The sequence below is a fragment of the Moorella sp. E308F genome (assembly GCF_006538365.1).
In the GTDB taxonomy this organism is placed as follows: Bacteria; Bacillota; DSM-521; order Neomoorellales; family Neomoorellaceae; genus Neomoorella.
In genome coordinates this window covers 423369-481039 of record NZ_BJKN01000001.1, presented here as the reverse complement: position 1 = coordinate 481039, position 57671 = coordinate 423369, and the positions used below count along the sequence as shown (strand labels likewise).

Sequence of the window (57671 nt, the reverse complement as noted above, 5' to 3'; positions counted from 1 at the left end):
AAACCAGGGGCGCGCCGCTGGCAGCGCGTCGGCGTGGCTCGGTGTGGCAGGAATGTTGTTTGGGGCACTGGTCTCGCCCCTGGTGGGGCTCGGCTACCGCATTGCCGTGTCGATGGCCGTAGTGATTGTCGTTTGCCACCTCTCGGCCACACTCGCGTACTGGTTGTTGGCCGCGCGGAGGCGCGGTGCGGGGGCGGGGGAGACGATGTCGCAACGCGTGTGAGGCTCTATAAAAACCAGGTCCATGGAGCAAAATAGGGAAGAAGTTTAATTTAGGAAGGCGGTTAGTCATGGGCCTGGAAAAGCCGGATAATAGTTTGCTGGTGATTTTCGGTGGTACGGGGGACCTGGCTCGCCGTAAACTTTACCCAGCTTTATATAACCTCTTTGTCGATGGTTTTCTCCCGGCTGCCCTGCAGATAGTGGCCGTGGGGCGGCGCCTATTTACCCCGGAGAGTTTTCGTAACGGGATACTATTACCTTCCCTGCAGGCCTTTTCCCGCCGCGCCTCTAACCTGGACGCCTATTTTGAGCCCTTTGCTAGCCGCCTGCACTATTTCCCAACCGATATTTATGACCCGGAGGGCTATAAACGCCTCAGGCAGTTTCTGGCGGAGCTGGAGGAGGCGGCCGGCTGCCGGGGCAACCGCATTTTTTACCTGGCCGTGGCCCCGGAACATTTTGGCCCCGTGGTCCGGAGCTTAAAGGAAGCAGGCCTGGCGCCAGCCCGGGGCTGGCAGCGGGTTGTTATTGAGAAACCCTTCGGCCATGACCTGCCTTCGGCGGCAGAATTAAACCGCCAGCTCCGGGCAGCTTTCAGCGAGGAAGAGATTTACCGCATCGACCATTACCTGGGCAAAGAAATGATCCAGAACATCATGGTCATCCGCTTTGCCAATACCTTTTTTGAGCCGGTATGGAATAATAAATATATCGACCACGTTCAGATTACTTCGGCGGAAACGGTGGGCGTGGAGGACCGGGGCGGCTATTACGACAAAGCGGGGGCCCTGCGGGACATGGTCCAGAACCACCTCCTGCAGCTGGTGACCCTGGTGGCCATGGAACCGCCGGCCAGCCTGGCCACTGAAGCTATCCGCGACGAAAAGGTAAAGGTGCTGCGCTCATTACGCCCCCTGGACGCGGCGGCAGTCAGCAGGAACGTCATCCGCGGCCAGTACGGTGCCGGGGAGATAGATGGACAAACGGTACCGCCGTATCGCCGGGAAAAGGAAGTGGCCCCTGATTCCACGACGGAAACTTTTGTCGCTTTAAAGCTTTTCATCGAAAACTTCCGCTGGGCCGGCGTGCCCTTTTACCTGCGTACGGGCAAGCGCCTGCCGGTTAAAGTGACGGAAATTATCCTCCAGTTCAAATCCCTGCCGGATATCCTGTATTTCAAGGAATACGGCGAATTACGCCCCAATCTCCTGGTCATCCGCGTCCAGCCCCTGGAGGGTGTCTACGTCCAGCTCAATGCCAAACGACCGGGGAATAATAATTACATCGTACCCATCCGCCTGGACTTTTGCCAGAACTGCGAGGTGGGCGTCAACTCCCCCGAGGCCTACGAACGTCTGCTTTATGATGTAATGCGGGGGGACCCCACCCTTTTCACCCGCTGGGATGAGGTGGAGGCGGCCTGGCGGTTTGTGGACCCCATTGCCGCTACCTGGACGGCGAGGCCGCCCCTTTTTCCCAATTACGCCGCCGGCCAGTGGGGACCACCGGCGGCACAGGAGCTTTTAATCCGGGACGGCCGCCACTGGTGGCAGGAAGATGAATTGCTGCCGGAACGTGGGTAGCTAGGAATAAATGAATGGACTGATGAAAGCTTGCGTATCTATGACATATCCATGCCCATATACCACGGGATGCCGGTCTACAAAAACAGGGCGGAGAAGCAGCCGCAAACGGAAATCACCCGCGACTATGAAAACGGCGTGCGGGAAACGCGCTGGCTTCTGAACAGCCACACCGGGACCCATATCGACGCCCCCGCCCATGTGATCCCCGGCGGGGCCACCACCGCCGACCTGGACCTGTCGGTTTTAATCGGCTCCTGCCGGGTGCTGGACCTGACGGCAGTCAACGACCGCATTACGGCCGGGGACCTGGCGGGCCAGCCCGTCCGGCCCGACGACTTTATCCTGTTGAAAACTAAAAACTCCTGGGCTGCCGGAAATGAAGCCGATTTTATCTACCTGGATGCCGGGGCCGCCTCCTATCTGGTTCAAAAAGGGGTGCGCGGCGTCGGCCTGGATGCCCTGGGGGTGGAGCGGGACCAGCCCGGTTATCCGACCCACCGGACTTTGCTGGAAAACGGGGTTGTTATCATTGAAGGCTTACGGCTAAAGGGGGTTCCCCCGGGGGTTTACCACATACTGGCTCTTCCCCTCCCCCTCCTGGGGGCTGAAGCGGCACCGGCCCGGGTAGTGCTGCTGGAAAGGTAGTATGCCATTAAGAGTACCTACTCTTAATGGATTATGGCGGGAAATGGTGATATGATGTTCACCGTTAAACATAGTGGTGAGACGTCCGGCTGCTTTTATATCTGGTGCAAAAGTGCACCAGTTGTTATAATAGGGATAGTCCCTTGACGTAGAAGGTAGTCCGGGGCCTACCCCTAAATTTTTACGGGCGGGTGTATCCTATGCAGGTCAAAGAGGTCATGCTCAACAACCCGGAGACGTTATACTACTGGCAGACCCTGGCCGATGCCGTGGCCGTCTACCAGCGGCAGCAGGTCAACTGCGCCCCGGTACTGGATGCCGACGGCGAAGTGGTAGGCATTATTACCGTCTTTCGCCTCCTGGAAGCCCTGCAGCAGGGGGCTACTATGGCTACGCCTATTGAAGAGGTCATGGATAGAAAACTGGTCTGCATCGATGAGGATACAGGTTTTGAGCAGGTGGCCAATTTACCTATTGACCGCTTGATTGTTTTAAACAAAGAGCGGCGCTTGAGCGGCGTCCTGACCAGGATTGGCTTGATCAATAAGGTGCACCGGGCCCTGGAGAAGGCGGAACGCGAGCTGGCGGCAGTCCTGGAGGCGGTACCAAACGGTATCATTGCCGTTGACCGGGAAGGGAAAATATGCCACATCAACCCGGCGGCAGCCCGGCTCCTCGACCTGCCGGCGGCAGCAGCCCTGGAGCAGCCGGCGGCCACCGTCCTGGCGGCGTCTGGTTTAAGCCAGTTTCTTACCAAAGCAGCCGGTGACCAGTTTCATAAGGCGCGTGCAGGAGATAGAACCCTGGCCATCCGGCGCAGCCCTATTACCAGGGATGGCCGGGAACAGGGGGTTGTCCTGGTCCTGCAGGATATTTCCGAACTGGAGGCCATCTCCAGTGAATTAAAGGCGGTCAAGTCTTTGAACCGGCAGCTTAAGAGTGTTATCGAGGCCTGCTATGACGGTATGGTTATTGTTGACAGCCAGGGCATTGTCCTGGGGGTTAATGAGGCTTTTGGACGTATTATGGCGCCGGAGGAAGGGCGGCTTGTTGTTGGTGAAAAGTTGCAGCCCGGTGCCGGCCAGGCAGAAGAGCAGCTATACCAGCTCTGGCACCTTGTCCGTGAGAGCCGCAAGGCTGTAACTGTCATGTACCAGACTCCGGCCGACCGGGAGGCCATTCTTACCGGCAGCCCTGTTTTCAGTGAGGAGGGGGCTGTCTCACAAGTCGTTATCAACATCCGCGATATGACGGAACTGCGCCATCTCAAAGAAGAGGCCCAGCGAGCGGCAGCGGAAATCCAGGCCCTGCGGGCCCGGCACCTGGCGGCTCCCGAGGTGATCCGCCAGAGCCCGGCCATGCAACGGGTGGTGGACCAGGCCTTAAGGGTGGCTGCCGTCGATTCTACCGTCCTTATAACGGGGGAATCCGGTGTTGGTAAGGAAATCATTGCCAGGGTGATTCACCAGCATAGCCCGCGCTGCAAGGGGCCTTTTATAGAAATTAACTGTGGTGCCATCCCGGAAAACTTGCTGGAATCAGAGCTCTTCGGTTATGAGAAGGGAGCCTTTACCGGGGCCAGTAAAGAGGGAAAAATAGGTCTCCTCGAGGTAGCCAATAACGGCACCCTCTTCCTTGATGAAATAGGTGACCTCCCCCTGGGGTTACAGGTCAAACTGTTGCGTTTTCTCCAGGAGCAGGAGATTTATCGCCTCGGCGGTCGCCATGCCATTAAGCTCAATGTTCGCGTCCTGGCTGCGACCAATAAGGACCTGGCCCGGATGGTCCGGGAAAAGACTTTCCGTGAAGACCTCTATTACCGTTTAAATGTAGTGCCTATAAGGATCCCGCCTTTGCGGGAGCGGCGGGAAGATATCCTGCCCCTGGCCAGGCATTTTTTGGAAAGATTTAACCATAAATACGGTACGGCCAAACGCCTGTCCTTCGCGGCCTGTAAGGTGCTGGAGGCTTATTCCTGGCCTGGGAATGTTAGGGAACTTCAGAATGCCATGGAGCGGGTAGTCATTATGGGCGAAGGAGATTTAATCCAGCCGGAACACCTGCCCCTTGAATTTCAGGAAGAGCCCGGGGATACCGGTAAAGCGCTGCATCTGAGGCGGCTTTTACCCCTTCATGAAGCAAGGGAACAGGTTGAGCGGCAATTAATAACCCTGGCCCTCGAGCAGCACGGCAGCCTGCGTCGGGCCGCCCGGGCCTTGGGTATATCCCATTCAACGTTGCTCCGCAAGGCCCAAGCGTATGGCCTGATGGTGCAAAATCGAACCGATATGGTTTAATACTGTACCACCATGAATTATTTTACGTCAGCTATAATGCGGCTGAAGAAAGAGATAAATTAAATGAATATCTGGTGCGTATATAGACCGGGTAAAGAAATTTATTTATCCTTTCCCCTTAGATTCCTCCCCCTCGGAGCCAGAGGAGGCACGGCGGGATTTTTTATATCCTGGCATGAGTTTTGCAAATAAGAAGTGATTGTGGTAACAAGAATAACTGCAAGGAGGAAAAACGTATGGGAAAAGTGACTGTCAGCTGGGTGGGAAAGATGCAGTTTGTGGGGGACGACGGTGCCGGCCACCGGGTGGCCATGGACGCCAGCCCTGTTTATGGTGGCGAAAACCAGGGGACCCGGCCTATGGACCTGATGCTTATGGCCCTGGGCGGTTGCACCGGTATCGAGGTAACCCACATCCTGCGAAAAATGCGGGTCAGCTTTGATAACCTGACTATTGCGGTAGAAGGTGAGAGGGCCGCCGACCACCCCAAGATTTTTACCCGGATGCGGGTAGTTTACGATTTCCAGGGTGCCAATATCCCGCCGGAAAAGGTGGCCCAGGCCATCAAGCTGGCCGACGAGGTGTACTGCTCGGCAGCCAACATGATGAAGGCGGCCGGTTCCATCGAGTATGCCTTTAAAATTAACGGAGAAGAGTATCCTTACCCTTTCCTGAAAGAGGCCAGTGGTAATTAAAGTGTAAATTTTTAACAGGGCTACAGGGGGGAACTGTGAATGAATACCTACGCTTTATGGATTTTATTTATGGCTGTTATCTATACAGTCGTTCTTATTATTGCCGGCAACATTGCCAGGAGCCGTGCCGCCCGTGGTGAGGACTTCTGGGTGGGCGGCCGTAAGTTTAAGCCCTGGATGGTAGCCGTCTGTATCACCGGGCTTTTTTCCGGTTCCTCGTATATCGCTATCCTGGAGCTGGCGTACACGACGGGTATTTCTGCCGGCTGGTACGGCGTGGCGGAATTAATCCACGTGATAATTATCGCCTTGTTTTTTGTGATACCCTTTCGCAAGCGTCTGGTAGTGACCGTATCGGGTTTAATAGGTGATCGCTATGGCCGGACGGCCAAGGCCATCGCCGGCGCTGTCACGGCCTTTACCTTTCCTATGTACGCCACCGCCAATGCCCTGGCCTTTGCCGCCGCCATGAGCGCCTTTACAGGAATGTCCTTGTCCACCTGGGTAATTTTCAGCGCTTTACTCCTTCTTATCTACCTGCAGGCGGGCGGCATGTGGTCGGTGGTCTTTACGCAAACAGCCAATAGTATTGCTTTTACTATGATGTTTATTATCGGCCTTATCGCCTTCTTTATTAAACCTGGTTTTACCGGCCTGGCCCAGCTGGCAGCGGCCAAACCGGCCATGTTCGGCCTGACTACCGTTGGCCTGCAGACAATACTAGCCTGGTTCGGCACCTTCCTGGTCAACGTTTTCCTGGCTCAGGCGGCCTTCCAGATGGCCCTCTCCTGCCGTACGCCGGAAGAGGGGCAAAAGGGTCTCCTCTGGGCGGCAGGTTTTAATATCGTCTTTATTGTCATGGGCGTTCTCTTTGGCATGGCCGCAGCAGTAGTGGCCCCTGGCGTCGGCCGCGGCCTGGTGGCAGTACCCAAATACCTGGCCCAGGTTTTACCGCCACCCCTGGTGGGCATCTTCTTCATGGGTATCTGGGCCTGCGCCCTGGGGTGGGGAGCTCCCTGCCAGTTCTCCGGGGCTACCAGCCTGGGCCGGGATGTGGTTTCGTCCTTGAATCCTAAAGTTAGCGACAAGCAGATGGTTCTCTACACCAAGTGGTCACTGGTGGTATTGACCGTATTGATGATTATCTTTGGTTTCCTGCGGACAGAACAGGCCGCGTGGTGGAATGTCCTGGCCTGGACGGCCCGCAACGGGGCTACCTTTGCTCCCATTATTGGCGTACTCTTCTGGCCTCTGGCCAGCCGCAAGGCGGCTGTCAGCGCCCTGGTCGCGGGCTTTGTTTCAGGTATAACCTGGTATCACCTGGGTGGCTGGCACCCCGCCAAATTTTACTTAAATATTCACCCGGTGTGGATCGGGATGATTTTTAACGTTTCTGCTTTAACCCTGGTTACCTTGATTGAAAGGACTGGCAGCTATCGCTGGGCGATACCCGGGAAAGGAGCAGCCAGGAGTGTTGGTTTCGGGGCCATGATTGCCGGGCTGGCTTTAATCATCCTGGCTGTTAACCAGTTTACCTGGCTTTATGCTAAAGGCGTTTTTGGCATGGTCCTTTTCCTGATCTTTATTGCTGCCTTCTGCATGGTAATTACCTTTACTAAAGAAAAGGAAGAAAGTGCAGTTGTGCCGGAGGTCAGCCCCCAGGCAGGACCGGCGGGCAAGTAGTTTACCCGGAATTGCTGACGGGGGATAAAAAGTATTGGAGCAGTAAGTTTATTGTAAGGCGGCTGGAGAAGAGGCTTGTTTCCAGACGCCTTTTTGTTATTTACTCCTGCCGGCTGAAGGACAAGGAGCCTAAGAATCCCAGGAACAGGGCCACGCCGGTAACTACGACCAGGTCAAACTCCAGGCTGTAATGAACAAGATATTGCAACGCCCGGGGGTCGGTGCCACTGTACACCAGTCGCCTGAGGGCATCAACACCGTAGGTGAGGGGGTCTATTTTCATCAAAACACTCATCCATCCTGGCAGGTTGGTCATGGGGAACATGGCGCCGCTCAGGAAAAAGAGGGGCATGACCAGGAAATTCATGAACATCTGGAAGCCTTCCATGGTTTGCATACGGCTGGCCACAGCGATGCCCAGAAAGGTCAGGCCCAGGGAAATAAGGAACAAGATGCCCAGGAGCTGGAGGATTAGGAGCGGGGTTAGGGATATCTTGATTAAGGGCGCCAGGAGGAGCATGATGGCGGCCTGGATGAGGGCTACCGTGCTGCCTCCCAGGGCTTTACCCAGGGCGGTGGCCCAGCGGGGCACCGGCGCCACCAGGACCTCTTTCAAAAAGCCGAACTCCCGGTCCCAGATGATGGAGACACCGGAAAAAATGGAGGTGAAAAGAACGGACATCCCCAGGATGCCGGGGTACATGAACTGGACGTAGTTAACGGGTACACCGGCTGGTACGCCGCGAAAGCCCATGGCGGCCGCAATGCCCTGGCCGACGATGAGGAGGTAGAGCAGCGGCTGGCCGATCATACCTATGATGCGGCTGCGTTCCCGGATGAAGCGGATAAATTCCCGGTACCAGATGGTGTAGATAGCCCGCAGGGCAGGTTGCATGGGATGTTCCTCCTTAGTGCCGCCGGCGGCCGTGGCGGCGGTTCAGGCGCATGAGCTCGGCGGAAGAGACTTTATCTTCCCTTATGGCCCGGCCGGTGAGGCTTAAGAAAACGTCATCCAGGGTAGGGCGCCGTAAATGTATGCTGTTAATCTGCCCCCGGAAATCGGCGGCCACCCGGGGTATGAAGGCAGCCCCGTCATCCACCTGCAGGCGCAGGCCCTCTTCGTCTTTAATGACCTTCACGCCGTAGCGGGCGGCAATCTCCTGCTGCAGGCGGGCGTCATCAACAGTCATCATGGTGACCACATCGCCTCCCAGCCGGCGTTTCAGGTTGTCCGGTGTATCCAGGGCCTGGATGCGGCCGTGGTCAATGATGGCGATACGGTCGCAGTTTTCCGCTTCGTCCATGTAATGGGTGGTCATAAAGATGGTGATGTTTTTCTCCCGGCGCAGGCGGTGAATGTGCTGCCAGATGGCGCTGCGGGTCTGGGGGTCCAGGCCGACCGTCGGTTCATCCAGGAAAAGGACTTTGGGGTGGTGCAGGAAGCCGCGGGCGATTTCCAGCCGTCGCCGCATGCCGCCGGAAAAGGTGCGGACGATATCCCGCCGGCGCCCGGCCAGATCCACCATGGCCAGTACTTCGTCCATGCGCTCTTTGATGGTAGCCCGGGAGAGCCCGTAGAGGAGGCCGTGGAAACGCAGGTTTTCTTCGGCTGTCAGGCGGTCGTCCAGGGAGTTGTCCTGGAAAACCAGGCCGATGGCGCGGCGCACAGCATCCGGCTGGCGGGCAACATCAAAGCCGGCCAGGGTGACCCGGCCGCTGGTGGGCTTGAGCAGGGTACAGAGCATTTTGATGGTGGTCGATTTACCGGCTCCATTTGGCCCCAGGAAGCCGAAGATCTCCCCCTCTTCGACGTTAAAGGTCACCCCGGCGACGGCGGTGAGGTCATTAAAGCGCTTGACCAGGTCCTGGACTACGATTACGGACACAGGTTTTCTTCCCTTCTTATTCCCATAGTTTTCACTTCTTAGGTGGCTTATGTAACTTTTTGAAAGCCCCTTTGCTTTTGCTTGAAATTTAATTTTAACAATATAAGGAAGGAGGATCAAGGATTATTTTTTTGCCCGGGCAGGAAATAGTTCCCTGGTTTAACGAACTAATTTAGGGCATATTTTTTACCGGGGGAGGCGGGGTTCATGGCGCGGGTGGTATTTGTTCCCCGGCGGCGCAGCCTTAAGTTTATGGCAGCCGTACTGGTAGTTACGGCTGTACTTTTGGCCTGGAGTCGCTACCAGGGCCTGAAAGAGGAGCAGGCCATCCAGGCCCTTTCCTGGGCGGTGGCCAACCAGGTGGTGGTGGTCGACCCCGGCCACGGCGGGATTGATTCCGGAGCCACAGGCCCGGCTGGAACCCCGGAAGACCGGATTAACCTGGCTATCAGCCAGCGCCTGGCAGAATTTTTAAGCCAGGGCGGCGCTCACGTTTTCCTCACCCGCCAGGATGAAAACGTCCAGGAAGGAGAATCCGGCGATGATCTGGTGGAACGGGTTAAGCTCGCCCGGAAGGTCAAGGCTGACCTCTTTATCTCCGTCCACTGCAACGCCTTTGACGGCCGGGAAAGGGGCGCCCAGCTCTTTTACGACCCCAAATCGCCGGAAGGGAAAAAACTGGCTGAGGCCATCCAGGCGGAAATCAGGCGCCGCCTGGCCAATACCGACCGGGTGCCTTTAAGTATTGATGCCTTTGTCCTGCGTACCCAGAAGATCCCGGCAGTCATTGTGGAAGTCGGCTTTATCTCCAACCCCCGGGAAGAAAAGCTCCTGGCGGATCCCCACTACCAGCGCCAGATGGCCTTTGCCATCTATGCCGGCGTTGTTAATTACCTGGCGGGAAAAGGCCCCGGGGCTGGGGAGTACGGCCAGGCAAAAAGAAAAGCCCCCTGATGCAGATATAAAAATCCCCGGGTTAGGAGTTTAACCCGGGGATTAATTTCTTTACCTGGTCTCCGGTTTGGGTTTGGCGCCGCTTAAGACAGCTTCCCGGCTGTAAACCTGCCACAGGAAGGCCAGCAGAGCCAGGGCGGCTGCGGCTATACCTACCGGGTAGGAAATGCTGGTGGCCAGGTGCAGGCCTTCCGGCGCCTGGAGGATATAGGTGATGCTGACGGCCGTCATGAAGGTAGCCGGAAGTGTAGCCACCCAGTGGAAGCTGCGCTGCCGGGCCAGGTAGACGGCGGCGGCCCAGAGGGCAATCATGGCCAGGGTCTGGTTGGACCAGGCGAAGTAACGCCACACGATGGTGAAGTCAATCTGGCTCAAAATAAAACCTATGGCAAAGATGGGAATGGCAATTTTATAGCGGTTAATTATGGGCCCCTGCTTTAACCCCAGGAATTCGGCAATGGTGAGCCTTGCTGCCCGGAAGGCGGTATCACCGGAGGTGACGGGCAGGACGATAACCCCCAGGACGGCCAGGACGCCGCCAATGGTACCCAGGAGGGTAAAGGAGGCCTGGTTGACGATGCCGGCCGGACCGCCCAGGCTCTTTAAACCGTTAGCCAGGCCGTTGGTGCCGCCAAAGAAAGTCATGGCAGCAGCGGCCCAGATAAGGGCGATAATCGATTCAACAATCATGGCCCCATAAAAGACCCGGCGGCCATAACGCTCATTTTCCAGGCAGCGAGCGATTATAGGCGACTGGGTGGCGTGGAAACCGCTGATGGCGCCGCAGGCAATGGTGATAAAGAGAAGGGGCCACAGGGGCGCTCCCTGGGGATGCAGGTTGGCCAGGGTTAATTCAGGAATATGATACCCTTTAACCATAATCCCGCCGATAATCCCTATGGCCATAATAATTAGCACGGCGCCGAAGAGGGGATAAACCCTACCAATAATTTTATCAACAGGCAAAATTGTCGCCAGGAAGTAATAGGCTAAAATGACGGCCAGCCAGAAAGTATAGGTTAAGTGCGCAGGAGTTAGCTTGGCCAGGAGCTGGGCCGGGCCGGTCATGAAGACGGTACCTACCAGGATGAGGACGACGACGGTAAAAATATTAACGAATTGTTTCATCTTGGAACCAAGGTAATTGCCGACAATGGCCGGCAGGTTGGCGCCGTCGTGGCGCACGGAGAGCATGCCGACGAGGTAATCATGGACGGCGCCGGCAAAGATACCGCCCAGGACGATCCAGATAAAGGCCACCGGCCCCCACAGGGCCCCCTGGATGGCGCCGAAAATGGGCCCCAGGCCGGCAATGTTTAAGAGCTGGATCAGGAAGTCCCGTTTCCAGTTCATGGGCACATAGTCAACGCCGTCGTTGAGCCTCAGTGCCGGGGTGGAGCGCTGTTCCTGGGGGGCAAAGACCCTCTCGACAAAAGTTCCGTAAAGGAAATAGCCCACCAGGAGGATTATGATGGATACCCAGAAAGTTACCATAAGTGCTGCGACCTCCTCTGCCTGATTATCTATTTAAAATTTTAAGGCCAGAGGGAGGGAGCGACCATTTATATTGCCCCAACGACGCTATTGATGCCTGAACGGCGCCGGGAGAACTTAAAAGCCGAGGACTGCCCGCACGTCCTTGAGATAGGTGCGGCCGACGGGTATTTCGGTCTTTTCCTGGTCCTTGAGCATCAGGCGGTAGGTGCCGTGGAAATAGGGGACTACTTCCCGTACCAGGTCAAGGTTGACAATAAAGCTGCGGTGGACCCTTAAGAAACCACTGTCCAGCTTGTCTTCCAGTTCCTGCAGGGTGCCGGGAAATCGCAAAGTGCCCTGGTTAGTTTTCAGGAGCACCTGGTGGCCCTGGGCTTCGGCATAAATAATATCCCCCGGGTCGATAACCAGCAGCCGGTCTTCCTTCCAGGCGGCCACCTTGGTAGTCTTGCGAGTAGTCGCCAGCTGGCGCAGGAGGTTGGCCAGCGGTGGGGTTTCATGTTGCTGGAGCAACTGGCGCACCCGGGCCAGGGTGGTGGCCACCCTTTCGGCCGTGAAGGGCTTTAACAGGTAATCGACGGCATTGAGTTCAAAGGCCTCGATGGCGTAGTCGTCATAGGCAGTGGCAAAGATGATTAAGGGGGTACGGGGCTGCTTTAAAAGCAGCCGCGCCACTTCTACCCCGTCCAGGTCCCAGAGTTCAATATCCAGAAAAACAACCTCCGGCTGCAGGGAAGAGGCCAGTTCCAGGGCCTCGCTGCCCCCGGAAGCCTCACCGCAGACCGTAAAGTTGGCATCCTGTTCAATATAATAACGTAGTTCTTGGCGGGCCGGTTCTTCGTCGTCGACGATAAGGGCCTTGATCAACTGGCAACCCCTTCCTTCAGTACCGCCTGCCCCTGCCGGGGCAGGGAGAATTCCACTCGCGTACCGCCTTCCGGATTCAGGCTAAAGCGGAGGCCGTATTCCGGGCCGTAGAGCAGGCGCAGGCGCTCATGGACGTTAAGCAGGCCGACATTGTTACTATTGCCCGGTTTACCCGTTAATAACCCGTTTACTTTGTTTAAATCTATACCTATACCATTGTCACTAACTGTTATCAGGGCCTCGCCGTTTACCTCCCGGGCGGTGATGGTTACCTGTCCTCCCTCCCGGCGGGGTAAAAGGCCGTGCTTGACGGCGTTTTCCACCAGGGGCTGGAGGGTCAGGGCCGGCAAAAGGTAATGGGCCACTCCGGGCTCGACATCAATGGTTACCTCCAGGCGGGAGCCGAAGCGGGCCTTCTCAATGGCCAGGTAAGAACGTACATGCTCAATTTCCGTAGCCAGGGTGACCGGCCGCTCCGGGTGCTGCAGGTTGCGGCGGAAAAAGTCCCCCAGGTAGCCCAGGAGCTGCCGCGCCTTTTCCGGGTCCAGGCGGCAGACGGACATGATGGTATTCAGGGCATTAAACAAAAAGTGGGGGTTGATCTGGGACTGCAGGGCCCGGATTTCGGCTTTGGCAACCAGTTGTTCCTGCCGGTCAATTTCCGCCAGTTCCAGCTGGGTGGAGAAGAGGTGGCCCAGGCCGGCGGCCAGCTCCAGGTCCAGGGGGCCAACGGCATTGGCCCGGGTATGGTAGAGCTTTAAGGTGCCGATTACCTTGCCCCGCGAGTGCAAAGGGACGACTACGGCTGCCTTTAAGGGACAACCATGGTGGTGGCAGCCGATTTCTGCTGCTACCTGGGCCACCTGAATTTTGCCGGTGTCGAGGGCCTGGCGGGTGGCGTTGGTCAGGACCTTCTGGCCCTGGCGGTGATGGTCGCTCCCGGCACCGACGTGGGCCAGGATCTCATCGCCGCTGGTAATGGCTACAGCCTCCAGGCCCGTAATCTCCATAATAATAGCGGCTGCCTGGCGGGCGGAATCCGCATTGAGGCCCCGGCGTAAGTACGGCAGGGTCTTGTTGGCAATCTTTAAGGCCTTCTGGGCCTGGACGGCACCGGCCAGCTCCTGCTCCCGAAGCACACTCTGGATAATGATTACGGCCAGGGCAATGCCGCTGGCATTAACCAGCATCATGGGCCACGCGATGATCTTGACCAGGCTCCAGGCGGCGGCAAAAGGCCGCGCCAGGGCCAGGATAATCAGCATCTGCAATGCTTCAGCAACAAAACCGGCGGCAAAGGCCACCGGCCAGGGCAAAGGGCGCCGGCGGTAGGCCCGCGCCACCAGGCCCCCCAGCAGGCCTTCGACAGTGGTGGAAACGCCACAGGCCAGGGCGGTAAAGCCCCCCATAAAAAACCGGTGGCCGCCGGCAATAAGCCCGGCGAGGAAACCAACCAGGGGACCACCAAACAGCCCGCCGACCATGGGGGCAATGACCCGGGAGTTGGCCAGGGCATCCTGGATGGGGATGCCGGTGTAGCTGCCGAAGATCCCAAGCAGGCCAAAAAGCAGGATTAGTAGGAGTTTTTGGTAGGAACTGGCCTGCTCTTGGAGCAGTTTCCGGAATATCCGGGAACGGCTCAGGATAAAGGCCAGGGTTATAACTACACTCATCCGTTCAACCAGGGATATGAAAAGGGGCATTTCCTGTCACCTCCGGGTAGGTAAATTGGCATTAAACCTGCCACCGGATAGCCGGAAACAGCAGCGTGCGCATAGCCAGCTTATTCCCTTTTATTGTAACGTAATTACCACCGCCGGCACAATAGCAAATGGCACCAGGATCTTACCCCCTGTCAAAGTGGTGGTAGATGTGGTAAAGTAAACCTGAAGGGAAACCCTGGGCTGGAAGCAGTTACATGAAAAGATGGGCGCCGAGACATATTAAAAGGGGTGATTATATGGGACGCATACTGGATGTGGCCTTTATGCCCCACCCGCCGCTTATGGTCCCGGAGGTCGGGCGCGGCGAGGTGGCAAGGATTAAGGCTACGGTGGCAGCGGCCAGGAAACTGGCAGCCAGGGTGGCTGCCCACCAGCCGGAGGTAATAATTATCATTTCCCCCCACGGCCCGGTTTTCCGCGACGCCGTGGGAATCTGGGCCACCGGGGAGCTAAAGGGTGATCTGGCGGCCTTTAGAGCCGGGGAAGTCAAGTTTACTTATCCTTTGGACCTGAAGCTCAGCCGGGCCATAGCTGAGGCGGCCCGGGAAAGCGGGCTGCCGGTGGCCTGGCTGGACGATGCCGCCTGCCGCCGTTACGGGTTAACCCCGGAACTGGACCACGGTATGATGGTGCCCCTCTATTACCTGCGCCAGGCAGGTATTGCTACCCCCCTGGTAGCCATGGGCATGGCCTTCCTGGAAAGGCAACAGCTCTATGCCTTTGGCGCTGCCCTGGCCCGGGCCATTGAAACCGGCCCCCATCGTGTTCTGCTGGTGGCCAGCGGCGATCTTTCCCACCGGCTCCTGCCCGGGGCACCGGCCGGGTACGACCCGCGGGGCAGGGAGTTTGATGCCAGGGTAAAGGAGCTTTTGGCTCGCCTGGACGTGGAGGGCATCCTGGCCATACCGGAAGATCTGGCGGAAAAAGCCGGCGAGTGCGGCCTGCGTTCCTTTATAATGGGTCTGGGGGCCCTGGACGGCTATGAAGTGCGGGGTGAGGTTTTGTCCTACGAAGGCCCCTTTGGCGTCGGTTACCTGGTCGCCCACCTGGAGCCTGCAGGGAAAGATCCGGGGCGGAGCCTGCTGGCTGAAGCAAAAGAACCGGAAGCAGAGTCGCTGCCGGTGCGCCTGGCCCGCCAGAGCCTGGAGCATTACCTGCGCACCGGCAAGGTGCTACCCGTTCCCGAACCCCTGCCCCAGGAACTGGCCGGCCGGGCCGGTGTCTTTGTATCTATCAAGAAACACGGCAGTTTAAGGGGATGTATCGGTACCATCGGCCCAACCAGGGCCAACCTGGCCGAGGAGATTATTTACAACGCCCTGGCAGCCGGTCTGGAAGATCCCCGTTTTCCCCCGGTAACAGTAGAAGAACTGCCGGAACTCCAGTATTCGGTAGACGTCTTGAGCGAACCCGAACCGGCTACCCTGGCTGACCTGGACCCCAAGGTATACGGCGTCATCGTCAGCTGCGGCCGGCGGCGGGGACTGCTCCTCCCGGATCTGGAGGGCATTGATACCGTTGAAGAACAGGTGGCTATTGCCCGCCAGAAGGGCGGCATCGGTCCCGATGAACCATACCAGCTGGAAAGGTTTAAGGTTACACGCTACCATTAATTAATTAAACCAGTGTTGGGAAAACATCCGACAAGCCAGGCAAATGACGGAGGATTAACCAATGGCCGGAAGGGAAGCTATGTATTATGTAAAGTTATCCGGAGAGAAGGTGGAATGCCGTCTCTGCCCCCATACCTGTGTTATTGCCCCCGGTGGCCGGGGCATCTGCCGGGTACGGGAAAACCGGGAGGGGCGTCTATATACCCGCAACTACGGCCGCTGTTCCTCCCTCGCCCTGGATCCCATTGAAAAAAAGCCCCTCTATCATTTTTATCCCGGGAGCCTCATACTCTCGGCCGGTACAGTGGGCTGCAATTTTCGCTGTGAGTTCTGCCAGAATTGGGAGATAGCCCAGGAAGAGCCGGAGACGGTAGCCATCACCCCGGAGGACCTGGTCCGGAAGGCCCGGGAAGCAGGCAGCCTGGGGATAGCATATACCTATTCCGAGCCCCTGGTGTGGTTTGAGTTTGTCCTGGCTACAGCCCGGCTGGCCCGGGAAGCGGGACTGAAGAATGTTATGGTGACCAACGGCTTTATCCGGCCGGACCCCCTGGCCGAGCTCCTGCCCTGGATTGATGCCTGGAATATTGATGTCAAGGGTTTTAACCTGGAATTTTACCGTAAAGTCGTCCATGGCGACTACCGGCCCGTCCTTGAGACGGCGGCGGCAGCATTAAAAGCTGGCAGCCACGTAGAGATCACGACGCTCTTAGTGACCGGCTTAAACGACGACCCGGAGGCACTGGCCGAGCTGGTAAAATGGGTGGCGGATAATTTAAGCGTAGATACGCCCCTGCACTTTTCCCGCTACTTTCCCCGGTACCGCCTGAAGGCGCCGCCGACGCCCCTGGCGACCATGCGCCGCGCCCGGGAAGTGGCCCGGCAGTACTTACATTATGTTTACCTGGGTAATGTGGCCGACCCGGAGGCGAACAACACCTACTGCCCGGTTTGCGGCGAACTGGTCATCCGGCGGACAGGTTATCATGTTTCCCTGCCGGGCCTGGCAGGGCGTACCTGCCGCGCCTGCGGAAGCGAGCTGGCTATTGTAAGGGATTGAAAGGAGTTGTTAACATGCCTGATCTGGCTTCAGCCTGCCGCCTGGCCCTTATGGAATGCCTGGCGGTCAGGGCCGGAGAAACAGTTCTCGTCGTTACCGATACTGAACTGCAGCCTATCGGCGAGGCTTTTTTTGAGGCCGCCAGGGAGCTAAAAGCCGAGGCGGCCATCATCGCTATGCTGCCCCGGGACAACCACGGCCAGGAACCCCCGGCTGTGGTAGCGGCAGCCATGCGGCAAAGCCGGGTCGCCGTCCTGGCTACCTCCAGATCCCTATCCCACACCCGTGCCCGCCGGGAGGCTAACGCAGCCGGCGCCCGTATCGCCTCCTTACCCGGCGCCACAGCCGATATGTTGGAACGCACCCTGGCCGTCGACTATAAGGCCCTGGCTGCCGATTGTGAGCATTATGCAGCCGTTTTGACCCGGGGGCAGGAGGTCCACCTGACGACCCCGGCGGGAACGGAACTTACCTTTAGTATTGCCGGCCGCCAGGGGCACCCCGATACCGGCCTTTACACCCGGCCGGGCAGCTTTGGTAACCTGCCGGCGGGGGAGGCTTATATTGCCCCGGTGGAAGGAACGGCGAAGGGGCTCCTGGTTATTGACGGGGCCCTGGCCGGCATCGGCGTTTTAGAAAAACCCTTGCGGATTAAAGTTGAAGCAGGGCAGGCCGTTGCGGTCAGTGGTGGCCGGGAAGCCCGCCTGTTAGAGGATATTTTCACCCGTTACGGACCGGCCAGCCGCAACATTGCTGAACTGGGTATAGGGCTAAATCCCCTGGCCAGGCTGACAGGCAACGTCCTGGAGGATGAGAAGGTACGGGGTACAGTTCATATTGCCCTGGGGGACAATAGAAATTTTGGCGGCCAGGTGGAAGCTCCCAGCCACCTGGACGGCATTCTCCTCCAGCCCCGGCTCAGGGTTGACGGGCAGCAGGTCCTTTAGCTCACACCCGGCCCCGGCGGGGCGCTGATCGCCTGGGCAGAGGGGTTGCCGCTGCGTACTGGATTAGTTCCGGGGTAGCGGTAGTGAGGGGGAGTTGCCAAGTTGCGGGGCAGCCCGGCTGGCGGGAAGTATACTTTGCCGGTAAGGGTGTCCATTTTCTGGTGCCGGTAAGGGCAAAGGATGGGCTGGCCCTGTTCCAGGATCCCGGCCAATTCGCAGGCACCGTCGTTTAAATAGGAGCAATGCCGGTTGCAGGTAGCCAGGGTCATGGGAGTACCTCCTTTTACGTAATTGAAGTTCGCCGGTGGCGGAGGTAACCCATTGAGGGCTCCTCAAGGGTATTATTTCCCCTGGTGGGTAATCTAATCTATCGGCTGCAAGGAGGCGCATATGCTTGCCGTCAAAGAAAGAATTGCCCGGGACATTGATACCTTAAAAGAACAAATTATCAATGTGGCCGAGGCTATTTATGATCACCCGGAACTGGGTAACCAGGAGTATTTTGCCGTAGATCTACTGACAGGCATCCTGGCGGAGCGGGGTTTTAAGATTACCCGGCCCCTGTGCCAGCTGCCGACAGCCTTTAAGGCCGAGCTTGTCGGCGGTCCCGGTCCGCGGGTGGCCCTGCTGGCCGAATACGACGCCCTGCCAGGGCTGGGGCATGCCTGCGGTCACAACCTGATAGCTGCTGCCAGCCTCGGGGCGGCATTGGCGTTAGCAACTATAATTAATGAACTTCGGGGGACCATTGTCGTTTTAGGTACGCCGGCCGAAGAGACCCGAGGGGCCAAGGTTGTGCTGGTTCGCCATGGCGTCCTGGACGACCTGGACGCGGTGATGATGTTTCACCCTGGCGATACCACTACAGTAGAAGTAAATTCCCTCGCCTTGGAAGCCCTGGAATTCGTTTTTGAGGGGCGGGCAGCCCATGCCGCCTCCAGCCCGGAGGAAGGTATTAATGCCCTGGAAGCAGTCATCCAGTTATTCAACAATATCAACAGCCTGCGTCCCTACCTGAAAGACGGGACCAGCATCCAGGGTATTATTACCGAAGGGGGTACTTCGCCCAACGTCATTCCCGAACGTGCCGTGGCCCGCTTTTACGTACGGGCCCGTACCCGGGGTGCTTTAAATAAAGTGGTCAAACGGGTGGAGAATTGCGCTACGGCGGCAGCCCTGGCAACGGGTTGCCGTTACTGGTACCACAACTACGAACCTTCCTATGAACCCATGCTGACTAATCGCGCCCTGGCCGCAGCCTGGCGCGACAACTTGAAAAAGCTGGGAGTAATGGATTCGGGTTCCCCCAGCTACAGCCGCGGTTCCCTGGATATGGGTAATGTCAGCCAGGTGGTGCCAGCTATCCACCCCTACTTATCCCTGAACGCCGGCAAAATGGTGCCCCACAGCTACCAGTTTGCCCGGGCAGTACGAGGCGAGGCCGGGCGGCGGGTTGTAATCCTGGCTGCCAAAGCCCTGGCCTGGACGGCGGCGGATGTCATGCTTGACAGGGAGCTGTTGCAGCGAATTAAAAAGGAATTTGCCAGCACTATTCATACCCGCCATCCTGATGCATAATAATTTAAAAGGATGGAGGGAGGGGACATGGGTAATCGCTGGCGCTGGTTACGGTCATTAATAATTATCGCTGTGGCAGCCGTTGTCTTCTGGCAGCGGGCGACAACAGGGGAAGTCAACGTTTATGAAGCCCGGGCCCTGGCCGTAATGGGCCAGGACAGCAAGGAAGGCAGGGAAATATTACAGGAACTGGCCGAAGGACGTAAAATTGGGGTTTATCACCTGCAGGCTGAAGGAGATATTGCCCCAGCGGAAGGGACGGAAAAGATTATCGGCGTTACAGTATCTAAAGACCGGGGCCTGCTAGGTATCTTCAGCACCCCGGGGAGCCAGCCAGTAATGCTGGCCTGCTTGAATACCCTGCCCCTGCAGGAAGTAAAGGTGGTCCAGCTGGAGGCCGGGCGCAATGCCATATTAATCCGGGAACTCCTGGATGAGCGCTTCGGCGGCTATTTTTTGAGCAGCTTTTATGCCCTGTATAGCTGGCAGGGGGAAGGTTTGCAGGAAATTTGGCGTAAAGTTGCCGGGAACGAAGAACGCTGGCATAATAAATGGTTGGACCAGGGCGAGGGCTGGCAGGGGGTCAGTGAACAGGTGATGATAGATTTTACCCGGGTAGAGGGGCGGCTGGTAATTAAAACCATCAGCAGCCAGACCATCTGGTCGGCCCCGGAAGCAACCGGTCCCCGGACGAAAATCCAGAGCCGGACCGTAACCCACACCTACCGCTGGGAGCCGGCCTGGGGAGCCATGGTCATGGCCGTGGGCAGGGTAAATAAAACCACCAGCCTTAAAGAGCGCCAGGGGAACAAGTATGTTGACCGGCTTAAACTTGCCGCCGGGGAGGAGGTAGCTGTCCTGGAAGATGAGGACCTGCTGTCCTGGTTAAAACCGGGGGAACCTTCTTACTGGCGGGTAAAGACCGGAACCGGAGGCGGCCAGGTGGGTTATGTTTTGAAGTCCCATCTGGACCTGTTGCCGGGCAAGGCCTAGCAGCTAATATAAGAATAAGGAACTGTTATTTTTTTTTGCTGGTCTATTGCATTAATATGCAGGTTAGTTGTATAATTATAACACCAGATCAAGGAGGTTCCCGCCATTGGTCAAAGCAGGCATTATCGGCGCTACGGGCTATACCGGTGCCGAACTGGTGCGTATCTTAAGCAGGCACCCGGAAGTGGAGCTGGTGGCCCTTACCTCCCGGCATTATGCCGGCGAGGAGATGGCTGGCGTTTACCCGGCCCTTACCGGTTATACCAGCCTCCCATGTGAAGCTTTAACCCCGGAAGAAGTCCTGGAGCGGGCCGAAGTGGTCTTTATCGCCCTGCCCCACGGCCACGCTGTAAAGGTAGCCACCCGGGCCCTGGGGAAAGGTGTCAGGGTCATCGACCTGGGCGCCGACCTGCGCTTCCGGGAGGCAAAAACTTACGAGGAATGGTACAAAATCCCCCACGGTAATCCTGAACTGGCAGCTCACGCCGTCTACGGATTGCCCGAAATCCATAGAAAAGCCATACGCCAGGCCCGGGTGGTCGCCAACCCTGGCTGTTATCCCACCAGCGTCATTCTAGGCCTGGCGCCCCTGCTCAAGGCCGGTTATATCGACCCGGCAACCATCATTATCGATGCCAAATCGGGTGTGTCCGGGGCCGGCCGGGAGGCCAAAGTAACCAGCCTTTTTGTCGAGTGCCATGAAAACATCAATCCTTACGGCGTCGCCGGTCACCGCCATACCCCGGAGATCGAACAGGAACTGAGCGCTCTTGCGGGGACGGAGGTGAAGGTATCCTTTACCCCCCACCTCCTGCCTATCAGCCGGGGAATCTTAAGCACCATGTATGCCACCCTGGCCCGCCCGGCGACGGAAGCAGAACTCCGGCAGGTTTATCAGGACTTTTACGCCGGAGAGCCTTTTATCCATCTCCTGCCGCCGGGCAGGTGGCCCCATACCCGCTGGGTCTACGGCAGCAACAACTGCCATATCAACTTGACTGTGGATGGCCGTACCGGACGGGTCGTGGTGGCCAGCGCCATCGACAACCTGACCAAAGGCGCTTCCGGCCAGGCGGTGCAAAACTTCAATCTCATGTGCGGCTTCCCGGAAACTATGGCCCTGGCTGCACCGGGAATATGCCCTTAAGTAAGGAGCGGGCGAGACAATGCCAGCCTGCTAGAGAGTTGTTTTTGGAGGAAGGAAGAAATGATTGAAGACATCCAGCTGGTTTCCGGCGGCATTACCGCCCCGCAGGGTTTTGTGGCTGCCGGCATCCATGCCGGTTTGAAAAAGGAAAAGAAGGACCTGGCCCTGATTGTCAGTGAAGTACCGGCAGCGGCAGCAGCCGTTTATACCAGAAATCGCGTCAAGGCAGCACCCCTGATAGTTACCAGAGAGCATCTTAAAAGCGGGATAGCCCGGGCCATTGTCTGCAATAGCGGCAATGCCAATGCCTGTACGGGGGAGCGGGGTTACCGGGACGCCCGGGAAATGGCAGCTATTACGGCTGCAGCCATAGGCTGCGAACCCTGGCAGGTGGTGGTGGCTTCCACCGGTGTGATTGGCGTGCCCCTGCCCATGGATAAGATCAGCGCCGGCATCCGGGCGGCCGCAGAAAAGCTGGCAATGGACGGCAGCAGTGCTGCGGCGGCGGCCATTATGACTACCGATACTATGAAAAAGGAAATTGCCGTCCGGTTGTCCCTGGGAGGGGCCACGGTAACCATTGGCGGCATAGCCAAGGGTTCCGGCATGATCCACCCCAATATGGGGACCATGCTCTGCTTTTTGACCACCGATGTCGCCATGGAGCAGGATGACCTGGACCAGGCCTTGCGGGCGGTGGTGGACCGGACCTTCAATATGGTAACGGTGGACGGCGACACCAGCACCAACGATATGGTCGTCATCCTGGCCAACGGCTGCGCCGGCAACGCCCCCCTGACCATTGAAGATCACGCCGCCTTCCGCGCCGGCCTGGAGTACGTCTGCCGTGAGTTGGCCCGCCTGATTGCCCGGGATGGCGAGGGCGCGACCAAACTGCTCACTGTAGAAGTGCGGCGGGCGGCCAGCGAGGCGGAAGCCCGTATGGTTGCCCGGGCCGTGGCCGGTTCTAACCTCGTAAAGAGCGCTATCTTTGGCGCCGATGCCAACTGGGGCCGCATTATCTGCGCCGCCGGTTACTCCGGGGCAGAGATCGACCCGGATAGAGTTGACATTTACCTGGAAAGCCGGGCCGGCTGCGAGCAGATGGCCCGGGATGGCAAGCCCTTGCCCTTTAGCGAAGAAAAGGCGGCGGCTATCTTGCGGGAAGAGGAAATCACCATTACCCTGGATTTAAAGCAGGGAACGGCCGCAGCCACCGCCTGGGGCTGCGACCTGACCTACGACTATGTAAAGATCAATGCTTCCTACCGGACTTAAAATAGAAGATCCACTGCTGACCCGTAGAAAAGCCCCGGTATGGGGGTGCGTACTGGAGGGAACGCAAGATGCCCCTTTCACCCCTGGAAAAAACAGAAATCCTTATCGAGGCCCTGCCCTATATCCGCCAGTTCTACGGCAAAACGGTAGTGATCAAGTACGGCGGCCATGCCATGACCAATTGCGACCTGAAAAAGGCCGTCATGCAGGACGCCGTTCTCATGCACCTGGTGGGCATGCGACCGGTCATTGTCCATGGCGGCGGGCCGGAAATTACCGGTATGCTCAAGCGCCTGGGCAAGCAGTCGCAGTTTATCCAGGGCCAGCGGGTGACTGACGCCGAGACAATGGAGATTGTGGAAATGGTCCTGGTGGGGAAGATTAATAAAGAAATTGTCACCAATATCCACCGTTACGGCGGCAAGGCCATCGGCCTCTGCGGCAAGGACGGCAACCTCATTGAAGCCAGGAAACAAATAGCCCATATCCAGCAGGAAGATGGGGCGGAGGTTGACCTGGACCTGGGTTTTGTCGGCCGGGTGGAAAGGGTCAATCCCGGCATTATTGAAACCGTCATCGCCGAAGGTTACATCCCTGTGGTGGCCCCCATCGGTGTAGGACCTGATGGTGAAAGCTACAATATAAATGCCGACCTGGTGGCGGGGGAACTGGCCGTGGCTTTAAAGGCCGATAAGCTGGTCCTCCTGACGGATGTGGAGGGGATTCTAGCTGACCGCAATAATCCTGGCTCCTTAATCTCCGCCCTGGAGGTCGGTCGGGTACCGGAGCTCATCCGGCAGGGAGTCATTGACGGCGGCATGATCCCCAAGGTTAACTGCTGCATCCGCGCCCTGGAAGGCGGTGTGAAGAAAACCCATATTATTGACGGGCGCATACCCCACTCTATCTTGCTGGAGGTATTTACCGACACCGGGGTGGGGACCATGGTGGTGCCATAAATATGGAGGTGGCCGGAAATGGATAACGCGGCTATTATCGCTCTGGGGGAAAAATACGTGATGCGGACCTACGGGCGCTACCCCCTGGCCCTTGTGCGGGGCGAGGGGGCCCGGGTGTGGGATGCCGACGGCCGGGAGTACCTGGACTTTGTAGGCGGCCTGGCGGTCAACTCCCTGGGGCACTGCCATCCCCGGGTGGTGGCGGCCATCAGGGAGCAGGCCGGGAAGCTCCTCCACTGCTCCAACCTTTACTGGATTGAGCCCCAGGTGGAACTGGCCCGGTTGCTGGTGGAAAATTCAGCCCTGGATAAAGTCTTTTTCTGCAACAGCGGTGCGGAAGCCAATGAAGCGGCCATTAAACTCGCCCGCAAGTATGCCAAAGAACACCGGGGGCCGGAAAGCTACGAGATCATTACCATGCGCCGTTCCTTTCACGGCCGTACCCTGGCTACCCTGACGGCTACCGGCCAGGAGAAATTCCACCGTGGCTTTGCTCCCCTGCCGGCAGGCTTTAAATACGTCCCCTTCAATGACCTTGCCAGCCTGCGGGCGGCAGTAAGCCCCCGGACCTGCGCCGTCATGCTGGAACCGGTCCAGGGAGAAGGCGGCGTCTACGCGGCCAACAGAGATTACCTTCAGGCGGTGCGGGCCCTCTGCGACGATGAAGGACTTTTACTTATCTTTGACGAAGTACAGTGTGGCCTGGGCCGCACGGGCTATCTTTTCGCCTACCAGTATTATGGGGTGGAGCCCGATGTTATGACCCTGGCCAAGGCCCTGGCCGGGGGGGTGCCTATCGGCGCCATGCTGGCCAAAGAAAAGGCAGCCGCTGCCTTTGGCCCCGGGGACCATGCCTCTACCTTCGGCGGCAATCCCCTGGCTACGGCCGCCGGGGTGGCCGCCTTTAAGGCCCTGCTTGAAGAGGGCCTGGTGGAAAATGCCCGGGTCCTGGGAGAATATTTCTACCAGGAGCTGGAGAGGCTGGTCCGGGAATTTCCCCAGTTAACAGAAGTAAGGGGCCGCGGACTGCTGCTGGGACTAGAGATTGACGGCCCGGTCGACGCGGTGGTAGCCGCCTGCCAGGAACGGGGTTTGTTGATCAACTCCCTCCACGGCCACGTCCTACGTTTCTTGCCCCCCTTGACTATCAGTAAAGACGAAGTCGACCGGGCTGTAGCTATTTTAAAGGAAGCCTTGCAGGAAGTTCTGGGACAAGGAACGTAAGAGACAAGGTTTAACATATCAAAATGCGAAAGGAGATCTATTTAATGAACGACCTGGCAAAGGGTCTCAAAGGCCGCGACTTCATCTCCCTGAAGGATTTTACCACCGAGGAAATCTTTTACCTCCTGGACCTGGCCGACGAACTCAAGACCAAACTTAAAAGAGGGGAGCCCCACCCACTCCTTGCCGGCAAGACCCTGGGCATGATCTTTACCAAGCGTTCCACCCGCACCCGGGTGGCCTTTGAAGTAGGCATGTACCAGCTGGGCGGCTATGCCCTTTTCCTAACCAAAGACGACCTGCAGCTGGGCCGCGGTGAGACCATTGCCGATACGGCCCGGGTCCTGTCCCGCTACCTGGACGGCATAATGATCCGCACCTTTGCCCACCAGGAGGTGGAGGAACTGGCGGCCCACGCCACCGTCCCCGTCATCAACGGCCTGACGGATTTGCTACACCCCACCCAGGCCCTGGCGGATATCATGACCATCCGCGAGTGGAAGGGTACAGTTAAAGGTTTAAACCTTACCTTTATCGGCGATGGCAATAACGTCGCCCATTCCCTCATGTACGGCGGGGCTAAAGTGGGCCTCAACGTGACCATCGCCTGCCCTCCCGGTTATGAGCCCCTGCCCCAGGTGGTAGAAGAAGCCCGGCGCATAGCCGCCTACAACGGCTGCCAGATAGCTGTAACCAACAATATCCGCGAAGCTGTTGAGGATGCCGATATCCTTTACACCGACGTTTGGGCCAGTATGGGCCAGGAGGCCGAGGCGGAAAAGCGGCGCCAGGCTTTCCAGAAATACCAGCTTAACAGCGAGATATTGAAGCTGGCCAAACCTGACGCCATGGTCATGCACTGCCTGCCGGCCCACCGGGGTGAGGAGATTACCGACGAGGTGATGGACGGTCCCCAGTCAGCCGTTTTTGACGAAGCTGAAAACCGTCTCCACGCCCACAAGGCCATTATGGCGGCATTGATGTAGGTTTGCTGGTCGATAACACAGGCTATTTTACCAGTGAGAAAGGAGACTTGTACTCGTGGCGGAAAAGGTAGTCCTCGCCTATTCCGGCGGTCTGGATACTTCCATTATTATCCCCTGGCTCAAAGAAACCTACGGCTACGAGGTTATCGCCGTGGCCGTTGATCTCGGCCAGGGAGAGGAACTGGCCCCCCTGGAGGAAAAAGCCCTCAAGAGCGGGGCGAGCAAAATTTACATCCTTGATAAAAAGCGGGAGTTCGTTGAAGATTATATCTGGCCGACTTTAAAGGCCGGGGCCGTCTATGAAGGCAAGTACCTCCTGGGCACCTCCTTTGCCCGGCCCCTCATTGCCAAATGCCTGGTAGAGGTGGCTGAGAAGGAAGGCGCCACCGCCGTGGCCCACGGCGCCACCGGCAAGGGTAATGACCAGGTGCGCTTTGAACTGGGAGTTAAAGCGTTAAACCCCGATCTGAAAGTCATCGCCCCCTGGCGCCTCTGGAACATTCGCTCCCGGGAAGAGGCCATTGACTATGCCACCGCCCGGGGCATCCCCGTACCGGTCACCAAAGATCGGCCCTACAGCATGGACCGCAACCTCTGGCACTTGAGCCACGAAGGCGCCGACCTGGAGAACCCCTGGAACGAACCCCAGGACGACCTTTATTTAATCATTACCCCGCCAGAACAGGCCCCGGATAAACCCACTTATGTGACCCTTGACTTTGAAAAGGGCATCCCGGTGGCCGTGGACGGGGAAAGGCTGGACGCCGTAACCCTGGTGGAAAAATTGAACGACCTGGCAGCGGCCAACGGCGTCGGCATTGCCGACATGGTGGAGAACCGCCTGGTGGGCTTGAAATCCAGGGGCGTTTATGAAACCCCCGGCGGCACCGTCCTTTACCTGGCCCACCGGGAGCTGGAAGCCCTCACCCTGGACCGCATGACCATGCACTTCAAGGAAATTGTGGCTGCTAAATACGCCGAGCTGGTCTATGACGGCAACTGGTTCTCGCCCCTGAAAAAGGCCCTGGATGCCTTTGTGGACAGCACCCAGGAAACGGTCACCGGCAGCGTGCGCATGAAGCTGTACAAGGGCAGCTGCACCCCGGCAGGGGTTAAATCGCCCTACTCCCTCTACAGCGAGGACCTGGCGACCTTCGGCGCCGGCGGCGATTACGACCACAAGGACGCTACCGGATTTATCAACCTCTTCGGCCTGCCTTTGACGGTTCGGGCCTTGATGGAAAAGCAGGCGGGTTTGAGGTAGTACTTCGAAGGCTGACATTTGTTGGGAGCGAACGAAAAACAAATGTCAGCTTTGAATTATGAACAAAGGGAGTATCTCTATGAAGCTCTGGGGCGGACGCTTTACCAGGACAACCGACCGGCTGGTGGAGGACTTCCATTCCTCCATCAGCTTCGACCAGCGCCTTTACCGGCAGGACATAGCCGGCTCCATAGCCCATGCCAGGATGCTGGCAGCGGTGGGGCTCATTACCCCGGCCGAGGGCGAGGCCATAATCAAAGGCCTGGAAGAAATCAGGGCCGATATCGAGGCCGGGCGGGTAACCTTTGACGTGGGTGCTGAAGACATCCATATGAACATCGAAAAGCTGCTCACGGAACGCATCGGCGCACCCGGCAAGAAGCTGCATACGGCGCGCAGCCGCAACGACCAGGTAGCCCTGGACCTGCGCCTTTATTTAAAAGAAGAAATTCCGCAAGTAAAAAGACTCCTCGCCGGCCTGCAAAAGGTCCTGGTGGACCTGGCGGCCGAGCACCTGCACACCATCATGCCCGGCTATACCCACCTGCAGAAGGCCCAGCCCGTCACCCTGGCCCACCACCTGCTGGCCTACTTTGAAATGTTCTACCGCGACCAGGAGCGTTTAGACGGGTGCCTGGCGCGGGTAGATGTCATGCCCCTGGGCGCCGGCGCCCTGGCCGGGACAACCCTCCCCATTGACCGGGAGAAGGTGGCCAGAGAACTGGGCTTTAAAGAGATCAGCGCCAACTCCCTGGATGCTGTGGCCGACCGCGATTTTGTGGTGGAATTCCTGGCGGCAGCTTCCCTAATCATGATGCATTTAAGCCGCCTGGCCGAAGAAATAATCCTCTGGGCCAGCGAGGAATTCGGCTTTATCGAGCTGGACGACGCCTACAGCACCGGCTCCAGCATGATGCCCCAGAAGAAAAACCCCGACGTGGCCGAGCTGGTGCGGGGGAAGACGGGCCGGGTGTACGGCCACCTCATGGGCATGCTGGCGGTCCTGAAAGGTTTACCCCTGGCCTACAACAAGGACCTGCAGGAGGATAAAGAAACCCTCTTTGACGCCCTGGATACGGTCAAAGGGTGCCTCATGGTCTTCACCCCCATGCTGGCCACGGCTAAATTCAGGGTTGAGCGCATGCGAGAGGATGCGGCCCGGGGCTTTGCCGCTGCCACCGACGTGGCCGAATACCTGGTGCGCAAAGGTTTGCCCTTCCGCGAAGCCCATGCCGTGGTGGGGGCATTGGTCCTCCACTGCCTGGAACAGGGCAAGTCCTTTGAGGACCTCACCCTGGCCGAGTGGCAATCCTTTTCACCTTATTTCTCGGAAGACATCCTTAACTGCATAACGGTGGAAGCCTGCGTGCAGGGCCGCGACCTCCTCGGCGGCCCCGCCCCGGCCGCTGTAGCTAAGGCCCTGGAGCGGGCCAGGAAAATTCTTGCGGGAATTTGAAGAATATGATAGTGCCCGGACTTTAGCAATAGGTCCGGGCATTTTTTATTCCGGCCGATATTATCAAGTTCTATTATCAGGCCAGGTAAAAATGTGAACCTCCGCCGGGACAAGCCCGGCGGCTTCTTTAAAGCAACCGGGGTATCCCGGACGGTCCTCAGCACCTCATCGGAAGACGCCTGCCGGAAAGAACAGGTCTTACTCCCCCTCCTTGCGCTACATCCAGACACCCAGGTTAGCCCCAAATGCCGGATGGCCCGGTCCATGGGCATCTACTACTCAGCGTAGATACATCTTTATGCGGCCTTTTTCTTTTTATGGCCCGGCATCGGCGTTAACACTGCAGGCCGCGCATAAAACACCGTTTCCGGCAACTTGCGCCCAGGGGTGAACCGACCGTTTACGACTAAATCCAGTATGCCCGTAGCGCCTATTACATCGCGGTGAACCCCACCGAAGCCACAATCCCTGTCACCACACCGGTAAATGCGGCCGGTTTGCTTTGTATACTTGCTGCATGTTGGGCAGGTGCCGGAAGTGCCCCGTTCTTCGATTTTCTCCAGGGTGATGCCGTGCCGCTTGAGTTTATATTCCAGGAGATCCCGTAGCCGGCCGAAGGTCCACTGGCTCATCCGCTGGTTGTGATGCCGCCCGCAGTCCTGTTCCCTTACTCCCTGGGGGTCGCCGATGTAGACCTTCTTAACCCCGCGTTCCAAGCACCAGGCTGCCGCCATTTTCGTGACGGCATGTTCGGTATGGGATATTTGAGCTCCAATCCAATTCAAAAACCGGTACTTGGATTGAAGGAGTTTTTTGCGGCAGTTAGAGCCTTTTTGGGTCCGGGAAATGGCCTTCTGGAACTTTCTCAAAGTCTTATTCCGCAGGCGATGCAACGACCGCAGATGCCTGCCGCTGATGACCAGTGCTTCTCGGCCGTCGGTCAGGGTTAAGGCATGGACTTCGCCCGGGTCTACGGCTGCCACGGCATCCCCCTGTACTTTCTCCAGGGCGGGTTTGACTACCGCTATATGCAGCCAGTAGCCGTTGCGGTGCCAGACGAGCTGGACCTGCTTGATTTCCAATCCCTTCAGCCTTGCGGGCAGTTTTATTTTAAGCGGTGGCTTCTTCCAGCCGTTGGACAGCCTGAGAGAACCGTCTTCTACGGTGATGCCGGTCACTTTCCACGTGGAGGTGAAAAAACGCTTAAGCCGCCAGGGATAGCGCCAATCCGTGTGGCCTTCTTCGTGGAGCTTCTTCGTCCTCTCCCAGCATTCGTAGTAGGTCTCTATGATGGCCTGCACGTCTTGGGAGTGAACGCTGAATCTCCCCTTCAAAAACTCTTTCATCGTGGCTTCGTCTATCCAGATGCCGTATTTAAACCAGAATAAGCGGTGGATGGTCATGACGGTGTTCCAAACTTTAGCGGATTCTCTCTGCAGGCTTCTGGCCAGTTCCTCCTCATGGGGTTTAAGACGCAAACTTACGCCGGTAAAATTCCAGGCACTGGCGCACGTCGGCAATTTCCCGGGCAATAAAATACAGGTCATAAAAGTCCTTTCTGCTGCCCCGCGAGGCGATGGCTTCTATTTTCATCGGGGCAATATCTTCAGGGGATGCCACCGGGCAACCCCTGAACTTAGCAAGGGGAAAGAGAAGGGGATACCGGTAATACAGAAAACTAACTTTAATTCCCCGGAAAATCCCGTGCAGGGTGCCCCACCTTTCCCCCAGTAACTGAAAGTCGTCCAACTCATCGAGCCTTTGTTTAAGCATTAAAGTATCTACAGGAGATGGCGAAAAGAAATCCAGGTCTTCCGAAAGGCGATGTCCCAGGTGTAAGGCCAGGGCCGTGCCGCCGGCCAGGTAAAAGTCCTGCAGTATACCGGCAGAACTTAGTAATTCCAATGCACCTTGTCCCTGCGGTGGGAGGGTGGACGTAAACACCTGAGGTCATCCTCCTGCAAATGGTAGTAACAGCGCCAGAAATTGCCGGTTTTAGCGGACAATCTAGGGCTCGTCTTGATTACTTCCAGGAGCTCTTCATCCCTGTACTGTCTCATAACCCACCGGATGGCTCTAGTATCCCCATATTCCAACAACCGCTCGAGGATAAAATAGGACTCATCCCGGCTGTCCAGGCTGTCAAAAGACACATCCCAAAAATACTTTTTTAAGAAAGCCGGTAACCTCAACGGGTATCTCCTGCCCTTTCCCCAGCTTGAGGATAATCTTTTAGGTCTCTTTCAACTTTTCACCACTGTAATTATACCATTTTTTACGGGGATGTGAAAGTTTACCAGTGACTTTTCCTTATTTGAGTTCTCCCGTTTATTTCAAAATGTTCTTGCTCTCAGCCTGAAAATAAGCTACATTATACATTATAATAGTGTTTTAAAGTGTTTTAGAGTGAGGAGCGGGGGATAATGGAACGCAAGAAAAAAGTATTGTTAGCCCTGGACAGGCTCTGCCGGGAAAAAGCGCCGGCAGGTCAACTGGAAATTGGCTTTACGGCGCAAGAAGTGGCCCGGGAGGCAGGCATAACCCGCAGCAATGCCAGCGGCGACCTTAATTACCTGGTCAAGGAAGGGCTGGTGGTTAAATTTCCCGGCCGGCCGGTAAGGTTTGTCACCAGGCAATACTGGGAAGAGAGTAAGGCCAGAAATGGCAGGGAAGATACCGGAAGGATGGCAGTCCAGGAAATCGAAATGAATCCTTTTACCAGTCTATTGGGCTGGAATTCAAGCCTCAAGGTAGCCGTGGAGCAGGCCCGGGCCGCCCTCCTTTACCCGCCCCACGGCCTGCATACCCTCCTTATCGGCCCTACCGGCAGCGGTAAAACCCTTTTTGCTCGGACTATGTTCAGGTACGCCCAAACTTTGGGGCGAGTTACCGGCCAGGCCCAGCTGGTCTCTTTCAACTGCGCCGATTATGCCCACAATCCCCAGCTGCTCATGAGCCAGCTCTTCGGCCATGTTAAAGGCGCCTTTACGGGGGCTGCCCAGGAAAAGCCCGGCCTGGTAGATGCCGCCCACAAGAGTATCCTCTTCCTGGATGAGATCCACCGCCTACCCCCGGAAGGCCAGGAAATGCTCTTTTATTTAATGGATAACGGCCAGTACCGGCGATTAGGAGAAACCGGGAGCTACCGTTCCTGCACCACCCTGGTTATCGGCGCCACCACCGCCGACCCCCATTCTTCCTTACTGGCCACCTTTTACCGGCGTTTTCCGGTAGTGATCAATATCCCGCCCCTGGCCGAGCGCCCCCTGGCCGAAAGGTTATTGCTTCTAAAGCAACTATTGGCGGGTGAAAGCCGGCAGATTGGCCGGCCTTTAAAGGTTACTGCTGATGCCATCCGCGCCCTGCTCCTCTATGATTGCCCGGGAAATATTGGCCAGCTATTTAACGATATCCGTTTAACCTGTGCCCGTGCCTTCCTGGATGCCACCAGCAAGGGGACCAGGGAAGTAGTTATTACAGCGGCCAGCCTGCCGCCCCATGTTCAGCCACGCTCTGCTGCTGGAGATAACTACCTCCAGGAACTGGCCGGGCTGGTCCTGGAAGAGGAATGGTATATTGAACCTGATGAAGCCGGGGTTACCGCGGCTTGCCAGGTACCAGACCTTTATACTTTACTGGAGAAAGAAAGGGAAGCTAACGGGGTTGAGAGTATAAACAATGAAGTTCAATGGAAGCGGGCCCGGCAGGCCCTAGAAGAATATTATCACCGCTACCTGAAAGAGACGGTCCAGGATTGGAAAAATGCCAGGTTACGGCTGGCGCGCCTGGTTGGCCAGGATATCATCGCCCTGGCCCAGGAGGCCATTAAAATAGCCAGGGAAGACTTGCCGGGGCAGGTCGACACCAGTACTTTCCTGGCCCTGGCCCTGCATCTCAACGTCTGCCGGCAGCGGTTAAAGACCGGGCAGGAAATTATCAACCCCTACTTGGAAGAGATTGCCAAGGAATACCCCCGGGAGATAGAAGTCGCCCGGAAAATCATGGCTTTAATTGAAAAGAGATTAAACCTTGTCCTCCCCCCGGATGAAGCGGGATTTCTGGCCATGTTGTTCCGGGCAGGCAGGGAGGGAAAAGAACCGGCATGGGAACCGGTGGGAGTCGTTGTCATGGCCCACGGCAGCCGTACGGCTACCAGCATGGCGGAAGTAGCCAATAAACTGGTAGGTACCAGTGCGGCCCTGGCCCTGGATGTACCCCTGGAGGGCGAACCGCAGCAGTGGCTGATTGAAGCCACCAGGGTGGTCCGCCAGGCTGATAGAGGAAGTGGTGTACTCCTGCTAGTAGATATGGAGCCTTTAATTTCTTGGGGTGAAATAATTGCGAAACGGACGGGTCTTAAAATTCACGTTCTGGATAATGTCACGACGGCGATGGTTATCGAGGCTGTGCGTAAAGCCAGCAGGTTTCCCCTGCATGAACTGGTAACAGAAATAGGAAAGTATCATTACCTGGAAGAATATTGGCCCCTGGAAGGGCAGGGGAATAAAATCATCGTTGCTACCTGCCTGACAGGGGAAGGGGCGGCCCGCCGGATCAAGTCCATGATCCGGGAATGGCTGGGGGATAGGGAGGAGATAAATATTGTTACGGTTAATATGAACGGCCAGGTAACCGACAGCGGGATGGGATGGCAAGCTCTAAAAGGAAAAGGGAAACTGGTAGCCGTGATCGGTAGCGTTGACCTGAAAATCCCGGATGTACCCTTTATTTCCCTGGAGGAATGGCTGCTGGGGCAGGGCCGCCGGCGTTTGCAGGAACTATTGCAGTTACCAGCTAGAGAGCAGGATATTACACCTCAGGAATTGGAGGCGGTCCTGGCCCAGTACCTGCGTTTTTTGGAGCCTGGCAAAATGCTAGATCTTTGTTCACAAATCACCCGGCAACTCAGCCAGAGCCTTGGGCGCCGGTTGTTGCCGCACCATAAAATTAATCTGATCGTCCATTTGAGTTGCCTGGTAGAAAGGCTGCAGGCCGGCGAACAGGGCAGTTCCTGGCCGGGGGAAGAGGAGATAAAAAGACGCTACCCGCGGGAATGGCTGGCAGTGGCCGAAGCCCTGGCCGGCCTGGAAAAGAATTTTAATATAACTATTCCTACCGGTGAGATAGCCTTTATGGTCCAATTTCTACAGGAGACTTGAGCCGGGCTGGACAATGAGGCCGGGGCCTGTAACCCCGGCTGGTTGTTTGCCGTGGGGGTTTTTGTGTTTCCTTGTGTTTTAAACACTTATTCCCGGCCTGGATACTCTGAAGGCTGGCATGAAACTTGCAACGTTAAGGAATTGTTACGTTAATAAAAATTTCTTTACGGAGGTGTTAGGTAAAGAGGAAAGGAGTTCTCGAGATACAACGGAAAGGAGGTGTTTGGAGGTTTGAGTGCGGTAGTTTTATTCCGGATCGATGAACGCTTGATTCATGGCCAGGTAGTTACGGCCTGGGTATGCCATGTTAAAGCCAAAAGTATTATGGTTGTCGATGATACCAGTGCTCGTAACCCTGTGCTGACTAAAGTTTTAAAAATGGCGGCGCCGCCGGGAATACCGGTGAGTGTCTATGATGTGGAAGCAGCCAGCCAGGCTTTAGCCCAGAGTGACGAGGCTAACCGGGTCATGCTCATTGTCAAGACGCCGGAGGTAGCTCAGAGGCTTATTGCCAGGGTGGATAACAATAACGTGTTTCCTCGGGAGATTAATATGGGCAATGCCGGCAAGACGCCGGAGAGGACCAAAATTACTCCTAACGTTTACCTGGATGCCAGCGGCCTGGCAGCGCTAAAAGAAATTAAAGCAATGGGTTATGAAGTATATTTTCAGACTGTTCCGGGTGATACCCGTTTTACATGGGAAAAGGTAGTAAAGGTATGAAGGAGGGTTAAAGATGGAATTATGGCAGGCGGCAGCTATTGCCTTTGCCGGCTACCTGGGATGGATTGCCACCCCCTGGCTGGGAGGTCAGCCTATAGGCTGGTATGTTTTTGGGCGTCCCCTGATTGCCGGTACCATAGTTGGATTAATTTTAGGAGACCTGCCTACCGGTATGATGATTGGTGCTACTATTAATGCCTTGTATATTGGTGCTGTTACTCCCGGCGGGGCAATGGCGGCTGATTTGAATTTTGCCGGCTATGTCGGCACGGCTTTAGCCATGTTAACTAAAGTGTCACCTGAGGTTGCCGTTACCCTGGCTGTACCCCTGGGGCTGGTAGGTACCTTTACCTGGCAGTTCTTTGCCACGGTGGGGGTGTTTTTCGCCCACGCTGCCGATCGGTATGCTGAAAAGGCTAATATTCCCGGCCTTACTTTTATGTTAATGGGTGCCCCTCAGATTTTGGCTTTTATCCTGCGCTTTGTACCGGCCTTCCTGGTTATTTACTACGGGGCACCAATTGCCAATAACCTGGTAGCCTACATTCCGGACTGGCTAACTAAAGCCTTAACCGTTATCGGTGGTATGCTTCCTGCCCTAGGTATGGCCGTCCTGCTCAAAATGTTAAATAAAGACAACCGGTATATGGCCTTTTTCCTCCTGGGTTTCCTGGCCGTGGCTGCTTTGGAACTGCCTATTTTACCTGTATCAGTAGCAGGGGTGGCGCTGGCCCTGATTAATTTGATTTATACCAGCGAAACCAGCCAGAGGGAGGCATAAAAATGCAGGAACAACCGGCCAAAGCTGTACCTGAAATTACGAAGAAGGACCTCCGCGCAGTTACGTTACGCTGGCTTTTCTTCAATACTTCAGCCTGGAACTGGGAACGCATGCAGCATATTGCCTTTGCGTGGAGCCTGCTGCCCGTTCTAAAAAAGCTTTATCCAGGTAGAGAGGAACTAGGTGCGGCGCTGAAAAGACACATGGTATTCTTCAATACCGAGATGACCATCGGCAGTCCTATTATTGGCGCCATAGCAGCCATCGAACGCCAGAAGGCTACTGGCGAGGAAATAGCCGATGATACTATTAATGCCATTAAGAGTGGTCTTATGGGGCCTTTCGCCGCTATCGGAGATTCCCTTTGGGCCAGCGCCGTCAATGCCATTCTGTTAAGTTTTGCCATGAGCATGGCCTTACAGGGCAATATCCTGGGACCCGTAATCTATACCATCGCCTGGATTGCTCTGACCTGGTATATGATGTCCACCGGAGTCAATCTCGGTTATCGCCTGGGAGTAAATGTCTTAGATTCGGAATTTCTGACTCCCCAGACTATTGAGCGGGTGACCCGGAGCCTTAATATTTTAGGCCTCGTTGTAGTAGGAGCTTTAAGTGCCACCTTTGTTTCCCTTTCCACTCCTATCCAGTGGACTTTACAGCAAAAGGCGACTACCCTGCAATCCATCCTAGACGGCATGATGCCCAAGTTTTTACCCCTTTTATGGGTAGGGCTGGTGTGGTACCTGCATCAATTTCGCAACTGGTCGATTATGAAGTTGCTTGGCTTTACCATCGTGGTAGGTTTCGTTGGTTCTTTACTGAAAATCTTTTAACTTATCTTACCTGGGGCTTGGAGGCAAACTCCAGGCCCCATCAATCCGACTTCAACTGGGAGGATTATGTTTTGGTTGGCATATTATTATTGACTCATGGGAAACTCGGCGAGGCTGTACTGGATGTAGTAACAATGCTTTTAGGTCCCCAGGAACAGGTCCGGGCCCTGGCCTTAAATCCAGGCGACCAGATTGATGCCTTTCGTGAAAAGGCCCGGGAACTGGCTACGGCGCTGGATCAAGGTGACGGAGTTTTACTCCTGGTGGATGTCGCAGGGGGTAGCCCGGCTAATATAGCCCTGGAGATGGTTACTTCGAGCAACAGGGCCGTGGTAACTGGTGTTAACCTGCCGATGTTGCTGGAATTATTTATCCATCGCAAAGGGGCAACATTGGCGAGTTTAGTTGACCGGGTTCAGGACTGGAGCCGCGAAGGGATCTCTACCATGAAGCCGGAAGATATGGGGAGTGCAGCTGTATGAACAGCAGGGAAAGGGTTATTAAAGCCTTAAAACACGAAGAACCAGACCGGGTACCTCTGGCTTTGGGCGGTAGCGCTTACAATATCCATGATCACGCTTACCGTAGGCTCCTTGAATATCTAGATTTACCCAGTGACTGGCCGCCGTTTCGCCAGGATGGGTTTAAGACAGGTAACTACCTGGACGAAAGGGTACAGGCCGCCCTGGGGATAGATTTTCGTTATGTTTATCAACCAACACCTGATCTGGTACGCCTGAATGGTACTAGAGCCGTGAACGGCTGGGGGCTTACTTTAGAAAAGGTAAACGGGTTTTCCCATGCCCAGCCGACCCTGGCCGGAGCTACAATTAAAGACATTGAAAACTATCCCTGGCCTGATCCCCGCGATTACCGGCCTGCTCCCGGGACCGGGAAACGGGCGCGGGCCTATCAGGAGGCCGGTTTGGCGGTAGTGGCTCGTTCGGTTTGTTCTTATGGCTTCCTCGAGCAAGCAGGGCAATTACGCGGCACCGAACAGTTCATGGTTGACATGTTGCTGGATGAAGCCCTGGCCCGGTGCCTGGTTGATCACATCGGCAATACGATTTATGGTTTAATGGAAGTATACCTGGATGAAGTAGGGGGATATATTGATATCCTGGAACTGCCTGGTGACGATTACGGCTCCCAGGCCGGCCCGATTATTTCCCCGGACCTGTTTAAAAAATACTTCCAGCCCTGGTACATGAAGCTGGTGGATTTAGTAAAAAGCAAGTCGCCCGGTACTTATGTCCTGGCCCACAGCGACGGGTTTATTACTCCCTTCATACCCAGCTATATTGAAGCCGGCATTGAACTGTTGCACCCCTTACAACCGGGTGTAGGCATGGACCTGGCGGCCGTTAAGCAGGAATTTGGTAAGGATATTGCTTTTATAGGCGGCATTGACATCCAGCAGGCCCTGCCTTCCGGCCCGGAGGCAGCGGTGGAAGAGGTTAAAAAGCGCTTGCAGGAGCTGGCTCCCGGCGGCGGCTATATCCTGGCGCCCGCCAACCATATCGGGCCGGATGTAGCTCCGGAAAGCATTGTGGCTATGTACCGGACGGCGGCGGAACTGGGGAGATATTAAAAGCCGTGAACAGGGAGATGACTTTATGCCAGAGGCAAGGGTTATCCTTAAGAATCCTTCCGGCTTACACGCCAGACCGGCAGCAATATTCGTCCAAGCGGCGAATGGCTTTACAGCAGACATTATCTTGCAGCGTGACGGTAAAGAGGCAAACGGTAAAAGCATCCTAGCGGTTATGGGACTGGGAGCCAAATGTGGTACCGAACTGGTTATCCGCGCCGAAGGGGAAGATGCCGACCAGGCTCTGGTTACCCTGGTGGAACTGGTGCAGGCAGGCCTGGGCGAAGCAAGCTAGCGGGGTAACTGCTTAATGCTTAAAAGGAGATGGCCGTATGTTGAAAGGAATTGCCGCTGCGCCGGGAATAGGTATTGGGCCGGTGTATCTGATAGAACTGAAATCCAGGGAAGAAGAAACTGACAATAGCCAGCTTTTACATGGGCCGGAGGAAATCCAGGCCGAGCTGGCGCGGCTGGAAGAAGCCATTGGCCGGGCCAAAAGAGACCTGGAAGAGCTGGCGGCCAGAACAAGGCAAGAAATCGGTGAGGCAGAGGCCGGCATTTTCAACGCCCATATCCTGATGCTTACCGATCCCACTTTTATTGCCAGCGTAAAGGAAAAAATTAAGGTTGAGAAAAAAAAGGCCGCCCGGGCGGTAGAGGAAATAGCCGAAGCCATAGCCAGCAGCTTTGCCGTCCTGGACGACGACCTGTTCCGGGAAAGGGCTGCGGACATCAGGGATGTGGCCGCCAGGCTTCTGGACAATCTTGCGGTGGGGTCACGCCGGGCCCTGGAGCTGAAAGCAGGTTCAATCGTCGTAGCCAGGGAACTTACTCCTTCCCTTACGGCTAATTTTACCCGGAATACTGTAGCCGGGATTGCCACGGAGATAGGAGGGCCTACCAGTCATACGGCAATTGTGGCCAGGGCCCTGGGGATACCTGCCGTCCTGGGTGTTCAGGGGCTAATGAACCGGGTCAGAGACGGTGAACTGGCCATTATCGACGGTAGTGCCGGGGTGGTTTACTTAAACCCCGGCAGCGAGCTTTTAGAGGAATATAAAAAGAAAAAGGCGGTACTGGAAGCAGGCCGGCGCGATAGCAAATATGCCGGGCCGGCCAGGACGAGGGATGGCCGGCACATTGAAGTGGCGGCTAATATCAGGAACGCTGCGGAAGTAAAAATCGCCCTGGAGCATGGTGCCGGGGGCGTGGGATTATTTCGTACCGAATTTCTCTTTATGAACCGGGAGGAACCGCCTGGAGAAGAAGAACAATTGCAAGCATACAAAGAGGTAGTGGCCGCCTTCCAGGGGAAACCGGTGGTGGTCCGCACCCTGGATGTTGGCGGCGATAAGCCCTTGCCCTATCTTAACCCCGGCCACGAAGAAAATCCCTTCCTGGGCTTAAGGGGGTTGCGGCTTTGTCTGACCCGGCAAGAACTTTTCAAGACCCAGTTGAAGGCCCTCCTCCGGGCTGCCAGTTACGGCAACCTGAAGATTATGTTCCCCATGGTGACCACCCTGGAGGAGATACGACAGGCTAAAAAGATTATGGCAGAAGCCCGGATGGAACTGGAGGCCAACGGGTTGACCGTTAGCCACGTAGAAACAGGCATTATGATCGAGGTTCCTGCAGCCGCCCTGATGGCGGACGTCCTGGCCCGGGAAGTAGACTTTTTTAGCATTGGCACCAACGACCTTGCCCAGTATACCCTGGCGGTAGACCGGGGTAATGAAAGGGTGGCCGGGATGTATGATGCCTGTCACCCTGCCGTGCTGCGGTTGATAGATGTCACCGTTAAGGCGGCCCACCGTTACGGCAAATGGGTGGGTTTGTGCGGTGAACTGGCAAGTGAAATTCAGGCCGCCCCCCTGCTTGTTGGCCTTGGACTGGATGAAATAAGCATGAGCCCTGTTTTTATACCACCAATGAAAGAGGCTGTAAATAAGATTGCTTACCACGAGGCCCGGGAACTGGTGCGGAGGCTCCTCGAACTACCAGGTCCCCGGGAGGTACGGGCAGCATTAAGCAAATAATATCTTCGCACCCAGGACAGGGTGCATTTTTTCTTGCCTGGCTTTAGCTGCCATGATAAGATTTTATGGGAGGGGTAAAAGGTGGAGGAACAAAAAGTCCTTTTGATGCTGGAAAATATCCAGGCGATGGTTAAAGCCAGCATGGAAGGACAAAAGGCTTTTGAAGAGGCCTTTGAAAGGCGCTTGTCAGCGCTGGAGAAAGGCGTTGATTGTCTTAATGAAAAAATGCAATGGGCCGCTAATGCCGTCAGAGATTTGAGACAGGAAGTGGGCGCAGTTCAGGGTGAAATAGTATCGCTCAAGGCAGATGTAGCCGAGTTAAAGGCGGAGATGGCAGCCGTAAAAGCAGATGTAGCCGAGTTGAAAACGGAGATGGCAGCCGTAAAAGCAGATGTAGTCGAGTTGAAAACGGAGATGGCGGCGGTAAAAGAAGAGATAGCAAACCTGCGTGCCGAAAATACAACTCAACATCAAAAAATGGAGAGGCGTTTAAATGTTTTAGCAGGAGAATTTGGTCGCCAGCATATTGAAATTGAGATGCTAAAAGCCAATGCAGGATGGTAATCAATGATGGCGTATGCCTTCTGCGTAAAAGCACAAGAAACTTAACTGGCCGGCAGGATTCTGTCCTTTGGTGTGGAATAAAAAAACCATTAGACTTCAAGGCAGGACGGGAGGAAGGCAGGATGAAGTTTTTTATTTTGGGCTTATATTTTGCAGCACTTATCGTTATCGGCTTTTACAGCTTGAAGAAATCGCGGGATGTCGGCGGATTTTTCCTGGGCAACCGGACCGTGGGCCCCTGGATATCGGCCTTTGCCTACGGGACGACCTACTTCTCCGCCGTTATTTTTATTGGCTACGCCGGTAAGGTAGGCTGGGGTTTCGGCCTCTCCGATTTATGGATCGTCATCGGCAACGCCTTTATCGGCAGTTTCCTGGCCTGGAAGGTCCTGGCGCGGCCGACCCGGGAAATGACGGTGCGCCTGAATGCGATGACCATGCCCGAGTTCCTGGCAGCGCGTTATGAGAGCCCGGCCCTGCGGACGGTAGGGGGGCTGTTAATATTTATTTTCCTTGTTCCCTATTCCGCCTCAGTATATATGGGTTTGAGTTACCTCTTTGAACAGGTCTTCCAGATTGACTTTGCCAGCGCCCTCATCATTATGGCCGCCCTGACGGCCGTCTACCTGGTCCTGGGTGGTTATATCGCCGTCACCCTGACTGATTTCATCCAGGGCTTGATTATGATTGCCGGCGTCTTTATCCTTATATATTATGTCATTATCGCGCCGCCGGTGGGTGGCCTGGTCACCGGCATCAGCCGCCTGGCAGCCATAAATCCCAGTCTGGTTTCCCCGCTGGGCCCCAACTGGTTTGCCCTTTTATCCCTGGTAGTCCTTACCAGCCTTGGCCCCTGGGGCCTGCCCCAGATGGTGCAGAAGTTTTATGCCATAAAGGATGAACGTTCCATCCGGGCGGCGACGGTGGTCTCGACCTTTTTTGCCCTGATCATCGCCACCGGCGCCTACTTTACCGGCGCCTTCGGCCGCCTTTTCTTTAACAACCAGATGCCGCTCCTTAATGGCCAGCCCAACCCGGACCTGATTATGCCCCAGATTATCGACCAGTACTTGCCGGCCTGGGTGGGGTTGCTCCTGCTCATGCTGGTGCTGGCGGCTTCCATGTCTACCCTGGCGTCGCTCGTGCTGGTCTCCAGTTCGGCCGTGGCCATTGACCTGGTCCAGGGGGCGGCGCCCCAAGTTCCCCGGCGCGCTGTCATGGCCCTGCTGCGTTTTTTGTGCGTCTTTTTTATCGGGTTGTCGGTATACATTGCCTTAAAACCCACTATTATCCTGGTCCTCATGTCCCTGTCCTGGGGTACGGTGTCCGGCGCCTTTCTGGCACCCTACCTGTACGGCCTGTACTGGCCCCGTACCACTAAAGCCGGAGCCTGGGCGGGACTTTTGAGCGGACTTATTATATCACTAGGGTTAGCTTTTTATTACCACCTTGACGGCGGCATCATCCCCACCATTGGCTCCCTGGCGATGCTTATTCCCCTGGGTGTGGTACCCGTGGTGAGCCTTGTGACCCCGACCTTTTCCCGGGAGCATTTAGCCAGGGTTTTCGGCCCCGGCAGGGTGAGTACAGTAACAACTAAAGGACTGGTGTCTGATGATCTGGGATTTGGCAAATGAGTGTCGTTCTCGGGCGGAGATGGAGGCTTTGCAGTTGGCCCGGCTCCAGGAAACGGTAGCCAGGGTCTACGAGCGGGTGCCTTTTTACCGCCAGGCTATGGATGCTAAAGGTATCCGGCCATCGGATATCCGCACCCTGGCGGATGTCCGCCTGCTGCCTATGACTACCAAGGAGGATTTTCGCCAGAATTATCCCTATGGCCTCTTTGCTGTGCCCCTGAGGGAAGTGGTCCGCCTCCATGCTTCTTCCGGCACCACCGGGAAGCCCATTGTAGTGGGCTATACCCGCCGCGACCTGGAAATCTGGACGGACCTGGTGGCGCGGATGGTGACTCTCGCCGGCGTCACTGCTGACGATGTCGTTCAGGTTGTGTTCGGCTACGGCCTTTTCACCGGCGGTTTTGGCCTGCACTACGGCCTGGAACGGGTAGGAGCCACGGTGGTACCGGCTTCAGCCGGCAACTCCAAACGGCATATTATGTTAATGCGGGACTTTGGTACCACCGTCCTGGTGGGCACGCCGTCCTATGTCCTGCACCTGGCTGAGGTGGCGGAAGAAGAAGGTGTGGACCCGCGGGAACTCCCCGTGCGGCTGGGCCTGTTTGGCGGCGAGGCCTCCAGCCGGGAAATGCTCAAAGAAATCGAGCGGCGCTGGGGGATGCTGGCCACAGATAACTACGGCCTGTCGGAAGTCATGGGACCGGGCGTCTCCGGCGAGTGCGAGTACCAGGACGGCCAGCACGTGGCCGAAGACCACTTCCTGGTGGAGATCCTTGACCCGGTTACCGGGGAACCCTGTCCGCCGGGAGTCAAGGGCGAGGTGGTTATTACTACCCTGACCAAGGAAGCCCTGCCGGTGCTGCGTTACCGCACCCGGGATATATCTTGTTTAAATTTTGAACCCTGCCGCTGCGGTCGTACCACGGCGCGCCTGGCCAAAATTACCGGCCGCACCGATGATATGCTCATTATCCGGGGGGTCAACGTCTTTCCCTCCCAGGTGGAGAGCGTCCTCATGGAAATTGAAGGAGTAGCTCCCCACTACCAGCTTATAGTCAGTCGGCGCAATTACCTGGATGAGCTGGAAATTCAGGTAGAAGTAGACCCGGAGTTTTTCAGCGATCGCTATCGGCAGCTGGAGGAACTGGAAGAAAAAGTTGCCGAGCGCCTGCATACAGTACTACAGCTAAAGGCGCGGGTGCGCCTGGTGGAGCCCCACAGCATTCCCCGCAGCGAAGGCAAGGCCCGGCGGGTGATTGACTTGCGGTCGAAATAAATAAATATCAAGCACCGGCCAGGGAACCGTTAGCTAGAAAACCCGTAGAAACGGGTTTTTATTTTATTCTGGTCACGTCCCGGGGTTTCTTTTAAGGCCGGGTAGTGACTCAGGGCGGTTATTAAGTTAGAATAAAAGTATTGCGGCCCGCATTACTCACAATGGGCCTGAAGGTGGGAGAGGTGAAAGTGTGCGGGAATTATTGATTGGTAATCATGCCCTGGCCAGGGGCGCCTGGGAAGCAGGGCTGCGGGTAGCCGCTGCTTACCCGGGGACACCGAGCACGGAAATAATCGAAGCCCTGGCCGGGTACCCGGAAGTATATGCAGAGTGGTCCCCGAACGAGAAAGTAGCCCTGGAGGTCGCCATTGGCGCGGCCATCGGGGGTGCCAGGGCCCTGGCGGCCATGAAGCACGTTGGCGTTAACGTCGCCGCCGATCCGCTGATGACCCTGGCCTATACCGGTGTCAATGCCGGTCTGGTGCTGGTGTCGGCCGATGACCCCGGCCTTTTTAGCTCCCAGAACGAGCAGGACAACCGTTTTTACGCCCGTATAGCCCAGATACCCTGCCTGGAGCCGGCCGACAGCCAGGAAGTTAAGGATATGACTATGCTCGCTTTTAGCTTAAGTGAAGAATTTGATACCCCGGTAATTTTACGTCTGACCACCCGTATTGCCCATTCTTACAGCCTGGTGGAGCTGGGCGAACGCCGGGAAGTGCCCCTGAAAGATTATCTAAAGCAACCTTCCAAATATGTCATGCTGCCGGCCTACGGCAGGGCACGCCACCTGGTGGTGGAAGAAAGGCGTCTCAAACTGGCGGCCTATGCGGAGACTACACCCCTGAACCGGGTGGAATGGGCCGACCGGCGCGTGGGTGTTATTAGTAGCGGTATTGCCTACCAGTACGTTAAGGAAGCCCTGCCCGGGGTTTCGGTACTGAAGCTGGGGTTGACTTATCCCCTGCCGGAGAAGTTGATCCGCGATTTTGTCAATGCTGTTGAGACCTGTTATGTGGTGGAAGAGCTGGAACCCTTCCTTGAAGATCAAATCCGCGCCTGGGGCCTGCCCGTAGCTGGCAAGGAACTGGTGCCAAGGGTAGATGAATTGAGCAGCGCTATCGTCGCCCACACCGTGGGTTCTCGGGTAGCAGCCCTGGCCCCGGAACTGGTTTCGCCGGCACTGGCCCAGCCAGCAAGAGCCCCGGAAGCGGCGGCGAAGGCAGCTGCAGAACTTCCCGGCCGCCCGCCCCTCATGTGCCCCGGCTGTCCCCACCGCGGCGTCTTTTACGTCCTGAAGAAACTCGGGCTGGTGGTAGCTGGCGACATCGGCTGCTACACCCTGGGGGCGACGCCGCCCCTGCAGGCCATGGATACCTGTATCTGCATGGGGGCCAGCCTGGGTGTGGCCATGGGCATGGAGAAGGCCAGGGGTCCGGAGTTTGCCCGCCGGGTGGTAGGGGTTATCGGCGATTCCACCTTCCTGCACTCAGGTATGACCGGCCTCCTGGACATGGTTTATAACGGCAGCAACGGCACCTTGATTATTTTAGACAATGGCACCACGGCCATGACGGGGCACCAGGATCACCCCGGTACCGGTTATACCGCCGCCCACCGGCAGGCTCCCAAGGCCGATCTGGAGCAAATCGCCCGGGCCCTGGGGGTGCAGCGGGTGCAGGTGGTCGATAGCTACGATCTGGAGGCGGTTGAAAGGGCTATCCGCGAAGAAACGGCGGCAGCCGGACCTTCGGTAATTATTGCCCGCCGTCCCTGCGCCCTTTTGCATAAAGAGAAAGAAGCAGTTTATATAGTAGATAAGGAAAACTGCCTGGGCTGCCGTTACTGCCTGGAACTGGGCTGCCCGGCCCTATCCTTCAACGGGGAGCAGGCCGTCATTGACCCGATCCAGTGCAACGGCTGTGGCCTCTGCACTCAGGTTTGCCCGGCAGAGGCTATAAGGAAAGCAGGTGAAGGTAATGAATAATGGCGTGGTTAATGTACTGCTGGTCGGCGTCGGCGGCCAGGGGACGATCCTTGCCGGCCGCGTCCTGTCCCGGGCGGCGGTTTCCTTGGGGGGCGAGGTCAAGGTTTCCGACATCCACGGTATGGCCCAGAGGGGCGGCAGCGTAGTGACCCAGGTCCGTTTCGGTCCCCGGGTATATTCTCCCGTGATGGCTCCCGGTACGGCTGACTTCCTGGTGGCCTTTGAAAAGCTGGAGGCCCGGCGCTGGCTCTACTACCTGAAGGACGGGGGGCAGCTCATCGTGAATAATCAAGAACTCCCGCCTTTACCCGTCCTTACTGGAGCGGCGGCTTACCCGGCCGGGTTGGTGGCTGAGATGGAAAAGCTGGTTAAAAACATGCTGGTCATCGACGCCCTGGAGCTGGCCCGCCAGGCCGGGAACGTGAAGGCCGTCAATATGGTCCTCATGGGCGCCCTGGCCAGGCAGCTGCCCATCGGCCGGGAGGCCTGGGAAGAAGCCCTGGCCGCTTCGGTGCCGGCTCGGTTTTTGGAGGTTAACAAAAAGGCATTTAATCTTGGGTGGGACCATAATGGATAACAAAAAGGTCATATCTTCCAGGTTATACCTGGGGATATGACCTTTAGTTTTAGATGAGGAGCTACTCTTGCCCCGGATAAACCGGCGAGGTATAATGCTTGCAAGAGTATTTCCTTGTATTTCCACCTGGCGGGCCGCCAGCAGTTTTTGAGGGGCTTTTTTGTTGCCGGCGGGTGAGAAAAAATCGATTGTTTGCGGGAGGTTTATATAATTATGCAGATGCTTGACTTAATCCGCCGCAAGCGGGAGGGCCAGGCCCTGACACCGGCAGAAATTGAGGCCATGATTCAGGGTTATACGGCCGGTACGATTCCCGATTACCAGATAGCGGCCTTTCTTATGGCTGTCTACTTCCGCGGCCTGAACCAGGATGAGACGGCCGCCCTGACCCGGGCCATGGTAGCCTCGGGGGAGAGAATTGATTGGAGTTCCATCCCCGGTGTCAAGGTCGACAAGCACAGCACCGGCGGCGTAGCCGATACCACAACCCTGGTCCTGGCGCCATTGGTAGCGGCAGCCGGGGTACCGGTGGTCAAGATGTCCGGCCGCGGCCTGGGCCACACCGGCGGCACCATTGACAAGCTGGAGGCCATTCCCGGCTTCCGAGTGCAGCTATCCAGGGAGGATATGGTCCGGCAGGTGAAGGAAATCGGGCTGGCCATCACCGCCCAGACAGGTAACCTGGTGCCGGCTGACGGCAAGCTCTATGCCCTGCGGGATGTTACGGCCACGGTGGAAAGCATCCCCCTCATCGCCAGCAGCGTCATGAGCAAAAAAATCGCCGCTGGTGCCGATGCCATAGTTCTCGATGTTAAGGTTGGCAGCGGGGCCTTTATGCCCGACCTGGCTTCGGCCCGAGAACTGGCCCGGACCATGGTGGCCCTGGGTCGGGAGGTGGGCCGGCGTACGGTGGCGGTTATTACCAATATGGACGAACCTCTGGGAATGATGGTGGGCAACGCCCTGGAGGTAAAGGAGGCTTTAGCGGTCCTCCACGACGGCGGGCCAAAAGAACTGCGGGAGGTCTGCCTTACCCTGGGCAGCCAGATGCTTTTGCTTGCCGGTGCGGCCGGCAGCGAAGGCGAGGCCCGCCGGCGTCTGGAAGATCTCCTAAACGCCGGTGGTGCGCTGGCCAAATTCCGGCAGTTTATCGTCGCCCAGGGCGGCGACCCGGAGGTGGTAGACAATCCGCAACTCCTGCCGCAAGCCGGGGAACAGGTAACTATATCCTCCCCGGCCGGCGGTTACATCAGCGCCGTCCAGGCCCGCCTGGTGGGCGAGGCGGCCATGCTCCTGGGAGCCGGGCGGGTCACCAAGGAAAGCCCTATAGACCTGGCTGTTGGTATTGAGCTCAAAAAACGCCGGGGAGATTATGTTAGCGCCGGCGAGCTCCTGGCTGTCTTCCACGTCAACGACCGGTTGAACCTGGAGGCGGCCCGGGAGAGATTCCTGGCGGCCTATACCCTGGCACCAGAGCCGCCGGTCCCCCAGCCGCTGGTGTATGAGATAATAGGTGATTAAGCACCTGCCCAGGGGTAACGATAGATTGACTTCGCCAAGATGAGAGTGGGATTCCTTGTAAAGCGGCGGTCAGGCAGACTATGACAGCCGACGCCAGCCGGGCGGCAATGCTACCAGGCATGACGGGTCATCTCCCGTAGGACTGCTTCCCATTTTTCCTTTGGCGCCAGCTTTACCACTCGCTCCAGGCCAACATTAATCAAGAGTGCCCATAAAAGTTTCTCCCTGGCATCATGATCTGAGGGACCGCCACAAAGGAAGCCTCCAATTAACTACATTTTCTCAGGGAATACTTCTTTGTAAGTTTCCCAATTAATTGCCTGGGGATGGAGTTCGGAAGCAATCTTTGGCGTCATCATCGATCCCACCTTTCTGAACTACGTTATCTTTGTTCAGGTAGTCAAGTATGTGGTTCACAAATTCCGCAAAATCACCCAGCTTATCTTTCAAGGAGATTATAGATTTCTTCAGCAGTAATATCGGCATAACCGTGCACCAGGCGATTACGATAGGCAGCCATGCCTTGGAACTTTAGCATAAATCCCATGAGGATCACACCGTTTTTTTCCCAACAAGATAATGATGCTTTTATAATCTTCCGGCCGTCCCAATCCTTTTTTAGCTATAATATGTCGGCCAATATCCAGGAGCGCTTCCAGAGCCCGGCGCAGATGTTCGGGGAAAATAACCGATTGCCATCGGCCCGAAATAATGCAATAATAATCTAAAAAGAACCTCGAGGTAAGGCCGATGGATCTGCAGCCTATCAAAACGAAAAAGATTTATGAAGAAATCGTCGAGCAGGTAAAAAAATCCCTCAGTGAAGGCAAGCTGATGCCTGGGGAACGCTTTTACTCGGAACGGGAGCTGTCGGAGAAACTGGGCGTTAGCCGGGCATCTGTCCGGGAGGCCATTCGCGCCCTGACTACTATGGGCGTGCTGGAGGTAAAACCCGGTGAAGGTACTTTTGTCCGCAAGGTGCAGAACTGCGATATTGTCCAGCCCCTGGTCATGGCCCTGCTGCTAGAAGAACAACAGGCCGTATATTTACTGGAAGCCAGGCAGATACTGGAACGGGAGATAGTTTACCTGGCGGCGCAGCGGGCTACGACCGAGGAAAAAGAAAAGTTGGTAGAGATAATCCAGCAGATGAGCAACGAACTAGCCCGGGGATTTCTCCAGGAAGACACGGATGTCAAATTTCATTTAACCATAGCCGGTATGTCCCATAATCCCATCCTTTCCCGTTTGATGTACACTATTGCTGATACCATTGCTCAGACCCTGGCCAATAAAAGAAACCGTCTTTACTCTGATCCGGAGAACGCTTGTGTGCTTTTTGAACAGCACAATGAAATTGCCCAAGCCATTATTTCCGGGGCCGCGGAATCGGCACGTCGAGCAATGGGCAAACACCTGCGCTTTGTGGCCCGGCAGTTGAAATAGGAGGTCTTGTCCTGACGGTCTTTGCCAGTAAATCTGTAAGGGATATTGTTCGCCTGAAACTCCCCGTAGTTTTGAGTTACCCTGCGGGGAGTTTTTATTTTTGGGAAGAAAATCCGGATATTTTAAGTCTCAATTTCCGCCCTCGTATATAAGAGGCGTATGAATAGCAGTTTTGTTACTATGATAGGAGATTATGGCAAAAGTATTGCCGTATTTTTCATGGCTTTCCATGAAGGGGAGTGAAAAAACAAAAAAGAAAACGTTTACCATAACATAGAATGCCAGTGGGAAACGTTTACCATAAGAAAATATTCACGATTTAAAATTACTTATTGACACAGGGGCTAAACCATGTTAAATTTATAACCAAGGAAAACGTTTTCCGAGAGGGGTGAAAGCCATGGTAACCATAAAAGATGTGGCAAGGCATGCCGGGGTTTCTGTTACTACCGTTTCTCGTGTTCTTAACAACAGTCAGCATCCTATCAGCCCCGAGACGAGGGAGCGCGTCCTGGCAGCTATTAAAGAACTTGGCTTTTACCCCAACGCCATGGCCCGCAGCCTCCAGCTGCATGAAACAAAAACCATCGGTCTGATCCTTCCGGATATTGCCAACCCTTATTACCCGGGCATTGTCCGGGGGGTAGAGGATGTAGCCCATGAAAAGGGCTATACAGTTATCCTGTGCAATACCGACCGTTCCCGGGAACGTACGAAAGAATATCTCCGTGTTTTACGGGAAAAACGGGTGGACGGGGTGATCTTTACCGGCGGGGGTGCTGTAGAGGATGCCAGCCGGGAACACTTTTTTGAACAGGGCTCGGTGGCGACGGTGGTCATTGGGCGTCATAAAGCCAATCTCCCGGCAGTGCAGGTGGATAATGTGCGGGCCGCCCAGGAAGCTGTTGAGCATTTGCTGCATCTTGGCCACCGGCGGATTGCCACGGTGACCGGCCCTGCCGTTTCGACTACAGCTAGGGACCGCCTGGAGGGTTACCGCCGTGCCATAGAGGCTGAAGGGGTAGATATAGAATCCGGCTGGATCGTGGAAGGTGACTTTGAGTTTAGCAGCGGTTATCAAGCCGTTGGTCGTCTGCCATTGCGCGGCCCGGGGAAGATAACCGCAATTTTTGCCCATAACGATCTTATGGCCATAGGCGCAATCAAAGCCCTGCAGGAAAGGGGCCTTAAGGTACCAGAAGATGTTGCCGTCGTTGGCTTCGATAACATTCCCCTCGCCTCGTTCATTACTCCAACTTTATCTACTGTAGCTGTTCCGGTCTATGACCTGGGGGTGACTGCTATGAGGGTACTGGCCGAGCTCCTTGCCGGCCGGAAGGTGCCGCCGGTTACCTTCCTGGCAACCCACCTCGAGGTCAGGGAATCTTCTATATTAAAATAAATAATTGGCAGGAGGTTTGCTGAAATGGCAAAACGACACAACCTCTTGGAATGTTCCTTCGTTGACGCTCAGGAATGGTTCAAGGAAACCGACACCGTTCTCGTGCCGGTCGGCAGCTGTGAAAAGCACGGTGCCCATGTACCCCTGGGAACGGACAGCATTACTACCATTTCCGTAACCGAGCGGGCCGCTAAACTGGCCAATGTCCCCCACACACCGCTGTTACCCTTTGGCTACTCACCCCACCACATGGGCGAAGTCGGGGAAGGCTGCGGCACCATCACCCTTGCTGCCGAGACTTTCCGTCGTGTGCTCCATGATATTGCTCGCAGCTTGATTTTCCACGGTGCTAACAAGATTGTCTTTGTATCCCACCATGGTTCCAATACCAAACCCATTGATGAACTCCTGCGGAAACTTCGTTACCATACCGGCGCCTTTGTGGCCTGGTACAAAACGCCCACCGAGAGGGAATGCGAGGTAGTTAAAGGTATCCTGGAAGGTCCTCCCGAGGAGACCCCCGGCTGGCACGCCGGTGAAATGGAAACGGCGCAGGTAATGGCTTACAACATTGAGCTGGTGGATATGAGCCGGGCGGTCAATGACCGTGCCCACGCGCCGCGGTGGATGGGACCTGAATTTTCCAAGATCGACGGTACTCCTACCGTTAAATTCCGGGGTTCCGAAAATATCATTGTTCCCATGGAACACCATGAATACTCCGATCATGCCACCATTGGTAATCCCTTCCGGGGCACCCCTGAAAAAGGCCTGAAGCTCTTTGAGAAAGAAGCTGAGCACCTGGCTGCCTTCATTGAGGAAGTCAAGAAGTTCCCCTTCAAAGTAGAAAACCGCGATTTCCCCGAGAGAGCATAACAGCTGCGTAAACCCCTTGGCTCAAGGTACAAGCCTGGCTTTAAAAGCCTGGCTTGTACCCGCGAGCAAGGCTGGGAGGAAACTAAAAATGATCGATTTAGATGCAGTTACCAGGTTGCGCCATGAAATGGTAGAGGTCAGCAGGCAAATTTTTGCCCGCGGCCTTACCTCGGCTACCAGCGGCAACACCAGCGCCCGCGTCCCGGGACACCCGGATCAAGTCCTTATAAAAGCCAGCGGTAAGTCCTTTGGTGATGTGGGACCCGAGGATTTTATTCTGGTTGATTTAGAAGGGAATATCCTGGCAGGTGAGGGTAAACCTTCCAAGGAGATCCGCTTTCACCTGGGTATTTTAAAGGCCCGCCCGGATGTACAGGCCGTCGTTCACGGCCATTCGGCTTTTGCTACGGCTTATGCGACGGCCAGGGGCGAGCTACCGGTGGTTACAGCCGCCGCGGAAGCGGGTCTTAACAAAGTAGGCACTGTCGAATATGCCGCGCCGGGGTCAGTGGAACTTGCGGAAATGGTTATTAAAGCCTTTGAGGATCCAACCCTCAAAGCTGCCGTCCTCAAGCGCCATGGTTTTGTTACAGTGGGTAAAGATATTCATCATGCTTTTTACCTGGCAGATGTTTTAGAAGATAATGCTAAAGTTGCCTTTTTGTTATCCCAGTTAGGATAAATTTTTTTTCAGGAGTTAGCCAGAATTAATCTACACTTCCGGCGAGTGGGGAAAATGGCGTAAATTAAGGGGAGGTTAAGTATGAGGGCTTCCATTTATGAATTCATGAAGGTGGGTATCGTCCACTTTAAAGCCTTTCCCGAGGTAGTACACGGTACCGGACCGGTGGTAGAAACCCTGCGCCGCATTGCTGAAGACGACTTCTTTACTGCGGTGGAAGTAGGCTGGATCAAGGACATTAAACAGCGCACCGAGGCAGCGCATTTATTAAAGATCGCCCACATGGAGGTTTGTTATGCCTGCCAGCCGGCCATCTTTTCCCAAAAATTAAATCTTAACTCCTTCGATCCCGGGGAAAGGAAGCGGGCCGTAAAGCAGGTTTTCAATTGCCTTAAAGAAGCCTCCGACTTGGGGGCTGTTGCTGTGCGTATCCCGGCCGGTAAAGACCCCGGCCCGGAACGGCGGGAAGAGGCTAAAAAGCTCCTTGTTGACTCCCTGGCCCAGATTTGTGAATATGCCAGGGAGATGGGCGACCCGGCCATTACCTTAAAGATCTTTGATCGGGACATTGACAAAGAATCCTTGATTGGCCATTTCAAGGATGCTCTTGATATTGCTAGGGAACTACGTCCCAGCTATCCTAAATTCGGGCTCCTGGCGGACCTCTCCCACTTCCCCTTGCTTAGGGAAAAGCCCGAGGAAGCCCTGCCCCTGGTAAAAGATTATTTAATGGCTTTTCATATCGGCAACTGCGTTATGAAGGACCGGCGTCATCCCCTGTACGGTGACCTGCAGCCTCGTTTTGGTGTGGAAGACGGGGAGATCGATACCAAAGATGTCAGCGCTTATTTCCGCCTGCTGGTCGACATGGGCCTTATCGGACCGGAAAAGAGGCCCGTCTTGAGTGCCGAAGTGCGCCCCCTGCTTCCCGGCGAGACATCGGAATTAATTTTGGCCAATGCCAAGAGGGTCATTAAAGAAGCCTGGGCCCTGGCTTAAAGCAACCAGGAGGAGAAAAGTGTGCCTCGCAAGGCTATAGCCATTGTTGCCACTGTCGATACCAAAGAAGCTGAAACTCGTTTTTTGCAGGAGTTCATCACTTCCCGGGGCTGGCAGGCTCCGGTTCTGGATGTGAGCACCTACCTCCCCCACGGGTTTAAGGCCACTTACCCGCGGGAAGAAATCTGCCGCCTGGGCGGGGTAGAATTTAAGGACCTGCCATCTTTACGCCGCGATGCCATGATGCAGACCATGGGGCTGGGAGCAGCCCGGGTGTTAACCGACCTCTATGGTCGGGGCGAACTGGCCGGCGTTCTGGGTATCGGCGGCAACCAGGGCACGGCCATAGCAGCCATCGCCATGCGGGCCTTGCCCATCGGGCTGCCCAAGGTGATTGTCTCCACGGTGGCTTCCGGTAACATCCGCCCCTACATTGAGTACAAGGACATCATCATGATGTTCTCGGTAGCCGATCTTCTGGGAGGGCCCAATACCGTTAGCCGTACCATACTCAGCAATGCTGCCGGGGCGGTCATGGGCATGGCAGCTCACGGCGAGCCCCTGAAGGCCAGTGATCGGCCGGTAATTGCTACTACCGCCTTTGGCAATACCAATGCGGTAGTCACAGCCGCCCGGGAGAGACTGGTAGAGTTAGGTTATGAGGTAATAGCCTTCCATGCGTCCGGGGCCTGCGGTTCAGCCATGGAAGAATTAATCGAGGCCGGGGTGATTCAAGGAGTCCTTGATCTTACCACCCATGAACTGCTCGCCGAGGTCTTTGGTGAGGCCGGAGATATCTATACTCCTATGCGGCCGCGCCTGCAGGCGGCGGGCCAAAAGGGCATACCCATGGTGATTTCCCTGGGAGGGCTGGATTATTTCTGCTTTGGCCCGGCGGAGAGCATACCGCCGGCCTACCGGGGCCGCCCGACTCACTACCATAACCCTTATAACACCAACGTCCGGGCTACTAAAGAAGAATTAACCAGGGTGGGTGAAGTGCTGGCCGCCAGGTTAAATGCCGCTCGCGGGCCGGTGGCCGTCATGGTCCCGCTTAAAGGCTGGTCGGAAAACGGCCGCGCCGGCGGCCCCCTCCACGACCCGGAAGCCGATGCCGCCCTGGTGGCGGCCCTGGAGGCCAACCTGGAGCCCCGGGTAAAGTTAATGAAATTGGACGCCAATATTAACGACCCGGTCTTTGCCGCCAGCGCGGCTGCCGTTATGCACCAGCTGATGGAAGTATGGCTAGCCGGCAAGCAGTGTTCTGCCGCCAGCGAACCCTAAAAAATGCGTAGGCGTTAGGGTGGGGATATGTCCCGGAGCCTATGAGGCGTGGAGCGTCGGAGGGAGATATCCCCACCAGCAGATACAATTTCCGGCATAATCGTTCAAAGGAGGTCATTCAGTAAAATGGAATATCAAATCCCCGAGAAAATGAAAGCCCTGGTCCTTTTTGGTCCCAATGACGTGCGCCTGGTGGAAAAGCCGGTACCCAAGCCCGGGCCGGGGGAAGTACTGGTGCGTGTAGCAGCCTGCGGCATTTGCGGTACCGATGTAAAAATCATAACCAAAGGAATGCCCAAGATGCCGCCCTACGGGGAATTTACCTTCGGCCATGAGTGGGCCGGTACGGTAGTGGCCGTGGGGGAAACGGTGGACGAGTTCAAGGTAGGCGACCGGGTGGCCATTGAGGCCCATAAGGGTTGCGGCCGCTGCGAGAACTGCATTGACGGCAAGTATACCGCCTGTTTAAACTACGGCCGCCTAGATAAAGGCCACCGGGCCGCCGGAATGACGGTAGACGGCGGTTTTGCCGAGTATGCCGTCCAGCACGTAAACTCTGTTTATAAAATTCCTGATAATATTTCTTTTAACGAGGCAACCTATGTGACTACCGCCGGCTGCGCCCTTTACGCCATTGATAAGAGCGGTGGCTATATTGCCGGTGATACAGTCCTGGTTATCGGCCCGGGTCCCATAGGTTTATCCGTTGTCCAGGGAGCCCGTGCTCTAGGTGCTGAAAAAATCATCCTCATGGGCACCCGGGAAGATCGCCTGGCCAAGGGCCGCCAGCTGGGGGCAACCCATACCATCAATATCCGCGAGGTTGCCGATCCCGTTGCCGAAGTCATGGCCATCACCGATGGTAAAGGTGCCGAAAGGGTTTTTGAGTGCGGTGGCAATTCTCAGGCCTTTGAATACGGCATCAAGTCGACTAAAAAAGGCGGTGTCATGGTCCTGGTTTCCTTCTACAAAGAACCGGTTACTGCCAACCTGGATTATGTAGTCATAAACCAGATCAGCCTTTTGACGGTACGCGGTGAAGGCAACCAGAACTGCAAGCGCGCCCTGTCCCTGATGGCCCAGGGTAAAATTGATGCCAAACCCATCATGACCCATGCCTTCCCGTTAGAGGAGTTCCACAAGGGCCTGGACTACTTCGTCAACCGCAAAGACGGGGCCATGAAGGTAGTTATTAACCCATAATACCTTAGTTTGAATTATAGCAAGTATTTACCAGGGGGTTAATGCCGGCGGGAAACCGCTGCATTAATAAAAATTATTTTAAGGAGGGTTAACATGAAAAACTGGAGGTTAAAGGGTGTAGCTCTAGTCCTGGTGTCCCTGCTCCTGGTACTTGCCCTGTCCCTGGCTGGTTGCGGCGGGGACAAGCAGGCAAATGACAGCTCGAAAAATGAAGGTGGAAAACAAGGTGATACGGCGGCAGTAGAGTTTCCGACCAAACCCATAGAAATGACCGTTCTTTTTGGCGCCGGTAGCGGTGCCGATCTCCTGGCACGTAAGGTAGCTGACCTGGCCGGTAAAGAATTAGGCCAGCCCATTGCCGTTGTCAACCGCACCGGGGCTGCAGGAGCGGTAGGTTATTCCTACGTTAAAGACCAGAAACCCGATGGCTACAATATTGTATGGAATTCCAATTCCATTAACACAGCTTACCACCAGGGCAATATGAAGTTTGATTACACGGCCTTTGCCGGTGTAGCCGAGCTGACTACCGAGCCGGTGAGCATTGCCGTCAAGGCCGATGCCCCCTGGAAGGATATTAACGAGTTCATTGAGTATGCTAAAAAGAATCCGGGTAAAGTAAGAATTGGTAACTCCGGCCTGGGCAGCTTTACCCACCTGACTGCCGTAGCCCTGGAAAATAAGACCGGCGCTAAATTCACCCATGTACCCTTTGGGAAAGGCCTGGCCGTGTCCAGCCTGCTGGGGGGCAAAATTGAGGCAAGCTCCCAGTTACCGGCGGAGATTATGTCTCAGGTAAAAGCCGGGCAGGTGCGTATCCTGGCTGTTACCGGTGAACAACGCCTGGCCTCTCTGCCGGATGTGCCCACTTTTAAAGAAAAAGGCATCGATCTGACCCTTTCCCTGTGGCGGGGTATTGCCGTACCGGCCGGCACGCCACAACCGGTAATTGAAAAATTAGAAGCGGCCTTTAAAAAGGTGGCCGAAAGCCAGGAATTCAAGGACTTTGCCAAGCAAATGGGCGCCAATATAGAGTTCCGCGGGGCTGCCGAATTTGACAAGTTCATTGCCCAGCAGGACGAAGAACTGGCGGCCTTGATGGAACAAATCGGGATGAAGAAACAATAAGTAAAGCGGTAAAGCGGTAACGGGGCGGCGGAAACCGCCCCGTTACCGAAATTATAATTATAGCAGCTGCAATTAGAGAAGGATGTTTTCACATCCAGGGGTGAAAAAATGTCAAAACCAAGAGATGAGCGCCTTGTAGCCATCTGTTTTTTGCTGCTGGCAGCTATATGGGGCTACCTTACCTTACAAATACCGTCCGCAACGATACCTGGTACCCCGGGGCCAAGGTTTTTTCCATGGCTCCTGGTAACGGGGCTGGTCATATTAAGCTTGGTTATGCTGGTAGGAAACTGGCGGCAGCCTGCTGGAGAAAAGACAGTTGCGGCCGAGGCCAGTGAAGCTAAAAGGGGTATCGATTGGATAGGCTTAGGTACCCTGGCCATGTTCTTTGTTTATATCTGGATGGTAGATCTGATCGGGCTACGCTGGGGTACCCTGGTAATGATGCCCTTTTTCCTGTTTGTAAGTTTCCGCCTGCGCAACATTCTGGAAATCGCCCTGATTACAGTTGTCCTGGCATTTGGAGTAGATTTTATCTTCCGGGTTTTGCTTAAAATGGCCCTTCCCACAGGTAGCATATTTTAAGGGGTGAATTTTTTTGCTGTCAAACATCGTGACCGGCATCGGGGAAGCCACTCAACTGACGGCCCTGGTGGCTAACCTGGTAGGCGTCATTGTCGGCATAACTTTCGGCTCCATGCCCGGACTTACTTTCTCCACCGGCCTGATCCTGCTTTTGCCGGTAACCTTTGCATTTGATCCAATTACAGGAATTTCTTTGCTGGTAGGCGTTTTCATCGGCGGCATGACCGGGGGTTCAGTATCGGCTATCCTCCTGGGCATCCCGGGTACGCCCTCGGCAGCAGCGACGGTAATCGATGGTTATACTCTAAAACAAAAGGGAATGGCCGGTAAGGCCCTGGGGATGGCGGTAATTGCGTCTATTTTTGCCGGGTTAGTTAGTCTACTTTTATTAATCCTGGTGGCACCTTTGATTGCCAAAGTAGCGCTGCAATTTGGCTCGGTGGAAATATTCGCCCTGGTTTTGTTTGGTTTATCGACGATTATCAGCGTTTCATCAGGTTCCATCATTAAAGGTTTAATTGCCGGGATTATCGGGTTAATGGCCATGGAAATCGGCCTGGATCCGATAATGGGGGTCCAACGTTTTACCATCGGTTATGAACCTTTGCAAGCCGGGATAGATTTGCTAGCAGCCATGATCGGCTTGTTTGCTATACCCCAGATTATTAAAGATTTACCAAGGGGTCATGCGGAAACGGGTATTAAAATTGAAGACAAAGGCGTAACTAGCCAGTTGCCCAGCTGGCAGGAGATAAAAAGCTGTGTTGGTATTATAGTGCGTGGTGCCCTTATGGGAACGGGAATAGGTTCCATTCCGGGG

Annotated in this window: 54 protein-coding genes (2 of these 54 cut by a window edge); 43 read left to right on the top strand and 11 right to left on the bottom strand. The window is 55.9% G+C overall.

The features are described from left to right. The 6 genes from E308F_RS02235 to E308F_RS02210 all read left to right on the top strand — a co-directional run. Window positions 1–223, top strand: partial view of a multidrug effflux MFS transporter gene (locus E308F_RS02235; protein WP_141264073.1) — the 3' end only. Its footprint begins 1025 nt before the window's first position; 223 of the gene's 1248 nt are visible here — the last part of the coding sequence; its start codon lies off the left edge, out of view; it ends in the stop codon at window positions 221–223. A gap of 67 nt (window positions 224–290) precedes the next feature. After that, on the top strand, window positions 291–1805 hold the full coding sequence (zwf, locus tag E308F_RS02230) for a glucose-6-phosphate dehydrogenase (protein WP_141263169.1): 1515 nt from the start codon (window positions 291–293) through the stop codon (window positions 1803–1805). A gap of 30 nt (window positions 1806–1835) precedes the next feature. Further along, a complete protein-coding gene (locus E308F_RS02225) occupies window positions 1836–2453 on the top strand; it encodes a cyclase family protein (RefSeq protein WP_172613501.1) in 618 nt (205 codons plus the stop codon). A 200-nt stretch (window positions 2454–2653) separates the two neighbouring features. Then, window positions 2654–4750, top strand: a complete 2097-nt coding sequence (locus E308F_RS02220; protein WP_141263168.1) for a sigma-54-dependent Fis family transcriptional regulator — start codon at window positions 2654–2656, stop codon at window positions 4748–4750. 236 nt (window positions 4751–4986) lie between these two features. After that, complete coding sequence (locus E308F_RS02215; protein ID WP_141263166.1) at window positions 4987–5445, top strand: OsmC family protein; 459 nt, start codon at window positions 4987–4989, stop codon at window positions 5443–5445. 39 nt (window positions 5446–5484) lie between these two features. Continuing rightward, window positions 5485–7128 carry a sodium:solute symporter family protein gene (locus E308F_RS02210; protein WP_141263164.1) on the top strand — a complete coding sequence of 548 codons (1644 nt, stop codon included), beginning with the start codon at window positions 5485–5487 and terminating at the stop codon, window positions 7126–7128. A gap of 100 nt (window positions 7129–7228) precedes the next feature. On the opposite strand, the gene E308F_RS02205 is transcribed toward E308F_RS02210, so the two are convergent. Together E308F_RS02205 and E308F_RS02200 are read right to left on the bottom strand one after the other, a co-directional pair. Further along, window positions 7229–8023, bottom strand: a complete 795-nt coding sequence (locus E308F_RS02205; RefSeq protein WP_141263162.1) for an ABC transporter permease — start codon at window positions 8021–8023, stop codon at window positions 7229–7231. Window positions 8024–8036: 13 nt separating this feature from the next. After that, entirely contained in the window at window positions 8037–9014 is a 978-nt protein-coding gene (locus E308F_RS02200; protein WP_141263160.1) for an ATP-binding cassette domain-containing protein, read from the bottom strand. 207 nt (window positions 9015–9221) lie between these two features. Between E308F_RS02200 and E308F_RS02195 the strand changes: the two genes are divergently transcribed. Then, window positions 9222–9968 (top strand): N-acetylmuramoyl-L-alanine amidase, encoded by a 747-nt coding sequence (locus tag E308F_RS02195; RefSeq protein ID WP_141263158.1) that lies wholly within the window; start codon window positions 9222–9224, stop codon window positions 9966–9968. Between the two features lie 51 nt (window positions 9969–10019). Here E308F_RS02195 and E308F_RS02190 read toward each other — a convergent pair whose 3' ends face one another. From E308F_RS02190 to E308F_RS02180, 3 genes are all read right to left on the bottom strand, one after another. Beyond that, entirely contained in the window at window positions 10020–11462 is a 1443-nt protein-coding gene (locus tag E308F_RS02190; protein WP_141263156.1) for a carbon starvation CstA family protein, read from the bottom strand. A 117-nt stretch (window positions 11463–11579) separates the two neighbouring features. After that, window positions 11580–12329 carry a LytR/AlgR family response regulator transcription factor gene (locus E308F_RS02185; RefSeq protein WP_141263154.1) on the bottom strand — a complete coding sequence of 250 codons (750 nt, stop codon included), beginning with the start codon at window positions 12327–12329 and terminating at the stop codon, window positions 11580–11582. After that, on the bottom strand, window positions 12326–14032 hold the full coding sequence (locus tag E308F_RS02180) for a sensor histidine kinase (protein ID WP_141263152.1): 1707 nt from the start codon (window positions 14030–14032) through the stop codon (window positions 12326–12328). The genes E308F_RS02185 and E308F_RS02180 overlap by 4 nt, the downstream gene beginning before the upstream one ends. Window positions 14033–14289: 257 nt before the next feature. On the opposite strand from E308F_RS02180, the gene amrA reads away from it, so the two are divergent. The 3 genes from amrA to E308F_RS02165 all read left to right on the top strand — a co-directional run bounded on the left by amrA (window position 14290) and on the right by E308F_RS02165 (window position 17673). Then, window positions 14290–15666, top strand: a complete 1377-nt coding sequence (gene amrA / locus E308F_RS02175; RefSeq protein WP_141263150.1) for an AmmeMemoRadiSam system protein A — start codon at window positions 14290–14292, stop codon at window positions 15664–15666. Window positions 15667–15727: 61 nt separating this feature from the next. Continuing rightward, on the top strand, window positions 15728–16726 hold the full coding sequence (gene amrS / locus E308F_RS02170) for an AmmeMemoRadiSam system radical SAM enzyme (RefSeq protein WP_141263148.1): 999 nt from the start codon (window positions 15728–15730) through the stop codon (window positions 16724–16726). 14 nt (window positions 16727–16740) lie between these two features. Beyond that, on the top strand, window positions 16741–17673 hold the full coding sequence (locus E308F_RS02165; protein WP_141263146.1) for an aminopeptidase: 933 nt from the start codon (window positions 16741–16743) through the stop codon (window positions 17671–17673). Here the strand turns inward: E308F_RS02165 and E308F_RS02160 are convergent. Next, window positions 17670–17942: a hypothetical protein gene (locus E308F_RS02160; RefSeq protein WP_141263144.1), complete on the bottom strand. Its 273-nt coding sequence runs from the start codon at window positions 17940–17942 to the stop codon at window positions 17670–17672. The two genes, E308F_RS02165 and E308F_RS02160, sit on opposite strands and share 4 nt — an antisense overlap. A 121-nt stretch (window positions 17943–18063) precedes the next feature. Here E308F_RS02160 and E308F_RS02155 point away from each other — a divergent pair, with 121 nt between their 5' ends. The 9 genes from E308F_RS02155 (at window position 18064) to argH (ending at window position 28558) form a co-directional block, all read left to right on the top strand. Continuing rightward, window positions 18064–19251 carry a M20 family metallopeptidase gene (locus E308F_RS02155; protein WP_141263142.1) on the top strand — a complete coding sequence of 396 codons (1188 nt, stop codon included), beginning with the start codon at window positions 18064–18066 and terminating at the stop codon, window positions 19249–19251. 27 nt (window positions 19252–19278) lie between these two features. Beyond that, entirely contained in the window at window positions 19279–20244 is a 966-nt protein-coding gene (locus E308F_RS02150) for a hypothetical protein (protein ID WP_141263140.1), read from the top strand. 106 nt (window positions 20245–20350) lie between these two features. Continuing rightward, window positions 20351–21391, top strand: a complete 1041-nt coding sequence (argC, locus tag E308F_RS02145) for an N-acetyl-gamma-glutamyl-phosphate reductase (RefSeq protein WP_141263138.1) — start codon at window positions 20351–20353, stop codon at window positions 21389–21391. A gap of 60 nt (window positions 21392–21451) precedes the next feature. After that, entirely contained in the window at window positions 21452–22669 is a 1218-nt protein-coding gene (gene argJ / locus E308F_RS02140; RefSeq protein ID WP_141263136.1) for a bifunctional ornithine acetyltransferase/N-acetylglutamate synthase, read from the top strand. Between the two features lie 68 nt (window positions 22670–22737). Next, window positions 22738–23628: an acetylglutamate kinase gene (gene argB, locus E308F_RS02135; protein ID WP_141263134.1), complete on the top strand. Its 891-nt coding sequence runs from the start codon at window positions 22738–22740 to the stop codon at window positions 23626–23628. Window positions 23629–23646: 18 nt separating this feature from the next. Further along, window positions 23647–24852: an acetylornithine transaminase gene (locus tag E308F_RS02130; RefSeq protein ID WP_141263132.1), complete on the top strand. Its 1206-nt coding sequence runs from the start codon at window positions 23647–23649 to the stop codon at window positions 24850–24852. Between the two features lie 44 nt (window positions 24853–24896). Next, window positions 24897–25838 carry an ornithine carbamoyltransferase gene (argF, locus tag E308F_RS02125; protein WP_141263131.1) on the top strand — a complete coding sequence of 314 codons (942 nt, stop codon included), beginning with the start codon at window positions 24897–24899 and terminating at the stop codon, window positions 25836–25838. A 55-nt stretch (window positions 25839–25893) separates the two neighbouring features. Beyond that, complete coding sequence (locus E308F_RS02120; protein WP_141263129.1) at window positions 25894–27102, top strand: argininosuccinate synthase; 1209 nt, start codon at window positions 25894–25896, stop codon at window positions 27100–27102. A 79-nt stretch (window positions 27103–27181) separates the two neighbouring features. After that, the gene (gene argH / locus E308F_RS02115; protein WP_141263127.1) at window positions 27182–28558 is read left to right on the top strand and encodes an argininosuccinate lyase; all 1377 of its coding nucleotides are present in this window, start codon (window positions 27182–27184) and stop codon (window positions 28556–28558) included. A 296-nt stretch (window positions 28559–28854) separates the two neighbouring features. Here the strand turns inward: argH and E308F_RS02110 are convergent, their stop codons facing one another. The 3 genes from E308F_RS02110 to E308F_RS16795 are packed head-to-tail and all read right to left on the bottom strand — an operon-like array spanning window position 28855 to window position 30750. Next, on the bottom strand, window positions 28855–30090 hold the full coding sequence (locus tag E308F_RS02110) for an RNA-guided endonuclease InsQ/TnpB family protein (RefSeq protein WP_216364430.1): 1236 nt from the start codon (window positions 30088–30090) through the stop codon (window positions 28855–28857). After that, the gene (locus tag E308F_RS02105; protein ID WP_141263123.1) at window positions 30026–30502 is read right to left on the bottom strand and encodes a nucleotidyl transferase AbiEii/AbiGii toxin family protein; all 477 of its coding nucleotides are present in this window, start codon (window positions 30500–30502) and stop codon (window positions 30026–30028) included. The genes E308F_RS02110 and E308F_RS02105 overlap by 65 nt, the downstream gene beginning before the upstream one ends. After that, window positions 30451–30750, bottom strand: a complete 300-nt coding sequence (locus tag E308F_RS16795; RefSeq protein ID WP_373995604.1) for a DUF6922 domain-containing protein — start codon at window positions 30748–30750, stop codon at window positions 30451–30453. The genes E308F_RS02105 and E308F_RS16795 overlap by 52 nt, the downstream gene beginning before the upstream one ends. A gap of 231 nt (window positions 30751–30981) precedes the next feature. Between E308F_RS16795 and E308F_RS02100 the strand changes: the two genes are divergently transcribed. From E308F_RS02100 to E308F_RS02035, 14 genes are all read left to right on the top strand, one after another. Then, a complete protein-coding gene (locus tag E308F_RS02100) occupies window positions 30982–33717 on the top strand; it encodes a sigma 54-interacting transcriptional regulator (protein ID WP_141263121.1) in 2736 nt (911 codons plus the stop codon). 231 nt (window positions 33718–33948) lie between these two features. Continuing rightward, complete coding sequence (locus E308F_RS02095; RefSeq protein ID WP_172613502.1) at window positions 33949–34440, top strand: PTS sugar transporter subunit IIB; 492 nt, start codon at window positions 33949–33951, stop codon at window positions 34438–34440. 13 nt (window positions 34441–34453) lie between these two features. Continuing rightward, window positions 34454–35221, top strand: a complete 768-nt coding sequence (locus tag E308F_RS02090; protein WP_141263118.1) for a PTS mannose/fructose/sorbose/N-acetylgalactosamine transporter subunit IIC — start codon at window positions 34454–34456, stop codon at window positions 35219–35221. Window positions 35222–35223: 2 nt separating this feature from the next. Further along, a complete protein-coding gene (locus E308F_RS02085) occupies window positions 35224–36057 on the top strand; it encodes a PTS system mannose/fructose/sorbose family transporter subunit IID (protein ID WP_141263116.1) in 834 nt (277 codons plus the stop codon). A 71-nt stretch (window positions 36058–36128) separates the two neighbouring features. Next, window positions 36129–36539 carry a PTS sugar transporter subunit IIA gene (locus E308F_RS02080; RefSeq protein WP_172613800.1) on the top strand — a complete coding sequence of 137 codons (411 nt, stop codon included), beginning with the start codon at window positions 36129–36131 and terminating at the stop codon, window positions 36537–36539. Next, window positions 36536–37648, top strand: a complete 1113-nt coding sequence (locus E308F_RS02075) for a uroporphyrinogen decarboxylase family protein (protein WP_141263112.1) — start codon at window positions 36536–36538, stop codon at window positions 37646–37648. Before E308F_RS02080 ends, E308F_RS02075 begins: the two co-directional genes overlap by 4 nt. Before the next feature lie 25 nt (window positions 37649–37673). Beyond that, complete coding sequence (locus E308F_RS02070; protein WP_141263110.1) at window positions 37674–37943, top strand: HPr family phosphocarrier protein; 270 nt, start codon at window positions 37674–37676, stop codon at window positions 37941–37943. 37 nt (window positions 37944–37980) lie between these two features. Beyond that, window positions 37981–39684, top strand: a complete 1704-nt coding sequence (gene ptsP, locus E308F_RS02065) for a phosphoenolpyruvate--protein phosphotransferase (RefSeq protein ID WP_141263108.1) — start codon at window positions 37981–37983, stop codon at window positions 39682–39684. A gap of 81 nt (window positions 39685–39765) precedes the next feature. Then, window positions 39766–40248 (top strand): hypothetical protein, encoded by a 483-nt coding sequence (locus E308F_RS02060; protein ID WP_141263106.1) that lies wholly within the window; start codon window positions 39766–39768, stop codon window positions 40246–40248. 122 nt (window positions 40249–40370) lie between these two features. Next, window positions 40371–41885, top strand: a complete 1515-nt coding sequence (locus E308F_RS02055) for a sodium:solute symporter family transporter (RefSeq protein WP_141263104.1) — start codon at window positions 40371–40373, stop codon at window positions 41883–41885. After that, the gene (locus E308F_RS02050) at window positions 41863–43161 is read left to right on the top strand and encodes a phenylacetate--CoA ligase family protein (protein WP_141263102.1); all 1299 of its coding nucleotides are present in this window, start codon (window positions 41863–41865) and stop codon (window positions 43159–43161) included. Before E308F_RS02055 ends, E308F_RS02050 begins: the two co-directional genes overlap by 23 nt. 190 nt (window positions 43162–43351) lie before the next feature. After that, window positions 43352–45148: an indolepyruvate ferredoxin oxidoreductase subunit alpha gene (gene iorA / locus E308F_RS02045; protein ID WP_172613503.1), complete on the top strand. Its 1797-nt coding sequence runs from the start codon at window positions 43352–43354 to the stop codon at window positions 45146–45148. After that, window positions 45141–45725, top strand: a complete 585-nt coding sequence (locus tag E308F_RS02040) for an indolepyruvate oxidoreductase subunit beta (RefSeq protein ID WP_141263099.1) — start codon at window positions 45141–45143, stop codon at window positions 45723–45725. Before iorA ends, E308F_RS02040 begins: the two co-directional genes overlap by 8 nt. 213 nt (window positions 45726–45938) lie before the next feature. After that, complete coding sequence (locus E308F_RS02035) at window positions 45939–47246, top strand: pyrimidine-nucleoside phosphorylase (RefSeq protein ID WP_141263097.1); 1308 nt, start codon at window positions 45939–45941, stop codon at window positions 47244–47246. A gap of 439 nt (window positions 47247–47685) precedes the next feature. Here E308F_RS02035 and E308F_RS02030 read toward each other — a convergent pair whose 3' ends face one another. Together E308F_RS02030 and E308F_RS16790 are read right to left on the bottom strand one after the other, a co-directional pair. Beyond that, the gene (locus E308F_RS02030; protein ID WP_256369505.1) at window positions 47686–47802 is read right to left on the bottom strand and encodes a HepT-like ribonuclease domain-containing protein; all 117 of its coding nucleotides are present in this window, start codon (window positions 47800–47802) and stop codon (window positions 47686–47688) included. Then, on the bottom strand, window positions 47750–48016 hold the full coding sequence (locus E308F_RS16790) for a HepT-like ribonuclease domain-containing protein (RefSeq protein WP_373995605.1): 267 nt from the start codon (window positions 48014–48016) through the stop codon (window positions 47750–47752). The genes E308F_RS02030 and E308F_RS16790 overlap by 53 nt, the downstream gene beginning before the upstream one ends. Here E308F_RS16790 and E308F_RS02025 point away from each other — a divergent pair. The 10 genes from E308F_RS02025 to E308F_RS01980 all read left to right on the top strand — a co-directional run. After that, the gene (locus E308F_RS02025; protein WP_141263094.1) at window positions 47997–48692 is read left to right on the top strand and encodes a FadR/GntR family transcriptional regulator; all 696 of its coding nucleotides are present in this window, start codon (window positions 47997–47999) and stop codon (window positions 48690–48692) included. The two genes, E308F_RS16790 and E308F_RS02025, sit on opposite strands and share 20 nt — an antisense overlap. A gap of 400 nt (window positions 48693–49092) precedes the next feature. Further along, window positions 49093–50094 carry a LacI family DNA-binding transcriptional regulator gene (locus E308F_RS02020; protein ID WP_141263092.1) on the top strand — a complete coding sequence of 334 codons (1002 nt, stop codon included), beginning with the start codon at window positions 49093–49095 and terminating at the stop codon, window positions 50092–50094. Window positions 50095–50118: 24 nt separating this feature from the next. Next, window positions 50119–50970, top strand: coding sequence for a creatininase family protein (locus E308F_RS02015; protein WP_141263091.1), 852 nt, complete (start codon window positions 50119–50121; stop codon window positions 50968–50970). 88 nt (window positions 50971–51058) lie between these two features. After that, entirely contained in the window at window positions 51059–51652 is a 594-nt protein-coding gene (locus E308F_RS02010) for a class II aldolase/adducin family protein (protein ID WP_141263089.1), read from the top strand. A gap of 81 nt (window positions 51653–51733) precedes the next feature. Continuing rightward, complete coding sequence (locus tag E308F_RS02005) at window positions 51734–52651, top strand: sugar phosphate isomerase/epimerase family protein (protein ID WP_141263088.1); 918 nt, start codon at window positions 51734–51736, stop codon at window positions 52649–52651. A gap of 21 nt (window positions 52652–52672) precedes the next feature. Continuing rightward, window positions 52673–53935 carry a Tm-1-like ATP-binding domain-containing protein gene (locus E308F_RS02000; protein WP_141263086.1) on the top strand — a complete coding sequence of 421 codons (1263 nt, stop codon included), beginning with the start codon at window positions 52673–52675 and terminating at the stop codon, window positions 53933–53935. A 126-nt stretch (window positions 53936–54061) separates the two neighbouring features. After that, complete coding sequence (locus E308F_RS01995) at window positions 54062–55138, top strand: zinc-dependent alcohol dehydrogenase (protein WP_141263085.1); 1077 nt, start codon at window positions 54062–54064, stop codon at window positions 55136–55138. 93 nt (window positions 55139–55231) lie between these two features. Next, complete coding sequence (locus tag E308F_RS01990) at window positions 55232–56266, top strand: tripartite tricarboxylate transporter substrate binding protein (protein ID WP_141263083.1); 1035 nt, start codon at window positions 55232–55234, stop codon at window positions 56264–56266. A gap of 108 nt (window positions 56267–56374) precedes the next feature. Beyond that, window positions 56375–56851 (top strand): tripartite tricarboxylate transporter TctB family protein, encoded by a 477-nt coding sequence (locus E308F_RS01985; protein ID WP_141263081.1) that lies wholly within the window; start codon window positions 56375–56377, stop codon window positions 56849–56851. Between the two features lie 13 nt (window positions 56852–56864). Beyond that, on the top strand, window positions 56865–57671 hold the 5' portion of the coding sequence (locus tag E308F_RS01980) for a tripartite tricarboxylate transporter permease (protein ID WP_172613505.1). Its footprint extends 684 nt past the window's final position; 807 of the gene's 1491 nt are visible here — the first part of the coding sequence; the start codon lies at window positions 56865–56867; its stop codon lies off the right edge, out of view.

Bases quoted from the DNA above. Each gene is read 5' to 3' on its own strand.
- zwf (WP_141263169.1), top strand. From the start codon at position 291: ATGGGCCTGGAAAAGCCGGATAATAGTTTGCTGGTGATTTTCGGTGGT.
- E308F_RS02220 (WP_141263168.1), top strand. From the start codon at position 2,654: ATGCAGGTCAAAGAGGTCATGCTCAACAACCCGGAGACGTTATACTAC.
- E308F_RS02215 (WP_141263166.1), top strand. From the start codon at position 4,987: ATGGGAAAAGTGACTGTCAGCTGGGTGGGAAAGATGCAGTTTGTGGGG.
- E308F_RS02210 (WP_141263164.1), top strand. From the start codon at position 5,485: ATGAATACCTACGCTTTATGGATTTTATTTATGGCTGTTATCTATACA.
- E308F_RS02205 (WP_141263162.1), bottom strand. From the start codon at position 8,023: ATGCAACCTGCCCTGCGGGCTATCTACACCATCTGGTACCGGGAATTT.
- E308F_RS02195 (WP_141263158.1), top strand. From the start codon at position 9,222: ATGGCGCGGGTGGTATTTGTTCCCCGGCGGCGCAGCCTTAAGTTTATG.
- E308F_RS02190 (WP_141263156.1), bottom strand. From the start codon at position 11,462: ATGGTAACTTTCTGGGTATCCATCATAATCCTCCTGGTGGGCTATTTC.
- E308F_RS02180 (WP_141263152.1), bottom strand. From the start codon at position 14,032: ATGCCCCTTTTCATATCCCTGGTTGAACGGATGAGTGTAGTTATAACC.
- amrA (WP_141263150.1), top strand. From the start codon at position 14,290: ATGGGACGCATACTGGATGTGGCCTTTATGCCCCACCCGCCGCTTATG.
- amrS (WP_141263148.1), top strand. From the start codon at position 15,728: ATGGCCGGAAGGGAAGCTATGTATTATGTAAAGTTATCCGGAGAGAAG.
- E308F_RS02165 (WP_141263146.1), top strand. From the start codon at position 16,741: ATGCCTGATCTGGCTTCAGCCTGCCGCCTGGCCCTTATGGAATGCCTG.
- E308F_RS02160 (WP_141263144.1), bottom strand. From the start codon at position 17,942: ATGACCCTGGCTACCTGCAACCGGCATTGCTCCTATTTAAACGACGGT.
- E308F_RS02155 (WP_141263142.1), top strand. From the start codon at position 18,064: ATGCTTGCCGTCAAAGAAAGAATTGCCCGGGACATTGATACCTTAAAA.
- E308F_RS02150 (WP_141263140.1), top strand. From the start codon at position 19,279: ATGGGTAATCGCTGGCGCTGGTTACGGTCATTAATAATTATCGCTGTG.
- argJ (WP_141263136.1), top strand. From the start codon at position 21,452: ATGATTGAAGACATCCAGCTGGTTTCCGGCGGCATTACCGCCCCGCAG.
- argB (WP_141263134.1), top strand. From the start codon at position 22,738: ATGCCCCTTTCACCCCTGGAAAAAACAGAAATCCTTATCGAGGCCCTG.
- E308F_RS02130 (WP_141263132.1), top strand. From the start codon at position 23,647: ATGGATAACGCGGCTATTATCGCTCTGGGGGAAAAATACGTGATGCGG.
- argF (WP_141263131.1), top strand. From the start codon at position 24,897: ATGAACGACCTGGCAAAGGGTCTCAAAGGCCGCGACTTCATCTCCCTG.
- argH (WP_141263127.1), top strand. From the start codon at position 27,182: ATGAAGCTCTGGGGCGGACGCTTTACCAGGACAACCGACCGGCTGGTG.
- E308F_RS02100 (WP_141263121.1), top strand. From the start codon at position 30,982: ATGGAACGCAAGAAAAAAGTATTGTTAGCCCTGGACAGGCTCTGCCGG.
- E308F_RS02090 (WP_141263118.1), top strand. From the start codon at position 34,454: ATGGAATTATGGCAGGCGGCAGCTATTGCCTTTGCCGGCTACCTGGGA.
- E308F_RS02085 (WP_141263116.1), top strand. From the start codon at position 35,224: ATGCAGGAACAACCGGCCAAAGCTGTACCTGAAATTACGAAGAAGGAC.
- E308F_RS02075 (WP_141263112.1), top strand. From the start codon at position 36,536: ATGAACAGCAGGGAAAGGGTTATTAAAGCCTTAAAACACGAAGAACCA.
- E308F_RS02070 (WP_141263110.1), top strand. From the start codon at position 37,674: ATGCCAGAGGCAAGGGTTATCCTTAAGAATCCTTCCGGCTTACACGCC.
- ptsP (WP_141263108.1), top strand. From the start codon at position 37,981: ATGTTGAAAGGAATTGCCGCTGCGCCGGGAATAGGTATTGGGCCGGTG.
- E308F_RS02055 (WP_141263104.1), top strand. From the start codon at position 40,371: ATGAAGTTTTTTATTTTGGGCTTATATTTTGCAGCACTTATCGTTATC.
- E308F_RS02050 (WP_141263102.1), top strand. From the start codon at position 41,863: ATGATCTGGGATTTGGCAAATGAGTGTCGTTCTCGGGCGGAGATGGAG.
- E308F_RS02040 (WP_141263099.1), top strand. From the start codon at position 45,141: ATGAATAATGGCGTGGTTAATGTACTGCTGGTCGGCGTCGGCGGCCAG.
- E308F_RS02035 (WP_141263097.1), top strand. From the start codon at position 45,939: ATGCAGATGCTTGACTTAATCCGCCGCAAGCGGGAGGGCCAGGCCCTG.
- E308F_RS02025 (WP_141263094.1), top strand. From the start codon at position 47,997: ATGGATCTGCAGCCTATCAAAACGAAAAAGATTTATGAAGAAATCGTC.
- E308F_RS02020 (WP_141263092.1), top strand. From the start codon at position 49,093: ATGGTAACCATAAAAGATGTGGCAAGGCATGCCGGGGTTTCTGTTACT.
- E308F_RS02015 (WP_141263091.1), top strand. From the start codon at position 50,119: ATGGCAAAACGACACAACCTCTTGGAATGTTCCTTCGTTGACGCTCAG.
- E308F_RS02010 (WP_141263089.1), top strand. From the start codon at position 51,059: ATGATCGATTTAGATGCAGTTACCAGGTTGCGCCATGAAATGGTAGAG.
- E308F_RS02005 (WP_141263088.1), top strand. From the start codon at position 51,734: ATGAGGGCTTCCATTTATGAATTCATGAAGGTGGGTATCGTCCACTTT.
- E308F_RS01995 (WP_141263085.1), top strand. From the start codon at position 54,062: ATGGAATATCAAATCCCCGAGAAAATGAAAGCCCTGGTCCTTTTTGGT.
- E308F_RS01990 (WP_141263083.1), top strand. From the start codon at position 55,232: ATGAAAAACTGGAGGTTAAAGGGTGTAGCTCTAGTCCTGGTGTCCCTG.
- E308F_RS01985 (WP_141263081.1), top strand. From the start codon at position 56,375: ATGTCAAAACCAAGAGATGAGCGCCTTGTAGCCATCTGTTTTTTGCTG.